Origin of the sequence: Acanthopleuribacter pedis, from assembly GCF_017377855.1 — a bacterium.
Lineage (GTDB): Bacteria > Acidobacteriota > Holophagae > Acanthopleuribacterales > Acanthopleuribacteraceae > Acanthopleuribacter > Acanthopleuribacter pedis.
Genome location: NZ_JAFREP010000024.1, coordinates 115,343 through 173,013 on the forward strand (window position 1 = coordinate 115,343; position 57,671 = coordinate 173,013).

Annotated in this window: 44 protein-coding genes (2 of these 44 running past the window's edge); 27 read left to right on the plus strand and 17 right to left on the minus strand. The window is 56.8% G+C overall.

Features of this window, described 5'->3' with window-relative positions:
- The 8 genes from J3U88_RS23355 to J3U88_RS23390 all read left to right on the plus strand — a co-directional run.
- Positions 1-1,592 carry the 3' end of a hypothetical protein gene (locus tag J3U88_RS23355; RefSeq protein WP_207861410.1) on the plus strand. It extends 1,891 nt beyond the left edge of the window, so the window shows 1,592 of its 3,483 coding nt (coding positions 1,892-3,483); its start codon lies off the left edge, out of view; it ends in the stop codon at positions 1,590-1,592.
- A 179-nt stretch (positions 1,593-1,771) separates the two neighbouring features.
- The gene (locus tag J3U88_RS23360) at positions 1,772-2,641 is read left to right on the plus strand and encodes a hypothetical protein (RefSeq protein ID WP_207861411.1); all 870 of its coding nucleotides are present in this window, start codon (positions 1,772-1,774) and stop codon (positions 2,639-2,641) included.
- Positions 2,642-2,645: 4 nt separating this feature from the next.
- Positions 2,646-4,103 (plus strand): hypothetical protein, encoded by a 1,458-nt coding sequence (locus J3U88_RS23365; RefSeq protein WP_207861412.1) that lies wholly within the window; start codon positions 2,646-2,648, stop codon positions 4,101-4,103.
- The gene (locus J3U88_RS23370) at positions 4,103-5,557 is read left to right on the plus strand and encodes a hypothetical protein (protein WP_207861413.1); all 1,455 of its coding nucleotides are present in this window, start codon (positions 4,103-4,105) and stop codon (positions 5,555-5,557) included. The genes J3U88_RS23365 and J3U88_RS23370 overlap by 1 nt, the downstream gene beginning before the upstream one ends.
- A 57-nt stretch (positions 5,558-5,614) precedes the next feature.
- On the plus strand, positions 5,615-6,742 hold the full coding sequence (locus tag J3U88_RS23375; RefSeq protein WP_207861414.1) for a hypothetical protein: 1,128 nt from the start codon (positions 5,615-5,617) through the stop codon (positions 6,740-6,742).
- 8 nt (positions 6,743-6,750) lie between these two features.
- Complete coding sequence (locus tag J3U88_RS23380; protein ID WP_207861415.1) at positions 6,751-8,445, plus strand: GTPase domain-containing protein; 1,695 nt, start codon at positions 6,751-6,753, stop codon at positions 8,443-8,445.
- Positions 8,445-10,724 (plus strand): coiled-coil domain-containing protein, encoded by a 2,280-nt coding sequence (locus J3U88_RS23385; protein WP_207861416.1) that lies wholly within the window; start codon positions 8,445-8,447, stop codon positions 10,722-10,724. Before J3U88_RS23380 ends, J3U88_RS23385 begins: the two co-directional genes overlap by 1 nt.
- On the plus strand, positions 10,721-13,822 hold the full coding sequence (locus J3U88_RS23390) for a hypothetical protein (protein ID WP_207861417.1): 3,102 nt from the start codon (positions 10,721-10,723) through the stop codon (positions 13,820-13,822). Before J3U88_RS23385 ends, J3U88_RS23390 begins: the two co-directional genes overlap by 4 nt.
- 64 nt (positions 13,823-13,886) lie before the next feature.
- Here the strand turns inward: J3U88_RS23390 and J3U88_RS23395 are convergent, their stop codons facing one another.
- Positions 13,887-14,726, minus strand: a complete 840-nt coding sequence (locus J3U88_RS23395) for a hypothetical protein (RefSeq protein WP_207861418.1) — start codon at positions 14,724-14,726, stop codon at positions 13,887-13,889.
- A 92-nt stretch (positions 14,727-14,818) separates the two neighbouring features.
- On the minus strand, positions 14,819-15,298 hold the full coding sequence (locus J3U88_RS23400; protein ID WP_207861419.1) for a type III secretion system chaperone: 480 nt from the start codon (positions 15,296-15,298) through the stop codon (positions 14,819-14,821).
- Between the two features lie 658 nt (positions 15,299-15,956).
- On the opposite strand from J3U88_RS23400, the gene J3U88_RS23405 reads away from it, so the two are divergent.
- Positions 15,957-17,651 carry a right-handed parallel beta-helix repeat-containing protein gene (locus J3U88_RS23405; protein ID WP_207861420.1) on the plus strand — a complete coding sequence of 565 codons (1,695 nt, stop codon included), beginning with the start codon at positions 15,957-15,959 and terminating at the stop codon, positions 17,649-17,651.
- Between the two features lie 239 nt (positions 17,652-17,890).
- Here J3U88_RS23405 and J3U88_RS23410 read toward each other — a convergent pair whose 3' ends face one another.
- The 3 genes from J3U88_RS23410 to J3U88_RS23420 all read right to left on the minus strand — a co-directional run bounded on the left by J3U88_RS23410 (position 17,891) and on the right by J3U88_RS23420 (position 20,149).
- Positions 17,891-18,361 carry a type VI secretion system tube protein Hcp gene (locus J3U88_RS23410; RefSeq protein ID WP_207861421.1) on the minus strand — a complete coding sequence of 157 codons (471 nt, stop codon included), beginning with the start codon at positions 18,359-18,361 and terminating at the stop codon, positions 17,891-17,893.
- Between the two features lie 375 nt (positions 18,362-18,736).
- Complete coding sequence (locus J3U88_RS23415; RefSeq protein ID WP_207861422.1) at positions 18,737-19,576, minus strand: hypothetical protein; 840 nt, start codon at positions 19,574-19,576, stop codon at positions 18,737-18,739.
- Positions 19,577-19,669: 93 nt separating this feature from the next.
- On the minus strand, positions 19,670-20,149 hold the full coding sequence (locus J3U88_RS23420; RefSeq protein WP_207861423.1) for a type III secretion system chaperone: 480 nt from the start codon (positions 20,147-20,149) through the stop codon (positions 19,670-19,672).
- Positions 20,150-21,325: 1,176 nt separating this feature from the next.
- On the opposite strand from J3U88_RS23420, the gene J3U88_RS23425 reads away from it, so the two are divergent.
- The 14 genes from J3U88_RS23425 to J3U88_RS23490 all read left to right on the plus strand — a co-directional run bounded on the left by J3U88_RS23425 (position 21,326) and on the right by J3U88_RS23490 (position 37,927).
- The gene (locus tag J3U88_RS23425; RefSeq protein ID WP_207861424.1) at positions 21,326-21,688 is read left to right on the plus strand and encodes a hypothetical protein; all 363 of its coding nucleotides are present in this window, start codon (positions 21,326-21,328) and stop codon (positions 21,686-21,688) included.
- 825 nt (positions 21,689-22,513) lie between these two features.
- The gene (locus J3U88_RS23430) at positions 22,514-22,960 is read left to right on the plus strand and encodes a type III secretion system chaperone (RefSeq protein ID WP_207861425.1); all 447 of its coding nucleotides are present in this window, start codon (positions 22,514-22,516) and stop codon (positions 22,958-22,960) included.
- 31 nt (positions 22,961-22,991) lie between these two features.
- Entirely contained in the window at positions 22,992-23,507 is a 516-nt protein-coding gene (locus tag J3U88_RS23435) for a hypothetical protein (protein WP_207861426.1), read from the plus strand.
- Positions 23,494-23,991: a CesT family type III secretion system chaperone gene (locus tag J3U88_RS23440; RefSeq protein WP_207861427.1), complete on the plus strand. Its 498-nt coding sequence runs from the start codon at positions 23,494-23,496 to the stop codon at positions 23,989-23,991. Before J3U88_RS23435 ends, J3U88_RS23440 begins: the two co-directional genes overlap by 14 nt.
- A gap of 118 nt (positions 23,992-24,109) precedes the next feature.
- On the plus strand, positions 24,110-26,806 hold the full coding sequence (locus J3U88_RS23445; RefSeq protein ID WP_207861428.1) for a hypothetical protein: 2,697 nt from the start codon (positions 24,110-24,112) through the stop codon (positions 26,804-26,806).
- A 229-nt stretch (positions 26,807-27,035) separates the two neighbouring features.
- The gene (locus tag J3U88_RS23450) at positions 27,036-29,084 is read left to right on the plus strand and encodes a type VI secretion system Vgr family protein (protein ID WP_207861429.1); all 2,049 of its coding nucleotides are present in this window, start codon (positions 27,036-27,038) and stop codon (positions 29,082-29,084) included.
- A gap of 151 nt (positions 29,085-29,235) precedes the next feature.
- Positions 29,236-30,249 (plus strand): DUF2169 family type VI secretion system accessory protein, encoded by a 1,014-nt coding sequence (locus J3U88_RS23455; RefSeq protein ID WP_207861430.1) that lies wholly within the window; start codon positions 29,236-29,238, stop codon positions 30,247-30,249.
- A 13-nt stretch (positions 30,250-30,262) separates the two neighbouring features.
- Positions 30,263-31,345 carry a hypothetical protein gene (locus J3U88_RS23460; RefSeq protein ID WP_207861431.1) on the plus strand — a complete coding sequence of 361 codons (1,083 nt, stop codon included), beginning with the start codon at positions 30,263-30,265 and terminating at the stop codon, positions 31,343-31,345.
- A 23-nt stretch (positions 31,346-31,368) separates the two neighbouring features.
- Complete coding sequence (locus J3U88_RS23465; protein ID WP_207861432.1) at positions 31,369-31,851, plus strand: DUF4150 domain-containing protein; 483 nt, start codon at positions 31,369-31,371, stop codon at positions 31,849-31,851.
- Positions 31,852-31,892: 41 nt separating this feature from the next.
- On the plus strand, positions 31,893-33,260 hold the full coding sequence (locus J3U88_RS23470; RefSeq protein ID WP_207861433.1) for a hypothetical protein: 1,368 nt from the start codon (positions 31,893-31,895) through the stop codon (positions 33,258-33,260).
- 9 nt (positions 33,261-33,269) lie between these two features.
- On the plus strand, positions 33,270-33,773 hold the full coding sequence (locus J3U88_RS23475; RefSeq protein WP_207861434.1) for a hypothetical protein: 504 nt from the start codon (positions 33,270-33,272) through the stop codon (positions 33,771-33,773).
- An 18-nt stretch (positions 33,774-33,791) separates the two neighbouring features.
- Positions 33,792-34,211, plus strand: a complete 420-nt coding sequence (locus J3U88_RS23480; RefSeq protein ID WP_207861435.1) for a hypothetical protein — start codon at positions 33,792-33,794, stop codon at positions 34,209-34,211.
- Positions 34,212-34,226: 15 nt separating this feature from the next.
- Entirely contained in the window at positions 34,227-36,587 is a 2,361-nt protein-coding gene (locus J3U88_RS23485; protein WP_207861436.1) for a glycosyltransferase, read from the plus strand.
- Positions 36,584-37,927 carry a hypothetical protein gene (locus J3U88_RS23490; RefSeq protein ID WP_207861437.1) on the plus strand — a complete coding sequence of 448 codons (1,344 nt, stop codon included), beginning with the start codon at positions 36,584-36,586 and terminating at the stop codon, positions 37,925-37,927. Before J3U88_RS23485 ends, J3U88_RS23490 begins: the two co-directional genes overlap by 4 nt.
- Before the next feature lie 354 nt (positions 37,928-38,281).
- Here J3U88_RS23490 and J3U88_RS23495 read toward each other — a convergent pair whose 3' ends face one another.
- The 5 genes from J3U88_RS23495 to J3U88_RS23515 form a co-directional block, all read right to left on the minus strand.
- A complete protein-coding gene (locus tag J3U88_RS23495) occupies positions 38,282-38,512 on the minus strand; it encodes a hypothetical protein (RefSeq protein ID WP_207861438.1) in 231 nt (76 codons plus the stop codon).
- A 90-nt stretch (positions 38,513-38,602) separates the two neighbouring features.
- Positions 38,603-40,399: a S8 family serine peptidase gene (locus tag J3U88_RS23500; RefSeq protein WP_207861439.1), complete on the minus strand. Its 1,797-nt coding sequence runs from the start codon at positions 40,397-40,399 to the stop codon at positions 38,603-38,605.
- 785 nt (positions 40,400-41,184) lie between these two features.
- Positions 41,185-41,667 carry a SixA phosphatase family protein gene (locus J3U88_RS23505; RefSeq protein ID WP_207861440.1) on the minus strand — a complete coding sequence of 161 codons (483 nt, stop codon included), beginning with the start codon at positions 41,665-41,667 and terminating at the stop codon, positions 41,185-41,187.
- Between the two features lie 432 nt (positions 41,668-42,099).
- Complete coding sequence (locus J3U88_RS23510; RefSeq protein WP_207861441.1) at positions 42,100-42,570, minus strand: type VI secretion system tube protein Hcp; 471 nt, start codon at positions 42,568-42,570, stop codon at positions 42,100-42,102.
- Positions 42,571-43,314: 744 nt separating this feature from the next.
- The gene (locus tag J3U88_RS23515; RefSeq protein ID WP_207861442.1) at positions 43,315-43,785 is read right to left on the minus strand and encodes a type VI secretion system tube protein Hcp; all 471 of its coding nucleotides are present in this window, start codon (positions 43,783-43,785) and stop codon (positions 43,315-43,317) included.
- A 573-nt stretch (positions 43,786-44,358) separates the two neighbouring features.
- Here J3U88_RS23515 and J3U88_RS23520 point away from each other — a divergent pair.
- Together J3U88_RS23520 and J3U88_RS23525 are read left to right on the plus strand one after the other, a co-directional pair.
- Entirely contained in the window at positions 44,359-45,777 is a 1,419-nt protein-coding gene (locus tag J3U88_RS23520; protein WP_207861443.1) for a hypothetical protein, read from the plus strand.
- Positions 45,752-46,243 carry a PKD domain-containing protein gene (locus tag J3U88_RS23525; protein ID WP_207861444.1) on the plus strand — a complete coding sequence of 164 codons (492 nt, stop codon included), beginning with the start codon at positions 45,752-45,754 and terminating at the stop codon, positions 46,241-46,243. The genes J3U88_RS23520 and J3U88_RS23525 overlap by 26 nt, the downstream gene beginning before the upstream one ends.
- A gap of 264 nt (positions 46,244-46,507) precedes the next feature.
- Here the strand turns inward: J3U88_RS23525 and J3U88_RS23530 are convergent, their stop codons facing one another.
- Positions 46,508-46,978 carry a type VI secretion system tube protein Hcp gene (locus tag J3U88_RS23530; RefSeq protein ID WP_207861445.1) on the minus strand — a complete coding sequence of 157 codons (471 nt, stop codon included), beginning with the start codon at positions 46,976-46,978 and terminating at the stop codon, positions 46,508-46,510.
- 376 nt (positions 46,979-47,354) lie between these two features.
- On the opposite strand from J3U88_RS23530, the gene J3U88_RS23535 reads away from it, so the two are divergent.
- Together J3U88_RS23535 and J3U88_RS23540 are read left to right on the plus strand one after the other, a co-directional pair.
- Positions 47,355-48,383, plus strand: coding sequence for an SDR family oxidoreductase (locus tag J3U88_RS23535; protein WP_207861446.1), 1,029 nt, complete (start codon positions 47,355-47,357; stop codon positions 48,381-48,383).
- Between the two features lie 81 nt (positions 48,384-48,464).
- The gene (locus J3U88_RS23540) at positions 48,465-49,091 is read left to right on the plus strand and encodes a TetR/AcrR family transcriptional regulator (RefSeq protein WP_207861447.1); all 627 of its coding nucleotides are present in this window, start codon (positions 48,465-48,467) and stop codon (positions 49,089-49,091) included.
- Positions 49,092-49,208: 117 nt separating this feature from the next.
- Here J3U88_RS23540 and J3U88_RS23545 read toward each other — a convergent pair whose 3' ends face one another.
- The 6 genes from J3U88_RS23545 to J3U88_RS23570 form a co-directional block, all read right to left on the minus strand.
- Positions 49,209-49,679: a type VI secretion system tube protein Hcp gene (locus J3U88_RS23545; protein WP_207861445.1), complete on the minus strand. Its 471-nt coding sequence runs from the start codon at positions 49,677-49,679 to the stop codon at positions 49,209-49,211.
- A 621-nt stretch (positions 49,680-50,300) separates the two neighbouring features.
- Complete coding sequence (locus tag J3U88_RS23550) at positions 50,301-51,311, minus strand: hypothetical protein (protein WP_207861448.1); 1,011 nt, start codon at positions 51,309-51,311, stop codon at positions 50,301-50,303.
- A gap of 378 nt (positions 51,312-51,689) precedes the next feature.
- A complete protein-coding gene (locus J3U88_RS23555) occupies positions 51,690-54,086 on the minus strand; it encodes a hypothetical protein (protein WP_207861449.1) in 2,397 nt (798 codons plus the stop codon).
- Between the two features lie 9 nt (positions 54,087-54,095).
- Positions 54,096-55,769 carry a lipopolysaccharide biosynthesis protein gene (locus J3U88_RS23560; RefSeq protein WP_207861450.1) on the minus strand — a complete coding sequence of 558 codons (1,674 nt, stop codon included), beginning with the start codon at positions 55,767-55,769 and terminating at the stop codon, positions 54,096-54,098.
- 7 nt (positions 55,770-55,776) lie between these two features.
- On the minus strand, positions 55,777-56,748 hold the full coding sequence (locus tag J3U88_RS23565) for a glycosyltransferase (RefSeq protein ID WP_207861451.1): 972 nt from the start codon (positions 56,746-56,748) through the stop codon (positions 55,777-55,779).
- 66 nt (positions 56,749-56,814) lie between these two features.
- A protein-coding gene (locus tag J3U88_RS23570; protein WP_207861452.1) for an exopolysaccharide transport family protein crosses the window boundary here: on the minus strand, positions 56,815-57,671 show its final stretch. The gene runs 1,417 nt beyond the window's last position; 857 of the gene's 2,274 nt are visible here — the last part of the coding sequence; the start codon falls outside the window, past its right edge; it ends in the stop codon at positions 56,815-56,817.

The window sequence follows — 57,671 nt, forward strand, 5'->3', positions numbered from 1 at the left end:
AGGGACCCAAGGCGACGCAAGCCACGGAGGCGCAAACGGACGCCGATCAAACCCAGGAAGACGTGGCTGCCGAGGCCACATCCAAAACGGATGCGGATCAGGAGGAACTCGGGGAAACCGGTCTGCTAAAACGGGTCACCGATTTAACCGCGCAAATGCTGGCAAACCACCCTGAAACACCCGCGGAAGCGTTCCCAGACAGGGTCCTGGCCGAGATGGAAAAGGAACCCGATCTGAAGGCAAGCAAACTCGCCCGCGATCTGCGCATCGCGGAACAGTGTTTTAACCTGATCTACACCCGGTACATCGCCAACCCCGACAAAGCCGATTTCCGCGCCCAAGTCGACCGCATGACCCTGATGCGCATGATGCGGCTGTTTGCGGACGAATTGCGCCTAGGCCAAACCTACAGCCATTTGTACCGCATGATCATCGACTTGGTGCGTTATCCCAACCCGGCCGATTTTATGCGCGAAAAATCGATCACCGAATATTTCGACGACGGTACCTTCGACCTCGGCAACTTAGAAGCGTTACTCAAAGCTCTGGAAATAGAAGGCCTGTCCAATATCCGTAATTTCGTGTGTGAATTGCAGGGTATGCGTTACCTGCTGGAAAAAACGGCCGAGGATCCCGACGCCGAGATCGTGGTGATCAACGGCGACGCCCAGGAATTTCTCACGTGGCTTCGCACCGAAAACCTTGACCCAAACGAGAACGCCGAGGGCGGCATGCGCTGCCAATCCCTCTGCGCCGCGGGCACCGCCTCGTCGTTTATGGGTCCCGGCCTGGTGTACCTCACCAACACCGCCTTTAAAGACGATGCCGAGGACAAAAAAGCGTTTTTGGACACATTGGCAACCTTCCCCCTCAGACGGGGTAACTTCCGCGTAGTCCTGCCGCCCATGTTGCTCACCGCGCCCCTGGAAAATTGGCACGCTCAAGGTAAGGAACTGGCGAAGAAAACAAACCAAAGCCTGGCACCGGTGACCATCGTCGGCCCCTCCCCGCACCTAAACCCGCCCACGGACACCATGCCCAGCCACCTGCCCGCGGGTTACCTGCTCGCCGCCCACTTTCTGCGGCCGCAAGCCCAGAACTTCAAGCTAAAGAATATCAACGAGAAAGGCGTGGATCGATTCCACGTGCTCGGCGTCGGTGCGGCCGAAATGCGCGCCTACCTGAGCAACGTGTTTTGGGGACCACCCGAGCAAGCCCGCTTTGAAATCGACTATTACGGCTACCTCACCGCGCTCCTCGCCGGGGCGGCGGCAAGCCACGGCGGTGCGCAGCCCTTCCAGCCGGAAACGCTTTTTAACTTTTTGTTTATCGAAGAGAACCCGCTCAATGGAGATTACTTCAACGCCAACACCCTGCTCGACCGCATGCTGCCCAACGGCAACGGCCGGGTGTTCGGGTTGGGTGAAAACCCCGCCTTGCCGGAAGGCCAACCCGCCTACCGACTCGAAACCCTGGTCGCCGCCTCGGACCACAAAACCCCGCTCAACATCAATCAAACAACGCGTTTGTCGTTCAAAAACGTACAGTGGCTTCAAAAAACCCTGCCCTTGTTGCTCAACGACGAACCATAACCTTTCCCAAGCGTTTCGAAACTGAAACGCGGCGGTGATCGGCGCGTAGCGACCTCTCACCCGTACCACACAGGTTCAAATAATCGGTTGCCCAAGCACGAGGCACGCGTTCTATCGTGTTGCTTCGTCCGGTAACCCCTTGGTTTAACGATCACAACCTTCCATGGAGGAACCACACTATGGCCATTACTGCTGAATTTAGAGTCGCCGACGATACCTTCACCTTTCAAAACATTCCGGGATACCGTATCTCTTTTTGTATGACACCTGGACAAAGTTACCAAGGCCACTACTATGTCTATCTGGTGGATCGCATCGAAGCCCAAAGTACCATCACTTCCCCCATTGCACCTGGCACCAAAATGCGGCGCGGTACCCTTGACATTGTCGGTAACCAACGCAGTTACACATTTAAAGATATTGATTTGTATTCGGTGGAAACCATAATCAACTACCGCGAACGCATGCGCCTGGTGTGTTTTAAATACGACGACCAACTCACCAGCCGCCACGCCCTACCCGCCCAGCTCAAAAACAGCGCCGACAACCAACCAGAATTGGGCCCACTCAACGATGACTACAACTTCAAATTGGAAGGTACCTTGCCGAAACGGCTGCTTGCCTACCAACTAATGAACGGCAGTTATTTTTCAACCGTCATGCGGCTCGCCACCCTGCGCGATGAATCGAATTCACTCCTGGAACGCATCATCGAAGCCAACGACCAAGAAGTTGTCAGCCAAGATCCCTTTAGACCCTTCACCATCTCCTTATCCTCAAACACCGTTGATCTGGATCCCAGGACCCTGGAACACGCCTTCATCGATGAGTCGTTCGGCCTGTTCCTCGACTACCCATCGCCCACCCTCACCACGCTGACGGAAAACGCGCACCCGGCCCAGGCCGCGCTTCAGGTTCCCTACTATTCCCACCGCGACCTTTTGAGCTTCGTCGGCGCACGCGGCTTACCACCGAGTAAAGGCAAAGACACCGTCGAAACCGCAACCTTCGTTTTCCGCGAGGTCTACCGCGATTTGGCGATGGTGTAACGCCATGAGTTTGTTTTTTCGCCTGCAAGGCGACGGGGCGCCTTTGCCTGAGTTGGAAGGGCTGGAATGGGTGACCCGTCGCCGTTTTGCCGAACCGCTTGTGCATTGGGCGACGACCGACCTGGGTCGGGCCTCACACCGCGACCAGGAGGGCCGACACGCGCTGTTGGATCACCTCGCCGCGGGCGTCGCCCTATCGCTCGGCGCCTTTTGGCAACCCGCGGGCGGGGCGGCGCAACAGCTCACCCCCTTTTATCCGATTCAATCGATCACGGAAACCCACCATCCCGAGGGTTTGTGTTTTCAGCTGCTGGGAACGGTGTTGCAAGCATCGGGGGGCGACACACCGTCGCCCCACCGGCCGCGCTACCGCGTGCACGCCAAGCAAACCTATGCCGGCCTGCTACGCGCCTTCACCCACGTGGCCGAATTACCGGCCGACCTGGAAAACAACCTGCCCGCCAACATCGAACTCGCCGGTGACCTCGTTCAAGACGGGGAAAGCGACGCGGCCTTCTTGCGCCGCTTGATTGCCCCGGAACGGCGCGGCCCCGGCGTCCCCGGCCTGGTCCTGACCGGAACCTGCAGCAGCACCGCCGTTTTGCCCTACACCTTGCTGCCAGGTGATGTCGCGGCATGCCGCGCGTTTTTTCAAGGCAGAAGCTTGCCCGCCGCGGAACCCGAAACCTTGGAACGCCGGCACTTCCCCGCGCACCGACCACCGACCGCGGTGCATTACCTGGATCGCATCGGCTTGCCCGAATACGTGGTAACGCGCGAACATCCCGAGTTCGACGCCGACCGCTGGCAAACCTGGTTCGACCTCAACCTACCGCGGTTCCACGAGGACGCCTTTGTGGTCGCGCTGGAGGACCGCTTGACCCCCGCCGACGGCGGCACCCATTTGCGCCGGCGCAGCCACATCCACTTGCTGTCGGGCGCGGCGGACTTCACCCAACCCACGGCCCATCAAAGCTGGTGCCGGCTGGGGACGGTGACCGAAAACGATGGGCGCGAACCCTGGTTAGGTGTCCGGCTCGCCGGCTTTGAAGCACGTGCCCACGGGGATCAGTTGCGTGCCCGCCTGCTGTGCCCGACGTCGGGTGAGGACGGGCGTGGCGGGTTGCACCTGGTACCCGCCGTGGGCACCACCGTCGCGGTCTTCCATTCCGGCCGCCTGGATGAGGCCCCGGTGGTGCTCGGCAATGTCCGCGAGGAGGCCGCCGGCCACGCGGCGCCCTCGCTGTCGCTGACGCAAGCCACAACCCTCTCGCTGGCCGAGGTCACGGCCGAGCAGTTGGGCGCGGTGGCCGTCAAAAGCGCGTTGGACCTGACCGGTGAAAGCACGATCTCGGTCAAAGGGGAAAACCTCAGCCTGGAGGGGCGCGGCGGCCTGTCCCTCAAAGGCGCGCAAGCCGAGGCCGAACTTTCCGGTTCCGATTTTAAAGTTGGAGGTCCCTGATGAATTATTGGGTTCCGCTGTTTATCACCCGCGACCAGATTGGGGACAGCCTCAACCGGCTCTTAACGGATGCGCAACAAAACGGGACGCTCCAGTGTTTGTCGGAAGACCCACCCGGTCGCGGCGAGCCGCGCTGGCTGGGTCGCGCGCCCATCCAGCTTGATTTCGACGACCGAGGGCCGCTCCTTTTTTGCAACAGGCCCCGGCAACTGTTTGACCACCTCGCCGTCGTGCCGAACCCGACCTTGGCCATCAGCGATTTGTCCGGTGCGCAACGGAACCGGTGCCACGGCAAGGTTTTTGAATTCCAGGGACATTTCTTGGAAATCACACGCTTCAACGCCCACGAGGACATGGGTCCCCCCCACGACACCCTCGCCCACCACCTGCTGCAGCTGACCCTGACCCACAGGGCGCCGGGCGCGCAACCGGGCTCCCGTCCGATTCAAACCGAGGGCGTGGGGAAGCATCCCCTTTTCTACGATCCCTTGCTGTTTGGCGGCGACGCCGACAGTGTCATCAACCTGCTCAACCGCATGGAGGGGGCGCAAGCGCCGGACGACCTGGTGATGTTGCCCCCCATGCGATGCGAATACGAGGACACCTGGTTTGCCCCGCGCTATCGACGGCTGCGCCGCGCCATGGATAAGGTGTTCCTGAAAACGGGGCCGAGCCTCGCGGTTGCCCTGTGGCGCCTGGCGGACCGGCCCGCGTGGCGCGATCTGCTGCTGGACGGCGCTAGGTTGGGCCACCGCCGGAACACCAAGCTCAGCGAAGCGGTGCTGTTCCTGCCCGAACAGGCCGCCGAGCTGCCAGGAGCCGCGTGGCGACGCCGCTTGTTGAAAGATCCCGACGCGATGCCGGGCGACCCCGCCGCGCGGTTACTCTGGTGCAGGCTCGCGGACGACATCCGCGGGGCCGTGGACGCGGTGGTCCCCGCCGCGGGAAAGGGGAATTGGTCGGACCAAGCACCGCGAGGCTACCGCAACCAAGGTCAAAGAGAAACCGGCACCTTCCAAAAGTACCGCGCCCTGGCGGACGCCTGGCGGGACCCTGACAATACGTTGTCCCAAGCGGTGTTGCACCCGGCCGCGGGACCGGCGGGCCAACCGCCCGACCACGACCTGGCCGACCTCCTGTTCCTGCGCCGCCTGTGGCAAACCGGCGACCCCGACGACGAGACCCGCCGCAACCTGTTGTTGGCGTTATTGCCGGCCATGTTGAAACGCAACTTCACCCTCATGGATCACCTCGACGAACAGGCCGCGACATGGCACTGGTTCATCGATTACCAACCCGGAGAGGCGCGGGTGCGTTACCGCGACCCATGCGCCGTCGACCTGAGCTTTTATCAGCTGCTGTTTCCACGGGGTACCTGTTTCCAGCCAGGCGGCACCGCCCGCTTGGACGCCGAGCCGGCACGCCTGGACCAAATCCATTTCACCCTGGGATAAGCCCGCGGTGGGGCATGACCCGCATCTTGCCTCACCGCCGCGCAGAAGGAGCACACCATGAACGCACCCGCCTGGTACAAGGACAAACCGCTAACCCACCAAGATTTTTTAAATTGGGAACGCTGGTTGTTAACGCGATCACGTTTTGCCGCGCAGGGCTACGGCTTAACCCGTTTCCACGGGGATGAAAGCATCACGGCCACGCCGGCAGACGACCACATCACCTTGACGGTCAACAACCTAACAGGGCTCACCACGAGCGGGTTCCCCGTGTCGGCGACCGGCCAAACCCAACAACTGACCCACGGGCAACTCAACGCGCACAAGGCGGTCGACCTGTGGCTTTGGGTCAACCCGCCGGCGGATGAGAACAACCCGACCCCGGCCAAAGCGCAACTGGTCGTGGGATCGGCAACCCACGAGGCCCCGGCATGCCCGCGAGACCACCTGTATCTGGGCCGTTACCGGCGCGACGACGACCACCACACCGGTTTGGTCCGCGAGCTGGAACCGCCGCTTCACCACCTGGGCGCCTGGCGCGGCACGGTGACGCCCGCGATTCACCAATTCGCGGCACGCCTGCACGATGCCCTGGAAAGCTGGCGAACGGCCCCACCGTTGCTGTCGGTCGGCAGCCAAACGGCGCGCCATCTGCTCTTCCAAGCGGCCGCCGACTGGATGTGCACGCCCTTGATCGAACTGGAAAACACCTTGCGTCGCGCGCTGTGGTGCAACAACAACGAACCCCTGCCCCCATTTCAGTCGGACCCTGACCGCACCCACCACCTCAGCTTGGACCGCCAACTCAACGCCTTGGCGCAGCTGCTGCAGATGCAACCACGGGCAAACAGCGAACCGCGCCCGGCAACCCGCCCGTCGGGTGACGTTTATTTGGTTTACGCGGACAGCGGCCTCCGAATCCCCCATCAAACCCGATGGTCGGGCGACCGACTGACCCTCGATCTCGAAACCGAGGTACGCGGGGAAGTGCATTTGTTGGTGACCTACAGCGATCCCGCTCACCCGCCGCCGGTGGAAATTTTCCGACCCGATCCCCCGCGCGACATCCGCGCCGTCAAGGCGCACCAACCCAACACCCGGATTTACCCCCTGGCGTTAACACCGGAACAGAGCCCTTCCCTGGTCCTACATTTCAGGGGATGGCATCCCAACGCCCACATGTGAGGTCGCTTATGCTTGAATTTTTCTACAACCATATGGATTCACAACCCATCGGTGACGCGTTTCAAACGCTGTTATTCCCACCCCAACACCATCTCGCCCTCCAGATACTTACCGAGTGGGGCGACCACCTGCAAACCATTCGGGACAAAGCCGAGGATCCCGATGACCCCGAACTCAAAACATACCTGGTCGGCATTCAAGCCGCGGTGGCCAAGGCCATGGAAGGTTCGCCCAATTTATGGACACGAATGATCGCCGGGGTAACGCTGGACACGGTCTGCCAAGCAGCACAACGCGGGGCCGATCCGGCGATCTGGGAAATGATTTACGGTCCCTTTTCCCGCAATGACCAACCCATTAAATTGATGGCCGAAAACCTGTTCCACGATTGGGCGACGAACCATTTGATCGGGCCGGCGGGTCTCTATCATTTGGTCAAAGCCCTACTTGCCTCGCCCCGTTATGGAGCCTACTGGTTGGCAGAAAAAACCGAAATCCCGGCGATGGATCGGTATGTTCGCGGTGTTCAGTCGCGGCTTGCCTACGAACAGATACAAGCCGCAAAGCCGCTGAATAACGAGGCCTTGTTGCAAGCCGAACAAGCAATGGCGGCCCAAGCGCGCCACATCAAAAATGGCGAAAACCCAGTTTGGGCTTACCTCAATGCCCGGCTTCAACAAGCGCAACAAGGCCGCACCGTTGACATCATTCCCTTCAGCCAAAGCATTGTCAAAATACTTACCGAGGAAGACCAACAAAAAACCGAGAAAGCAAACGGGCAACCCACTTGGAAATCGCCTTTCAAAAGAAGCCAATCAAAACCAATCCCCACCGGTCATATCCCGCGGGAACTAAAAATCGCCGTCCTGGGTGGTGTCAAAGGCGGCAAAACCAGCCTTGTCAAAGCATTGATGAACATGAGTGATGATGCTTGTACCGAATTCAAATTTCCTTTAACCGTGGTCCCAACCAGGGAAACAGAAGAAAATTTGCAAAAGGTCGGTTTTCCAGCAGGAACCGTTGGGGAAACACCCAATATCTACCGCGGTGAGGTGACCTTTACCATCCGCGATACCAAAATGAAGGTAACCCTGGTCGACCACACCGGATCCTTTATCAACGACGTGGCCGATGTCGACCAAAAGGGTGACGCGGCCTTTCCCCAGATCTTTGATGTGAGCGCGGGCGCCGACCTTCTGGTGCTGGTGCTTTCTCCTGTTGATATCGAACATCTGGAAAGAGAAGGTTCTCGACTCTTGAACCACTACCGAACCCATGTTGCCCAGGCCTTAAAAACCAACCCGAACCTGATGGTCGCGCTGATGTTCACCAAATGCGATCAATATTGTTTGAATCAGCCCCCCAACCACCCACGATTTATCGGCACCCACGCGGAAAAAATCGCTTTGGTTGACTACGCATCCGGCATTTCTGAAGACCACTGGACCAAACTGGTCGACGCCGCCGCGGCTTCCGAGCTCGCGGGTGAAGCGGCCTTAAAACGCCGGCTGATGACGGCGACCCGCTGGTTGTGGCGCGAGATCGTCGCCAAAAACAAACTGAACCATCCGTTCTTCAACGCGTATTTGGTGGCGGCTTTGCCGGAAGATCCGCTTTTCAAGGATTGGTATTACCGGGGTTTTGCCCACTGTCTTGAAGATTTCTTCCATCACGCGGATCGCCGCCTGACGGGGATTTCCTGATGGATAAGCAAAGGATCAACGCCCACCACTTCGTCTTTGCGAAATATACCCAATTGGAAAAGCGCGATTTCGAGATCCTTGCCTACTTCCCGGCTGATCGCTTGGCTTTTTTTCGAGACTGCAAGGACGCGGTGTATCGGTTTATGGACCTTATTCCGCCTTGCCAAATTCCCGGTGGGGACACCCTTCGCATCATGCTCCCCCAAGGGGAAAACATGATGTACCTCAAACTTTTCCCCAATCGCAAGGACCGCGAGGGCCGTTCAGCAACCGGGTACCATTGCCTGTTGCTTGATGAGGAAGGGTTACGCCTCGCCGACGGGGATCCAACCCAATTCGACAGTGCCATGGCGAGTCACATCGACGGCGGCAATACCCTGGCGGGAGAACATCCGCGCTATCGGCAGGTTCCTACCGGGGAACGAGAAGTCGTCTTACCGTTACCCTTGCCTCAAGCCGGCGCGCCTCACCCGCAACCGGAAACAACAGCGCCACCCGACCAGCGGACTTTTTGGGTGGACAGCCCCGAGGAGACGCCCAGGTTCCGCCGCCAAGTTGGGGCTTGGCAGCTGGCGCGGCTTGCCCAAGGGTTGCAACCGCTTCCTTTTATTTGGAACCTCCACGCCGGCGCCGATGCACACCAACTCAAGCGTTTGCTTGAGGCGGTGGAACCACAATGGTTGAGTTTTGACGGTCCGCCAAAAACCGCAATCCCTGGGTTTCAAGCGGATCCCTCGGTTCAAAGGGCGACCCCACAACCACCCAAATTACCAAAGCCTTTGGAACCGCCCCCACAAACCAGGACCCGCCCCCAACCCATGCCGATCCCAATTCAGGGCGTACCCAGCCCACACCCACCGGACGGGCTCCAAGCCCTCCGTGATCAGCTCACCCAACTCGAAAATAAGGTTCAACTAGAGGAGCTGCGCGTCGAACGCTTTAAGAAAGACAGCGAAGCCAAAGACCAAACCATTGGGGAACAAACCGCCCAAATCAAGCAGCGACAAAAAACCATTGATGAACAGAAAAAGAAAGCCAAAACCGATGGGGAAAAGATCAAACAGCTCGAAGCGAAAGAAGAGGAACTGGGTCAAACCGTTCAAAGCCTATCGAAAGACTTGGAAAAAACGCGCGCGAACCTGGCCCATGAACAGGCACGGTGCAAGGCACTGGATGAAAAGCTTGTAAAAGCCGAAGCTGATTTGGAAACCTATTCCATCGAAGCCGTGCGCAACCGGCAAGTCCGCATGGGTCTGGCGCTTGCGCTAATGGTTGTAACCGTCGTTGCGGCGCTGATGTTCGCCCTCTATTTCCGGGAGGCCTCACAAACCCTCAATCAAAAGTACCGCACGGCAATGAACCAAATCGAGGGATTAAAAGAGGAACGCGCTCAACTTTTGGGTGACCTTGGGCGAATCGGTGCTGAACTCGAAACGGAAAAAAGCAAAAAAGAACAGGTAGAAGAGAACCTCGTCGCGGAACAGGCACGGGCTGCCCACCTGGCCAACCTTCACGAAGTTGAGAAAGCGCGCGGTAACAAACTAGAAACTGAAAGAAACTACGCCGTAGGGTCCCTAAACGGCCTTGTCCAAGGGTTTAACGCAAATCCCTATCAGACCCCGACGCTTCCCACCCCGGCGGAAAATGAGCACGCGGCTAACGACGCGATTCACATCGCAGCAAAACGACTGATCGAAGCCCATGAAAGGGTACGTGATTCATTGACTCAGGCCCAAAAACAGGCCCGAACAGCCGGATCGCGCAATAACCTTTCCAAACTGCAAACCGCTATTAACACGTTGACCAACCAGTTAAACGATCCCGGCTCGCAGCCCGCTACAAAGCATCGTCAATTAAAGGCGCTGCTTGCCGCTGTCAAAAAGCGAGAGCTACGAGCGCAGGCAACAGCCCAAAAAGCGGAGGCGCAACGGTTAACCAAAATCTTGGCGATGATCCCCCTTGCCTTTTCGGACAAGGATCAAAAAGAGGAACCCGAAGACGCGCAATTAAAAAACGTCTGGTCGGCCCTTGAAAAGGCCGCTAAAGAACACAAAACAGGTGTAAACCTAGATCCCAGTGCAACACGGAATGAATGGTGGGACGAGCTACCGGAACCCGTCCCTGGAGATTACATCAGAATTTACCGCCTGAACCCGAATAACGGTGAACTGATTGAAAGCGCGAATTTTTATTGGAAAAATTCCTCTTCCAAAATGACCATCTCGCGGCGGTTCCGCAAACCAGGCGAATACGTCATTCACTGGAAGGTGGACGAGTGAAGTACCTCAATCACAACGCGCTCATCATGTGTTGCCACGGCGGCATCTGGACCCCTCGTCAACCACCGCCGCCCGGCAACTGCATCGCGGGCGGGGCCGCCCTGATCACCGAACAGGAACTGTTGGACGGGACCCTCGCCTGTCCCCTGGCGATCAAACCCTGCACCGCCATCCAACAGTTGGTCACGGGTCAGGTACGCGGCTTCCTGATAAAGGGTGAATCGCCCGTGTTGGCCACCTTCACCGCGATCACCGACGGCGGCACGGCCTCCGCCATCCAAGACGGGAACTCGGGTGCGATGGTGTTGCCCGCGTTCCAGACGCCCCAACTGCCGGCGGCCGGACCCTGTCCCACCGAGCCGGCCAAGCAGGGCGAAAAAACGGCCACTGACCCGGCGAACAACGAGGCCGACGGCGCGGCGCCCGACCCACAAGCGCCGCGCCACCGCCTCAGTCTCCAGCTGTCACTGGACCTTCCTCGGTCGTTGCCAATGCCACCGCCACCCGTGCGGCGTCGGGTCGCTTTTGTGTTGGGCCAGGGGAAAACACGAATTCCTTTTGTACTCTATCTACCGGATGACGGCAGCCCGCAAACCGCCGTGTTCCACCTGCCCGCGCCCGACCCGGCGTGGCTGATTCAGGTCCCGGATTGGCACGGCGACCCCGGCGGTCAATTCCGTTTCGAAGGTGAACACGAACCCCTGCTCGTGGTCCCCGACGACCAACAGCTCCCTTTCCCAGCCCACCCGGCCATGCGCCAAAAAGGTTGGCAACCAACTTGGTCACAACTCCTGGCCCCGATCCAACAACCGTTGCCGCCCTACCCGGAACTGGCGCGCCTCAATCAGTTGGACCCTAAGGACACCGCCTTGCCCGCTTGGGCCCACGTCAGTCTGCCCCGCGCCATTGCCGCCGGCCAAACGGAGGCTTCCTTTGTTTTGCGCCCCGCCTTTCCCATCCTCCACGCGCTCACCGAAGCCCGCCACCGCCTTCAACTTCGCCTCGGTGAACTCGATCGAACCTGGCTGCACGAGGCCACGGTGGCCCGTTTTCATATCGCCCGCCTTTGCAACAGCCTCTCGCCCGAAACCGACGGGGTCCTGGCCAGGCGGGGCGGAACCACCTTGGCCAAACAATTCCTCGGTGAACTCAAACAACGTGCGCTGCAGGTTGTGCCCCAACTCGAATGGGATTTGCAAACCCTGTTCGCCATCCTCACCGCTTCCGATCATGAAAAGAATCCGGCCGCAACCGTCGGCGCCTTTCGATCCCCCCGCCAGGGAACCTGTCCGGCACGAAGTTACGAGGGCATCCGGCAACAACTGGCGCGTTACTTCCTGCACGTGCCGATGTTCCTGCCGTTTTTCGAGGTTGACCCAGAAAAAACGGTGCCCGCGCCCTGGCTAAAAAACACCTTGGCCAATCCAGGTATTTTGAGCATCAACCAAACCCTGGACACACTGGTCCAGGCACTTGATACCCTGCGTCTGCTCCACCTGTTCGCCGGCACGTCGCTCAAGGACGGTCACGATTGGGAAGAAGAACTGCTTCAATTGGCGGCGTCGTGGTATCGCGAACCCGATCAAAAAGCGCTTCAACAGGATCCCACCACCGGCTACGCCCAACTCAACACCCAGCGTCTGGTCGCCGGTGTACTGCGTTCCAGCCTCGAAAATGCGGCCCGCTTCGACGCCTACGCCCCCTTGTTACGGCGCGAATTGGACCGCGCGGTTGTGTTGCTTTCGGCGCGCGAGAAAAACGCGGCCCACATCCTCAAGACTTTTCGCCGTTTGTACGGCGCGCTGCTGCGGCATCATCCACGCTCCGCCAAGCAAGCACTTGATGCGGTCATACCGGTGGCGACCGACCAAAGGGCCGCGATTGCACCCAATAGCCGTCGTCGCCTGCAATGGATGCTGCTGCCGGTGGTGCTGTTGCTCACCGCCGACCAGCTCGCCGAGGAAAACCCGCACACCGAGGACTGGGAAAAGGTGCTGATCGGCATGGCGGACCTCAACGACTTGGCGTTGCTGTTAGCGGATATGCGTTTGGACAGCATGAAACGCAACCTCAAAACCTTGGCGCGCGAAAGAACCATCCATCAGCGGTTCCAAAGTTTCGGCGCATTGCACCGCCATGCCGTTTCCTGGTCCCACCTGGTCAACATCATTCGGCGGGTTACCTTCGCGTTCGATGTGGTGGAGATGGGGCTTCATCTCACCAAGGACCAACACCGCTTGGCAATGTTGAGTATGTTGATCATGGTGGCGGGCCTGGCAACACCGCTTACGATTTGGGCTTGGCCGGCGCTGCTCGGGCTGAGCTTGTTAAAGGAAGGGTTGTCACCCGGCGCGGTAGAGCAAGCCGTCGCAAAGATCCTGGCACAAAGCGCATTTGGCAGGGCGCAACAGGTTTATCCGACGCGGGAAAGCGCGGCCGACCTTTTGAAAAACCGCGATGCCAAAACCCCGACGGCACTTTTAGAACAGGCCAACCACCAGTTTGCCTTGGCCGCTTGGCAATACGCGCCCGCCAGGTTTCGAGACCTCGCCCGCCCCTCCCAGGCACACGCCGATCAGTTACTCGTGCAGTTCAGCGCCAACCCGGGCTTGACCACCAACAATCTGCGGCTTCACCATCAGGTGGCGGAACTGCCCTCGCCCCTCACCGTGGAAACCACCCTGTTGGACACCCCTCAATCCGGGGGCGGCGACCGCTTTCGCCTCATGGTTAAGGTGAAGGACGAACGCCCGGGCGCGGACATCACCGTGGTTCATGCCCGTCTGCCGGGACCCAACTACAACCAGTTACGCCATGATGCGGGTCCCGCGTTCGCGCTGCGGTTCACGGAGGGGCGGCCCCAAAGTTATACGCTGGGTCCGCTGGAATTAGCGGCCGACGCGCAACTTACCTTGATCCTGCACCCGTTCCAAGCCAAGCTCGACCTTCCGGGTCGCGGTCGACGCCCCGCCCCCACCCAAACCGAGGTAACGGCGGAAACGATTCGGGCCGCGGGTTCGACCCACCACGGTGAGCAGGCCCGAGTCACGGAAATTAGAGAGATCACCATTCGTCGCAACGAACTGAGGTTGCATTAGCCTATAGGTTCATGCCAGGTTTTCAGGCACCGTGGAACGCACAGGCGGCGCGGTTCGACGCGCCTTAGTCCTTTGGGTCGGGGCCTTGGATGGATTTTTGTTTGGGGTTGTTCATTTTTTCGATGAACAACTGCGTGGTTGGGTGTTGATCCTTGACGATGGTTCCGACTTTGCCACCCATATCCTGCATGTCGTAACCAATCTTCAGCCCACCGGTTCCGCCAAAAGCCAAGCCCATGCCCTGCAGGGTCAAACCCAACACCTTGAGGCGAGCGTTCCCTCGGCTCACCATTTGACCGGTTTTGCGCAGCATTTGGCCGACGCCGACCGAGGTACCAACCTGAACCATCACTTTTTGCTTGGTTTTGGTCACCATCTGTTGTTGGGTTTCCTGTAACTCATCGAGCTTGTCCTTGCTGACGGTTGAAAATTGGTAGGTGTGTTTGGGAATTTTGACCAAATTCAGGTTTTCAATTTTGTCTTTTACGTAGGTACCACCCAACTCCATCATGTCCTGCTTGTCCAAGGTGTCGATGTTTTGAACGGTATTCTGCATGGTTTCCAGGTTTTCGAAAAACGGCTTTACCATCGGAAGCTGACCCGTGCTGTAAAGCCGCTGCATGGCGGTCATGCGGCCGTGAAAGGTGTCTTCCAACCCCTGGTACACCGGAAATTGCGGCGTCATGTCCTTCATCGGGGTGATCAGTTTGGTATCGATCACCTGATCGCCGGTCTCGGGCATTCCCATCTTCATGCGGTTCATCAAACCCTGGAAAGGGTTCCACGACGTCTGGGACTGCTGAAGCGTGGTCGAAGAGAGTTGTGGGTCCTTGGGTTTCTCAATCTTTTGCTGCTGAATCAGCGGTGTGCTGTTGATATTAGGCGGTTTTCCTACACTGGACATAGCGACTCCTTGGTAGCCCGGCGACCATTTCGCGCGGTCGCACCTTGCTTTTTGCTTTGGGCAAAAGCGGATTGGCAAACATTCGGACCGGCTTAAACACGCATGTTCATGGGGTCCATCGGTGGCGCGCTTTGACCTTCTTCGGCCTCGGCCTCCGCCGACTCATCCTCCGCCAATGCGGTAAGAACGGCGTTGCGGGCTTCCAACAGATGATCGACGGTCCGCATAATGCGTGCGGCGTTCACATCTTCAATGAACACATTCATATGCATGAGCACCAACTTCATTTCGGGCTGGACGGAAAGCACGGCGTTGTGGGTGCCGATCCCAAGGCAGTTCAGCACCAACAAGCGGTGGTAAAGCTGGAGCAGTTCCGGTGCGGTTTCGGGCAAAGGCACCACGGACAGGTAAATCAATAAGTGGCGCCCCTTTTCATCCCATTCCAAGGCCAGGTCGAGCCCTTCTCCCATGGAAAGGCCGACACTGCCGTCCTCTCCCAATGCAAAATCCTTGATGTCGTTGGCGTCACCCAAGGCGGCAAGCGCCTGATCAATCACCTCACGTTCCGTCATGGTTCCTCCCTGTTTCACATGCGGATCTCCTCACCTCAACCCGCGCAACGGCAAAACATCCTGGTTCAGCCAAAACGAATACCGGGAGAAGCTCCTCAAAATTTCGATGCCATGGTAATTTCCCTTATTTTAGCGATACACCTACGTTCCAAAAAGAAAAAATAATCGCAAAAAGCAAAAACGCGATCATATGGAAAATAGCAACATAAGAAAAACCACGCCTTGGGCAAGCCCTTCCCCTTGAACCAGGTAGACGGGAACCGGGCCGGGAGCCTGCAGTAAACCCTCACGGGTGTCGCGCTTTTGGCATGGTCCACGCGGCGCAGCGCGCTACAAGAGGCCACTTATTACGGCGTTAAACTTTCTCAAAATTTCTTTTTCATTTCTATTACCAAGAAAAATGGCGAGCTCAGGCGTATTTACCCATAGTTGTCGACAGCGCTTTATTTCGGCTTACGAGGAAATAAACCACGCCTCCAAAATTTGCCGAGCGCGGTCTTCAACCTAATAGCCCGTTTTAATTGAACACAACTCTCTAGCGGAGTTCCTCCCCGCACTTTCCAACCGGAGAACAGGTATTTCTCCTCGTGGATCACTGTGCCTTGGCTCAACGAAAAATGTGCGCCTTATTCCCTCACGTTCTTAACAGGAGTTTCCTTTGAAAGCAGTTTGTTTCTCTCTCGCCTTGCTGTGGTCCCTTGCCGGGCCAACCGTTTCCGCCAAAACCTACCACGTTTACAACGAAGCGGATCTCACCGATGCCGTGAGCGATTACAAAACCCGCGGGCTTACCTCGGGTCTCATCGAGCTTTACCGTGATATCACCCTCACCGGCATTGTTGAAATCAACGGCGTAAGCGGTTTGGTTCTTGACGGCGGCACCGCTCAATACGAATTGACCCTTCCCAACTGGGTCCAAACGGCGTCCTACAAGGGCACGGTTGCACTGAATAACTGCACCAACGTCACCATCCGAAACATGCACATCAATACCCCTTCGAAACAAGGAAGCACCCGATCAAAACGCGCGGTCAGCATCGCCAACTCGGATAAAATCGGGCTACATAACTTGGTGCTAAGCCCCAGCGGTCAGGCCGAGGGTGCGGTGGCGATTATTGCCGACAAAAGCACCAATGTCGGCATTCAACAGGTCACCATTTCCGGTTTCTACGGCGCCGGTATCGTGTTGCGTCAGGTGTGGGGCTTCCTTATCAAAGACTGCAGCATCATCAACATGAACAACGGCGCGGCCCTGGGCGACGGTACCAGCAACGTAGGCATTCAAGTTGATTCCATTACCGGCTGGAGTAATGCGGCTTGCACCAACAGCATCCTTCCCGAAAGCCAGTACAGCGGCAAAGGGATGATCACCGGCAACACCCTGGAGAATCTGCCAGGTCAGGGGATTTTCTTGCACACGGCGAATGATGTGGTGGTGAACAACAATGATTTGACCGATATCGGCATTGGCGTGGGTTGCGAAGGTGACTGCGGTGGTCGCGGTATTTACGCGGGCTCCGGCAGCCGTTTCTGGATCAAAAACAACCGTATTACCGGCGTGGACAACGGTCGCAGCGGCGGCGGCATCAATGCGGGCGGCAAAGACGCCTCTGATGTTTGGATCCAAAACAACACCATTAAATATGCGGGCAACAGCGATCAGGTCTCGGCCGGAAGCTTGGGATCCCACCAAGGTGACTGGAACGGTTTTGGCATTTCGGTTCGCGAACGCGCGCTGGTTGAAGGCAACCAAGTGCTGAACGCCTCCACCTACGGCATTTTGATTCAGCCCAACGCGGATGAGGTAACCATTCGCAACAACACGGTGCGGTATTCGGTGTTGGACAACATCAAAGCGGTGGCGGGCTTCACCTACACGGGTAAGTACGTGGTTGCCCCCAACCATTGCGACGGCGAACACTGGTCGCACGAGCTGGGCGGTCCCTTGCGCAACATCTACATTCGCGACAATTTCATCGCGGATTCCACCTACGGCCACGGCGTGAACATCGTGACCCGCGCTCGCGGCGAAATGGCTTACAACGCCGGCATGTGGCGCGATAGCTGGAGCAAGTACGACGTCTACCTGCGCAACCTGAGCATGCACCGCAACGGCAGCGGTACCGGCGTGTACTTTGAACAACCGACGACGGCCTACGGTACCTATGACTGGACGATTGCCACAAGCGGTTACAACGGCCATGGTAGCCGATACGCGGTGGTTGAGTCGGGCGGCAACCTGCAACGGGTGACCAACGTCAATTGGAACAACCAGTTGTCCTTGAACCTCAGCAACATCCAGTACCCGGCGATGAGTGCGTCTACCGGCGTGATCACCAGCGCGGTTTATTAAGCCGTTTCCCTCTCAATCGAGAAAAAAAGGCCCCACGGGCGTGGGGACCTTGCGCTCAATGTTTTATTAATAAGGAAGGCCCCACGGGCGTGGGGACCTTGCGCTCAATGCTTTATTAACAAGGAAAGGCCCCACCGGAGTGGGGCCTTTTTTATAAGATCGAACCATGTGCCGGGGAACCGATATCCGGTTTCGCAATAAGCCGGCGAAAACCAACCGCTAACTTAGCGGGCTGGTTTCTAGTGATCGTTGACTTCGTCTTCGGCTTCGATGCCGTCTTCGTTGTAGCTGTATACAACGTTGCCGTAGACCATTTTGGTGGTGTGCTCATCGGGAAAGCGGTCGCTTTCGGGCAGGTACACATTGCGTTTGGTAACGCCGGAATAAACCACTTTTAGGCGTTTGAATTTGATGGTGAAGTAGTTAACCATATCGCCGTTGGTAATGTCGGGACGGTAGAACAGGCACTCCAATTCGGGAATTTCAACGTTGTTGAACAGGTGTTGGAAGGTAACAGGGGTGTGCTTGCCCATTTCGGAGACATAGGTTAAGGGCTGGCGTGAACGTTTGGATTTAACCTTGTTGTCCAGTTCGGAAACGGGCAGGTTGGAGCTGAGGTGCAACTCGTGAACGCGGATGTGGGCTTCGTGGCCGGTTTCGGCTTCTTTACCGGGGATGGCGCCACAGTTGATAAAAGAATATACGGTCATGGGATGGTCTCCTTTGTGTGAACTTCAGCGGCGGACGTTAGTGCAGACTCCATGCCGGCATGAACATGAATGACAACAACCTTCGCGGCGGTTTAAGCGAAACCGTTGGTTTTCAACAACCTAAGAATTTGGCCTCGGCATCCGACGGGTGTGCCACACAGCCCCAAAATCGTTTTTCTCCAGACACTTAACCAAAGCCAACGGGACAAACCAAACCAACGCGACAAAAATTCAAACCTTACAAAAAACCGTGCAAAAAACGTTTTCGAGGTGTTTGCGAAACCAAACACCCTGTTCCGTGAATCGGACCAACGGCAAAAGCCGGAACAAAACGCGCGTCATACCGGCACGGAAGGCACCGTTACCACGTCCTAATTACTCGGTGTCGGGGCCTTTGGTCGATTCTGTTTTGGGATGGTTCATTTTTTCCAAGAATAGCTGGGTGGTCGGGTGTTTGTCTTTGACAATGCCGCCGACTTTATGACCGACATCCTCCATGTCGTAACCCACTTTCAATGCACCGCTTGTCCCAAAGGCAACACCCATCCCCTGCATTGCCAACCCCAACACCTTTCCGCGGGGACCACCCATCCGACCCATCATTTGACCACCTTTCCGCAGCCCTTGGCCGACGGCAAGCGAGGTACCAACCTGAGTCATCATCTTTTGCTTCGTCTTGGTCACCAGCTCCTGTTGGGTTTCTTTCACTTCATCAATTTTGTCCATGCTGGTGGTTCCAAGTTGGTAGGCGTGCCTGGGCATTTGGAGCAGGCTCATGTTTTCAACCTTGTGTTTTACAAAGGTACCGCTCAATTCCATGACGTCCTGGTGGTCTAAGGTATCGATGTGCTGATGGGTATTCTTCATGGTTTCCATATGCTCAAAAAACGGCCCAACCATCGGAAGGGTACCGGTCATGGAAAGGCGCTGCATGGCCGACATACGCCCGGAAAAGGTCTCTTCAAGTCCCTCTTTTACCGGAAATTGCGGGGTCATTTCCTTCATAGGTTGGATCAATTTGCTGTCGATCACTTGGTCCCCGGTCTGGGGCATGCTGCCTGACAGGCGGCGCATCATGCCCTGCAGGGGATTCCACGATGTCTCGGACTCTTGAAGTGTGGAAGACGTGAGACTTGGATCCTTGGATTTTTCAATCTTTGGCGGCGGCGTCAGCGGCGTGCTGTTGATATTAGGCGGTTTTCCTACACCGGACATGGCGACTCCTTTGGTAACCCGGCGACCCTACCCCACGGCCGCACCTTGCTTTTGTTTTGAGGAAAAAACGAATTGGCGTCGATGAGGCACTGCTTAAACACGCATGTTCATGGGGTCCACGGGTGGCGGTCCCTGAGCTTCTTCGGTTTCCGACGCCTCCGATAGGTCCTCTGCCAACGCGGCCAAAACGGCGTTGCGGGCTTCCAACAAATGGTCGACCGTTCGCATGATGCGGGTGGCGCTTAGGTCTTCGACGAACACATTCATATGCATTAACACCAACTTCATTTCGGGGTGGACGGAAAGCACGGCGTTGTGGGTGCCGATCCCAAGGCAGTTCAACACCAAAAGGCGATGGTAGAGCTGGAGCAATTCCGGGGCGGTATCGGGCAAGGGCACCACGGACAGGTAAATCAAAAAGTGGCGGCTTGTTTCATCCCACTCCAAGGCCAGGTCAAGCCCCTCGCCCAAGGAGAGACCGACACTGCCGTCCTCGCCAAGTGCAAAATCCTTCAGTCCGTTGGCGTCACCCAAAGCGGCAAGCGCCTGATCAATTACCTCGCGGTCCGTCATGGTTCCTCCGTACTTCACAAGTGGATTGACGCGCCTCAACGCCCGGTACGGCAAAGCAAACCGGGATATCCAGCGTGGACACCAGGTGAAGCTCCTCAAATTTTCGGATTAACGACAATTTCCCTCATTGTACCAAAACAAAAAAACCAAGAAGACAAAAAAACACACCCAACTTAAAAATAGACCACACCCATCAAAAGAAAGCGCGATCCATGCAAGCGCCCATTTCCTTGCAATCCGCGACCGGTCCGGGTACGAGGAGCGACAGGCTCCTGTATAAAGAATCTTGAAAAAATCGGAGGCGGCATTAAACCAGCGGGGTGGCTCACTTGTCCCTTCCTCTGTTCAGGGTTTAGCAGAAGGTAGGAAACCAACCAAAAACCAGGAACACCCACCATGGCCCAACCCAACAAAGGATAACCACAAAAAGAACGCGGAAATCATCTTTTAAAACGAAAGGTTAAAGATGTTTTTCCCCATATTGCTCATGAATCACGAAGCATTCAGTCGCAAATTGAAGCAGCATTCACAGATCGAAACCAACGTTCTCATACACAACCCACACCCTAAATCCAGGACAGACTAACATAACTATTGTAACAGTTTGTAACAAAGAAAATCACAACGTCCCACAAACTCACACCTAAACCTCAAACTAAATATTTCAAGCATTTTACAAGAACAGGCACACGGCAAATCGGTAAAATTGATTGGCCTATGTGCCCTTTTCTGTTTTATACCTTACACACTATCTTCCAAAAAATTTTAACCAGTTGATCTATCGCACATTTTGAATTCTCTCCATAATATCCTCACATTTTGTGATTAAATTAGCCACATCAAAACGGAGCGGCCCCTAAGTCGGGTCGCATGGCAATGCCGCCAGCACATTCATCCTGATTCCGGCGACCCCCGTTTGACGAAATCACTCCCGTGCCCCCGTGCTCCGGTTGGCTTGATCGATTGCATAACCAACGCTTTGGCGCCCAACTCACTGGGTCCAAGGACGCACTCGATCCCATCAAACACACCCTTCCCACGCGCGCTTTTCCGAGTTGACACCTTGGATCGGCTTCCACCTGCGCGGGTTTGTTTGGTGCCGTCACCCAACGGATGAACCACGGCAGCTTGCCGCGGGAGACTTCTTCATTACCACCACCGTTCCAGGAGTAAGTCATGTCAGCTATCGGTTTTTTTCAAAAATTCTTTTTCGCTCCCTCCGTCCAAAAACCCCAACCACACAGCGCCGACGTTTTTCCTTCCGCGCACCGTTCCCATCTTTTGCTCCTGCAGGAACGGTCCGAGCGCCCCGGCACACGTCCTTTCACCTCGCAAACCACCGCGGGTGCCGGCGCCGACCGGGTAACCGAGTTACGTGACCAGATCGGTACCCAACCCAAGTCTCAGCTATTGGCGGAAATCGACCGTGAATTCGGCATGACCCCCGAGGAAAAGGGTTTGGCCCGCGCCGGCATGGATCTGAACGCGGTGCTCGACGTTGTCGTTGACCGCCTGGAAGGCGCCGCGGCAACCCGGTAAGCGGGCGTTCTACCCCCAGCACATCCAGCCGACCCTTTAATAAGGAATGAAAACCTCGTTTTTGTTCCCGATGAAACCAAACGCCCTCGGCCCTCGGTTAACGCCCCCTGCATGCCCAACAGGTGGGGACGCCTCAGCGAATCACACAAGGCTGGAACTTAAAAAGCGCTGAAGCGCGGTGATTTTCGCTAAATCTCCGGGCTGCAACGCCCTGTAAAAAATGCTCGCCGCACCCAGCGAGTGCTGTCGTGCGCGGCGACCCCGGCTCGCTTTTTCGAACCATTAGGTTCCAGATCTTTAGCGAAAATCTCTCTTCAGCGCCTATTAGGTGGAAATCCCTGTGATTTATACCACCCCCAGCCCATCGAGGCCGGCCGTGAAAGCCGTCACCTATCCCAACGCAAGCAATTACCATCTCGCGGCCGATGCCCGCATAGGGTGGCACGCGCTACCGAGCGACGCGCCCTCGCATCCACCAGCCACATTTGGATAGGCTAACCGGTCAATTATTCCACTACAGGCGCCGGGGTAGCGCGCTCCAAAACGTGACACATATCACACCCAGTAGTGATCAGAGAAGTTTCCCTTGCGCTCCTTATTTTCTCCATATTTGAATTTCATATTACCTTTCAAAACACGGCACCCGTCGCGTTCCCCAATACCACCGTCTCCTTTTCCCTGTCGGCTGCTTCCCCCAAAGGCACCGGCGAGACGGTCTCGGCATTCGCACCCTAACCCGCCTGTCTCGCGGCGCTAAGCCGGCCACTGGAACCCGTACCACCGTCATTGCAACCCACCCGGACCACATCCAAAGGAGACCGGACCATGCAAGAAGCTATTGACCGCGTCAACGCTTGGTTGCGTGCGCTCGACCCCAACCTCACCGCGGGGTTGGATGAGGCCGCAAGCATCACCCTCGCTTTTGACAACCAACAGGAACTCTCGCTGCAACTCGACCACGACCCGCCCCAACTCAACTGGGCACTGCCGATTTCGCTCCCCGGCAACCCGAACGAACTCAGTGACGATCAGCTAGCCCGCGCGGCGGCCTTAAATTACACCCAACAAGCGACCCGAGGCGCGCGACTCGCCATGGTCGACCAACCCGAGCAACTGCACCTGCTCTACCGCCGACCGCTCGCCAAACTCGATGAACACCGCTTTCTCACCCTGACCGCCGGCTTGCAGCAAACGGCCCAAAGCCTGACCGCCCAATTAAACAACGACACGGACGCCACCGGCGAACCCCCATTCCAACATCCCTCGGTTTAATCCGTTTGAACCCCTCACCCAAGGAGGCCCCATGCACGCAACCTTCCCGGCCAACCTCACTTTTTGGCGCACGTTCCACGATGAAACCCTGTTTTTGTTCTTCCAAGACGAAGGCGACGAACGCGAACCGGCGGTCCGCCTCGGCGAACATACCTGCCACAACCTTTTTGACGCGCTGGCGTTGCTTTCACCCGAGGATCCCGAATGCACGCCCGAGCTCGTAGCCCGCGTCGCCAACTTCATCATCTTCGGCGATCAGTTCCAACTCATCGACAACCCGGGCACCTTCCAAACGCGTTACCAAAACGCCTTGGACCGCCGCGCCGCCGCGCCGGACGCCGCCGCCTCCCATTACGCGCCTTACCAGGTCAGCGGGATTGAGCAACCGCGCCACGACGGCACCACGCTCACCTTCTACAACTTCGCCCCCCACAACCTGGTGCCCTATCGCGTGTCGGTCCCCTGGCCGCTGACTTCACGGCAGACGCCGATTCAACAAGATCTGTTACCACTCGCCCCCAATGGAAGTGACTATGTTGCCGACTGAACGCCTCAACCAATGGCTCGGCGAGACTCAGCCGGGCGCGGCCTTAAACGAAAACGGGACGGCCACCTTTTTGGCAGCGGACGGGGTGGAAATCGTGCTGGCCACGGACAACGAATCCCCGATTGTTTTGTTGTTTGCCGAACTGCTGCCCCTGCAAGGATTGGCCCCGGAAGAAATCGCGATGGTCAACCGCAACAGCTTGCTGATCAACGCCCATCCGACTTTAACCGGTGACGGCGCGCTGGCCTTGGACCCGGTCCAAAACCGGCTGGTTTTCAACCAAAGCATTCCCTGGGAAGACCTGGATGCCGAAACCCTGTGGGCGACCTACGACACCTTTGCCGCCAACGCGGTGCGCTTGTGGGCAACGGTCCACGGCCACGTCGACGAGGCGCCCGACGGCTCGGGCGAACCACAACCCGAACAACCGAGCACCGGTCTAGACGAACCACCGCCCCCGGTCCAACCGTGGCAATTGGCTTAAACCGCGCTTGATAAAACGCGCTTGATAAACGGCCCTCGGCCCGCCCCCGCAGACCCCGCGACCGGTCACCCACCAACTGCCGACGGCCTCGCTGTAAAGCTGTAAAAAGGAACAGGTTATGAAAGGAATGAATCTCAACGTAAACCGGCGTTTTGTGACCGGTCAATTTCAACAAGGGCGCGATGTCGACCGTTCGCGACCCGACCGCCTGGGGCTGTTCGTGGCCACCCCGAGAACCCTGGCCCTGTTTAACCACACCCAGCAAAACCACCTCTCTACCGGGGTCACCCTGCCCCAGTTCGCCGAGTTGGTTCATCGCAACAACCAACAGAACCCCAACTTCACCAACACCCACAAAACCCGCGCCGAGAACATCTTGCGCACGGCGGGCGTCGACTTCCAAAATTTGAGCACGGCCAACAAGGTCAAAGCCGCGATCATGCTGGGCAAAGACCAAGTCAGCGCGGCCTGGATGCGCGCAAACATCGGCGATGTGGTCGGCGGGAACCAACGGGTGATCGACGCGGGCAAAATGCTCCACAAAGCCTACAGTTTCGCCCACAACCAGCAGATGGGCGGGCTACAAGACCCAAGCGCTTCCTTCAACACCCGTTTGGCCTTGGATGTTTCCGAAAAGATCCTGGCCCAAAACGGCACGGTTGACCAGGCGATGGTGGCGGTGATGATCGACCAACTGGAAAACGACACCCTCGCCGGAACCTTCCAAGTCGGGCCGCATCGCCAAGAGATGCTTAAGTTGTTGCGCCACATCAACACCAATGTCGCCTTTCGCAACGCCTTGAGCGGCATCTCGGCGCCCAACAACGGCGATCCCCAAACCAAAACCCTGCGCGCCACCATCAACAAACCCGTGGGCAATCTGACCGACCGCGACGTGCGCAAAGCCGTGCTTTCCTCGATGTTGTCACACCTGCGCCAGGGCAGCGTAGGCTCCTGTTTCGGCACCAGCATCGCGATTCATCTGAAGACCAATCACTACAATAAAACGCTGACGATGCTCAAAGATTTGGTTGAGAACAACCGCATGCAGGGAACCTTCCAGCGCAACGTCAACAGCAACCCGGTCCAGTTCTCGTTGCCGGGGAACCACAACACCTTGGATTTGCAGTTCAACCACAAAATGAAATTCGACAAAAGCGGCAATGTCACCAAGGTCAACAACCAGAACCTGCCGCAAACGGTCAAGCTGTACGACATTCCCGGCATCATCCAAGGCCTGAAGGCGGTGGGTATTACCAACCGACAAACCCAAATCAGGCTGGTCACCGAAGCGGCCGACCGTATGGCGGGCACCTTTTTTGACGCCAAAAAGTCGCCCAAGGAATTGTTGGCGAATATTATTGATAACCAGGGCGGCCTCGGTCCCAAGTCCGCGGCCAAAAAGAAAGCGGCCTTCGCCTTCCACGCGACCATGGAAAACCGCTTGATGCGCACCTTCGAATACACGCTTTCGGGTTTTGCCGAAACCCGCCACGCCCAAACCCTGGGAAGCAAGCTCAGCACCCAAATCGATAATCTGTACATGACGGTGAATTACGGCGAGCAAAACACGCCCTGGGGTCAGCACGTCGCCCAGAAAATGTTGGCGGTGAACGTCAATGACCAAGTGGATTACGGCGGCCTTTTGGGCGGCTTGAACGGGCGCATCAGCAGCACCTTAAACGAAGCCTTCACCTACAAGTACAACCCCGAACTGGTCCACGGTCAACTCAGCGACGACGGCCACAGTTCCCACGGCGGCTTCACGATTACCTTTACCCACCCCACCACCCAAGAGGAAAGCGTGATCACCACGCCGGATGAATTGGCGACGGCGGTTAAAGCAATTTTCGTCCATGTCGCGACACAAGACATCGCCACCATTGAGAACGGTAACTGGACAGACAAAAACTTGGTCACCTCCACCCACGCCACCCTGATGCGTGAAATTTTCGAGAAGGTGGACACGGAGCAACTGGGCGCCAACCTGATCGCACGTACCGATAAATTACAGGGCAACCCGGTCGGCTTCACGCAAGGTGCCGATCCCGCCAAAGTCGTGCGCATGCTGTTCCCCAATACGTCGGCGGTTCACACCACCAAATTGGATCAAAGCGAGAACAATACCGGCAAAACGGTGCTTAACCACGTGATCACCACGCTCAAAGCCATGCAAACCAAGGTTTCCAACGAGGACAATAATTATTCGGTGGACACACTGCGCAACATGTCAATCCCCATGAGCACCGACACCCACGCCTTCCTGCTCAAGCCCGGCTTAAGTCCCTTCCTCCTGCAGCAAATGGACCGTGAAGAAGACGACATCAACGATTCAATCGACACCCAAACCAAGCCGCAACAGTTGACCGAATTCGCCGACACGGCCTTGAACCGACAAGAAGTACTGGGTTTTGTCGACCGATTTGCGGGCGCGTTCGGGATGAACAAAAACGCGGTCAAACAGGCCTTGCGCAACCAGCAACATTCGTTAAAACCCAACGATATCTACCAATCGATGGTGGCGGGTCTGCCGGACGACAACAAAAAAGCAGGCCGCGCGGACCAGATCGCGTTTTACTTGGCAAAAACCTTTAACGCGCCGACGCGCGAGGTGATCTTCGCCGATACCAACTGGGGTAACGGCGACAAAGACATCCACTTCGGCGTGGTGTTCAACCCCTTTTCGGACAAACACGAGTTGTGGTCGTTTGAATACAACGGCCAGGACTACACCGCACGTAATAGCCCCGACCAGAAAAAGTTTGTGCAGGGGAATTGGACCATCTTCGACGAACCCCACAACTTTGGGTTCTAGCCAAGCACCCGGGGTGTTCACTCAATAGCGGACGCCCCGACCCTTTTTCTCGTGATCTCGGCCGTTTTGGGGATAGGACTTGCGACGACCTTCCCAGCGAACTAGAATGGAGTTACTTAATTACCTTATCTAAATGACCCCCCGGTTTTATTCACTGGAAAACGAACAGCGCGTTTTCACATCCTTCGCCCGCGGCCTACGCGGCGATGCAGCTTGAAGGGGTTCACCCATGACGGCAGAGCAAAATAACCGAAGCGATCTTTTTTGGCGGTCGCCCGGAAGCGATATCGCCATTCTTGAAATGGAGGTATCCGAAGCCATATCAGAGCTTTACAGCCTTCGCGTCAAAATTGTCAGTGCCGACCCCGGCCTGGCTTTTAAGGACATGTTGAACAAAGACGCGAAAATCGAGCTAATGTGTGGCGACGACCTCACGGAAAGCCGTTTCTTCTCGGGGATCATCACGCGTTTCGGTCAGGGCCGGACCCGCTTCGGGCACCACGATCCCAGCTCGGACAAAGAATATATCTACGAGGTGGAAATCCGCCCCAAGCTCTGGCTGCTCACCCGGCGCACCAAGTCCCGCGTCTACCAAAAGATGTCGGCGGAGGACATCACCAAGGAAGTCCTCGGCGAGCACGGCATCAGCAATATCTGGTCGCTCAACGGTTCCCCTTCGATTCGCGATTACTGCGTCCAATACCAGGAATCCGACTACCAGTTCATCTGTCGTCTGCTGGAAGAAGAAGGCATTTGCTTTGTGTTCGACCAGGAAAACAGCCAAACGCTGTTCTGCAACAAAATCAGCGGACATCCCGCCTGTAAACCCCGCGCCGACGCCTATTACAACGAGGAACCCACGCCCGAATTGGCACAGGGCACCAAAGAAGCGATCATGGATTTCACCTACCACCAATCGATTGGGACGGGCCGTTTCAACCTGCAGCACTACAATTACGAAACCTCACAGCTCGATTTAAAAGTGGTCAAAGAGGACAAAAACGTCCCACTGTTTACCAACCTGGAACACTACGACCACACCCGCAACTACCGCGACACCGGCGAGGGCAACACCTATGCCGGCTTCGCCAAGGAAGCCTCGGCGGCGAATAACCGACGCGGCTACGGCACGGCGACGCACCGCTCCTTTGCGGCGGGTCACACGGTCACCATCGAAAACCATTTCAACAGCGCCTTTAACGCAAAATGGCTCATCGTGTCCTGCGACATCAAAATGGAACAGGGCCACACCACCAACCGTTTTAGCGTGATGCCGTGCGAGGTGCCGTTCCGGCCCGAACGCAAAACGCCCTGGCCGCGGGTGCAAGGCACGCAAACCGCCACGGTGACCGGTCCGTCGGGCGCCAAGGTGTACCTCGACCAGCTCGGCCGCGCCAAACTGCAATTCCACTGGGATCGGGAAGGCCAAAAAAATGATCGCTCCTCGATGTGGGTACGCGTGTCCAACAACTACGCGGGCCCCAACTACGGCATTCAGTGGATTCCCCGCATCGGCCACGAGGTGATCGTCAGTTTCATCGAGGGCAATCCCGACCTGCCGCTGATTACCGGGCGCGTTTACAACGACGCCAACCCGCCGCCGCTCGGCCCGGCGGAAAAATGGCAAAACATCATTAAAACCATTAAAGACAACCACATTATGTTCGACGACAAGGACGGCGCGGAACTGCTCGACATTCGCGCGGAACGGGACATGAACACGGTGGTGATTCGCAACGACACCCAGGATATCGGCGACAACCGCACCATCAAGGTCGGTCGCAACCACAACGAAACCATCGGCAAGGACATGGTGATCACGGTAGAGGGCAACCTCACGGAAAAGGTCAAAAAGGACTACAGCGAGGACGTCACCGAGAACTACCGCATCTCCGTCGGCAAAAAGATGGAAACCACGGTGGGTACGGATCGCAACGTCACGGTGGGCAAAAACGAGACGGTGGTGATTCAGGGCAAGGCCGACCGCGAAATCAAAAAAACCCTCACCGAAACGGTCGACAAAGATATCTCCATCAGCGGTAAGAAGAACTACAGCCTGGATATAAAAGACAAAGCCAATATCTCGGTGGGCAAAGACATCAACATCAGCGGCAACAAAAAAGGCAACATCGACATCGCCGACAAGCTGACGATTACGGTCGGGTCGGCCAAGATGGTGCTCAAGAAAAACGGCAACGTCGAGGTCAACGGCAAAAAGATTCAGGTCAAAGGCAGCAGCGACATTGTCATCAAAGGTTCCAAAATCGGTTTGAACTAATCCCGAATCAAAAGGTTTCTCATGCGCCACTTGTTCCCAACAGCGCCCTATCTTCGCGCCCCAGGTTCCCTCTCCCGAACGTGTTCCACGCGTTCATCGCGAGAGGCCGGAGCCCTTGGGATGCCTTTGGGCGAAGGGAGGTGACGCGGTGATGAAATTGGTCAATGATTCGCCCTTCACCTGTGACCGCTTGGTTTACGGCGACGGCTCGGGTCGGGATCGTTTGCTGGTGATCGTCAAGGCGGTGTTTGCGGTCGGCGAGGATCAGACCTTGCGCCCCTTAGCGGAGCAGCCCGCGCTGCGCGGCGCCGATACCTTTTACGACGAAGTCGGCACGTCCAGCATCCAGTGGGAAACGGAAATGGTGCCCGCCAAGCCGGCAACGGATGTGGTGCTCCTGGGCACGGCGCAAGCCAAGGACCAGGCTTTGGTCCAACACCTGGACGTCAGCCTCAAAATCGGTCCCCTAACCAAAAGGGTTTCGGTTTTCGGCGACCGCGTTTGGGAAGACCACTTGACCGGCGCCACGCCCGGCCCGATCACGCCCTTCCGCGAAATGCCGCTGATCTACGAACGCGCCTTCGGCGGTCGCGACGAAAGCAACGAAAATCAAACATACTGGGAAGCGGAACGCCGCAATCCGGTGGGGGTTGGTTTTCGCGCCAAACATTCGGCACAACCGGTCGCGGGTTCGCCGCTACCCAACATCGAGGACCCCACCGCCTTGATTCGCCACGCGGGTGACCGCCCACCACCGGCCGGATTCGGCTTCATCAGTCGTGATTGGTCGCCGCGCCTGGATCACGCGGGCACCTACGACGCGGCCTGGCAGGAACAGCGTGCGCCGCTGCTGCCGCAAGACTTCGATCCCCGCTTCCACAACGCGGCCCACCCCGACCTGATCGCGCCGGACCGTCTGCGCGGCGACGAAGATGTCGCGGTCCACAATGTGCTGGCGAGTGGGTTGCCATGGAAATTCCAATTGCCGGACGTCCGTCCCAAGGGCGCGGTACAGATTACCGGCGGTGACGAACCCCTTGACCTCCAACTCGACACGGTCGTGCTCGACGCCGACCAACAACAGGTCACCCAAGTCTGGCGCGGCGAGCTCGACATCCACAACCGCTTGTACCAAGTCAAAGAAATTCGCGTTGAAACACGCTGAAACGAGTCGAACCATGTCCCATCCCCAACCCACATCCAACACCCCTCCGGACCAACACCTCGCGGTGACCGGTCTGGGTTTGGTCACCCCCATCGGCTTAAACACGACCCAGTGTTTCGCCTCTTTTTGCGCGGGCGTTTCGCGGTTCCAGGAAACCGACGATTTTTACTGCTTGGCCTCGGATGAAGAATTGGCCGAACCGCAACCCCTCGTCTGGAGCCGGCTGCAGACCATGGACACCGAGGCGGGCACGCAACGGATTGAGGCCTTGGCGGTTGCCGCGATCAACGATCTGCTGCAACACACCCGCCTGCGCCGTCGCGATTTGGAAGGCGTGGTGGTGGTGCCGGTATTGCCCAACGCCGGAACCCGCCACCTCGTGGAATCGCTGGCCGACGAAACCGGGCTCGCCTTTCACCCGGCACCCCTGGGTTTTTACGAAAGCGACGCGGCCTTTAGCGCCGGCCTGGCCCACGTCACCGAACTCATTCACACGCACGGCGCGCGCGCTTGCCTGCTGGTCGCGGCCGATTCCCTGTTGGCATCTGCGCGCTTGGCCGAGCTGGACCGCGACGGCCGCATCAAGTCGGCGCGCAACCTCGACGGGTTCATTCCCGGCGAAGGTGCCGCGGCGGTGCTGCTTGAATCCCCGGAAACCGCCCAAGCGCGCGGCGCGGAAATTCACGCGCTGGTCACGGCCCGCGGCGACGCGACCGAACCCCACCCGCCAACCGCCGACGACGCCACCCAAGGCGAGGGTTTGTCTCAAGCTTTGGCAACCTGCGCCGAGCAAACCGCCGACGGTCGGCTGCCAGGTTGGGTCGTGACAACCTTTAACGGCGAATCGCGCCAGGCGCGAGAATGGGGCCATTGCCTGGTGCGCCTGCAAAACAAGCTACCCGTGCGCCACATGTGGTACCCGGCCGAGAACCTGGGCCACACCGGTGTCGCCGCCGCGATTGGCTTTTCCATCGCCGCCTTCGCGCTTGGCCAGGGTTACGCGCCCGAATCCTCGGCCCTGCTCACCGCCTTGGGCCACGACGCCCAACGCGCCGGTTTGGTCCTCTCGCAATTCGGCTTTGCCGCTCAGTATTAACCAAGCAACCTCAGGGAGTTTTTATGCCGGTCACGGTCGGAGCCAATTTTCTTTCAGTCGTCCACAAAGGCAGCAACGGGATCACCATCGCCTTTCCCGATGTGTGTTTGACCCCGGCCCCGCCGGCGCCCAACCCAGTCCCCATCCCCTACCCCAACATCGCAATGTCCTCGGACAGCGCCAAAACCGCGAAGAAGGTCAAAGCCGACGGCAACCCGATTTGTAACCAACCTTCCAACTTCAGCCGCAGTACCGGCGACGAGCCGGGCGTCAACAAGGGTGTTGCCTCCGGCACCCAGATGGCCAAGGCCGAGTTCGTCACCTTCTCGTTTGACGTGAAAGCGGAAGGCAAAGGGGTGACCCGCGCCTTCGACCTCATGCTCCACAACAACAAAAACACCCCGCCGTTCCCCCTAATTCAACCACCCCTGATTGTGATTCCGCTGTTTCCCGATCCACCGGAAAACCCCAAGGAATGGGCACCCACCAAAATCGAGGTTGAATAATTTAGTTGGTTCGGCGGCAACCGGCCGCGTTTCGAGGCACCATGGCGATCATCAAACAATACGTCAATCTACCCAGTGGCGTGACCAACATTCACGGCACCACCCGCACGCTTAAGTTGCGGCCCAACAACATTCCCAACGTGGGCAACGGCGACCGCGTGGAATGGTGGGTCGAGCCGGGTTGGGCCACCAACACCGATGAAATCTACTTGTCGCTGACGCAGCGCGCGCGCATGCGCAACGCGGAAACGGTGATCGCGGCGTCGGGATCGTTTGAAAACGAGGTGATCCTACCCCACGTCGGCGGCGACCGCTGGGTGGTGAAAGCCGCCAAAAAAGGGGATCGCCCCAATTCGGTCAGCACCGATATTTTCGAAACCTGGCGCAAGGTGTATTACACCGTTTTTTACGTCGGCAACAACTCCTTAAATTTTTTCAATGCACTGGAAAACGACTTCAAGGACGCGTTTAAACCGGGTTACATCGAACTACAAAACACGACCAAAACCGCCTCGCTGACCGTGGTCGCGCGCGTCGACGGGACCATCGTGCGCCACCCCAGTGTTTCCTTCCCGTTTATGGGCGGCCCGCCGAACGGCGTCATCAACCTAAGGCCGACCGGCACCGGCACCCTGACCAACAAACCTTATAACGTCGCCCTGCTGGTCGCACCGGATATTTTTTCGACCTCGCCGCAACCTCGCACGGAGCTGGGCACCCGCGCCGTCATCGGTTCCACGGTCTACCACCACCTGCTTTACACCGAGGTCGGCAATCCGACCGCCTGGATCACCCAAGGTCAGATTCGTTGGCCGGGTCAACCCTGGACCAACGTGATTCCACGGTTCACCCTACCCACCAACACCAACCACAACGCCGTGGTGCGCTGGGACCTTAACGCGGTCCCCGGATTAACCAACCACCTCGCCACCGCCGCCAATACCTTTGACATGCGTTACACGGTCGTTAGAGAACACCTGATCATGGGTTACAGCATCGGCAACTTCTGCCTGGTGCGCACGCGCGATGGGTTGACCGAGGTCCTGCAAACCTTTACCCACGAGGTGGGCCACGGCGTGCAACAAGCGGTTCAAAAGGAGTCGCGCTGGGACACCAACGGCGCGTCTTTGTCGGACGAACACAACCCGCGTTGGCATACCGACGTTTACGGCGGGCGTGGCCCGCACTGTTGGAAAAATGCGGTTTTGGGTCCCGGTCCCCCCGGCCTCACCTCCGGCCAGGCCTATCGTTACGGGGGCGCCGGGCAACTATGCACCATGTTTTATCGGGGCGATGCCAATGTAGAACCCAAGGGAAAATTCTGTGTCAGCCATTGTGAACCGCGCTTGAAACGGGTCAAACTGGACACCCCCGCGATGAACGCAAAAATTTGGAACTATTTCGGATAGGACGGCGCCATGTCATTCGAAGAACAACTCATTTTCGACTACAACGAGGTGCCGGCCTCGCCCAAAATTGAGGCGGGCGACCAACTGATCGGCCTCACCGCCGCAAACATCCGTTACAGCGACGGCCTCGCGGTTTTCGACATTCATGTTTCGGCCATGGTGCCCGGTTCCATCGGTGATCGGTACCACAACCTGCTGGAAGCGATCACCCTGTTTGTCTGCGATCCCGGCGCGGGACGGGTGTTTAGCTGCCGCACCTTCAATGACTTTGTACGCCTACCCCGCGAGGAAGAAGGGAAACCCAATCTAATCAGCGAACCCCCTTTTCCCCCGCCGACCATGAAGCCGCCGATCAAAGGCGGGTTCCGCGGGGGTTGGGTCAACAGCACACTTTCCTGCCGAACGCCTTATCCCAACCAATCGCCCAGCTTGTTCGTGCATGCTTCCTTGGAAAACGCGGTTTCTAACGCGGTCGGCATCGATTTGCTGGGTTTACAAGCGGTGGTTTACTAAAAGCGAAGGGATACCAAGATGGTTAAAACAACAATTGAGATGGGACGACAAGCAAACTCACCGGTGCTCAGTAAGCCGGGCCTGGCATTGGTCCTGCCCAACAATCCCTACCGCATGCGCGGCGGCGGGAAACCGATGGTTTATGCTTGTTTAAGGGAACCCAAACAAAACACGGGGCCGGACCAACGCCGTTTGCTCGACGGCCTGTTTGTCCACACGGTCGAGGTGCATACCCAAACACCACTGAGTTTTCATCTCTTCGCCAAGAAACGGGTATTCGACGACGACATCACCGATTTCGGCGACGATTGGTGTGCCTGGTTCCATTTTGACTTGGCCGCGCTTCTGTTGGTAGCCGCGCCCCAATACGGATTTATGCTGCACGCCTCGTCGCGGCAATTCGTCTCCAACGCCCTGTACGTCCGTTTCGAACGTTAAAACCACGAGGCATTTATGGCTATTTCTACCTCGATTATTGTGGTAACCCACAACAACCTCATTCAAACCATTCGCTGTTTAACATCGTTGCAACGCACCATACCGGACACCGATTGCGAGGTGCTGGTGGTCGACAACGCCTCCACCGACGGCACGCGCGGTTACCTTGGGGAGCTCAGCACGACGGACACGCGGTTCGTCCCTGTTTTGCTGGAACAAAACACGGGTTGGTGCGTCGGCGCCAATCGCGGCCTAGAACGCGCGGGCGGCGACTATTTGGTGCTGCTCAACAACGACACGGTCTTGCCCGAGGGTTGGTTGGAAGGCCTGCGCACCTGCTTGGACGAAGCCGGCCGAAACCTGCGCGGCAGCGGTCCGGTGGGTTTGGTGGGCCCGGTGAGCAACGCCGTCGGCGGCATGCAACAGGTCGCGGGTCCGCCCAACGCCGAATGGGAGACGGTCAACCGCCATGCGGCGGTGTGGCGCAAGCAACAGGATCGCAACTGGCAGCGCGCCTGGTTCCTCTCGGGTTTTTGTTTGATGACGACCCGCGCTTTTTACGAGGATGTCGGCGGCTTGGACGAACGTTTTTCACCCGGCGGCTTTGACGACAACGACTGGGTGTTGCGCGGCGAAGAACGCGGCTGGACCTGTGTGGTCGCCGCGGACATCTTCGTCTACCACGAGGGCGGCGCCACCTTCCGCAACGCCCGTCCCGACATGAACTTGGGCCTGGCCAACCGCGCGGCTTTTTCGCAAAAATGGCGTGAACAAAGGACCCGTCAGCCCAAGTTGGTAGCGGCTTACCGCGTGAAAAACGCGCGCGACACCATTGTGGCGAGTTTGGACGCCACCGCGGCGTTCGCCGATGCGATTGTGATTCTGGACGACGGCTCTACCGACGGCTGCAGCGACCTGATGCGCAACCACCCGGCGGTCACCCGTTACGAATACCAAGATTTGCCGTTTGATGAACGGCGCGACCGCAACCACATTCTGGCCATGGCGGGAGAACTGGACCCGGACTGGATTATCACCGTCGATTCAGATGAAGTCTTTGAGATGGACCGCGAACGGGCGCAAACGCTGATGACCCTCAACGATCCCCACGTCAAAGTACTGGGTTTTCATTGGTATACCTTTTGGGACGCCGAGCACCACTGGTACCGCGCCGACGGCATCTTTGGCAACATGGCTGGCTACCGCATGTACCGCTACCAACCAAACCAGCGCATTGTCGACGGTACCCCGGAGGGTCTGCACTGCGGCAACATCCCGCAATTCGCCGAGGGCGCCCGCCGCTTTACCAATATCCGCGTGCGCCATTTGGGGTACGACCGCGAGGTATTGCGCCGCGCCAAATACACCTTCTACCGCACCGTGGACAAAAACCCGGATGCGGCCTTGGTGGGCAACACCACCTACAACCATCTGATTAGCGACACCGTCACCCTGCGCCGCTATCAAAAACGCCACGGGCTCTCGCTGTGTTTGATTACCAAAAACGAGGGCGAATACCTCGAGGCCTTTTTGAATGAATGGCAGGCCTATGTCGATGAAATCTGCATCGTCGATACCGGCAGCACCGACAACACCCTGGACATTGCGGCCCACTTCACCAACAACATCCAACACTTCAGGATGGACGGCTTGCAGCTGGACGAGGCGCGCAACCGCGCCAAGGGCATGGCGCGCCAACCCTGGATTCTGGCGATGGACCCGGACGAGGTCATTGACCGCGGCGCCATGATGCAACTGCAGCGGTTGTTGGACGATCCCGAACCCCACGCCTATTCGTTTGAGGTGGCCAACCACCAAAAGGACGACCCGCCGGTCCACACCCTCGCCGTGCGGCTGTTCCGCAACATCCCCGAGCTGTACTACACCCGGCCCGTCCACGAAACCATCGAACAAGCGCTGTACCGCATTCCCGATGTCACCGTTCGGCCCAGCGGCATCGCCATCCAACACTACGGCTTCCTCAAAAGCGATCAACGGGTTCAAGCCAAGGTCGACGCCTACTACGAAGCCAATAAGAAGTACCGCGACGCCCATCCCGAGGACGCCCTGCCCTGGTTCAACGAGGCGCTGCACCTCCTCAACGAGGGCGATACCCGCGCGGCCGGCGCCTGTTTCGAACGCGCGCTCCAGCTCGATCCCAAATTCCTATCGCCCTACGCCCAACTGGCCTTTATCCATCAGGAACAGGCCATGATGTTGTGGCAAACCCTGCTGGAACATGCCCCGGACGGTCATCCGATTCGCGCGCAGGCGGGCCAGAGCATGCACGGTTTGATGGGTATGACCCCACCGCGACCCGTGGTCGGTGAGCGCCGCGGCCAGAACCAGAACGAGGGTGAGGAGGATCGCCGATGATGAACGTCGATACCTTTAACCGCGGCTTGTACGAGGAACACCTGGAAGAGGCGGCCTTCCTTTACGAGCAGCGCGTGCGCGGCATGGAAGATTTGGAACTGACCTGGCGCGATTTGGCGGATTACGAAAGCCGTCGCGACGCCCACCTCAACGGCCTGGTGTGCGGTGGTAACCACGCCTTCGCGGTTTGTCGCGAGGCCGCCCTCGACGGCGGCCCCGGCGAACTCTTTTGCGGCTTTTTCTTGGCCTGCCGCCAACACACGGTGGAGCCCCTGCTCGCGTTGATGCGGGATTTCACCCCGGACGAAGAAGAACAGGTAGCGGCCATTGTCGAAGCGCTGGTGCATGTTTGCCCCCACGCCTGGTTCCCCCGCCTCGCGGCCTTCGCCGAGAAAAAAGGCCCGGCCTACCTGCCGATCATCCTGCGCGTGCTGGCATGGCACCGAAACCCGCTGGGTTTCGACCTACTGAACAACCATGTCGAACAGGAGGACGGCCTCGGCGGTGCCTTTCCCTGGGCCGCGGGTCGCCTCGGCGCGCGCGTGCACATGTCCCACCTGCGCCGCGTGCTGGAAAAACAAACCAAAAACTACGACCTGCGCGAAACCGCGCTGGCGCTGTTGCGCCTCGGCGACCGCGAACTGGCGCCCTTCCTCGCCAAACGCGCGCGCAAACCCTGGGCCCGTTTGGCCCTGGCCCTGTGCGGCGGGCCCGGCCACCCCAACAAACTCATGAACGCCACGCCGACCTCATCGAGCAGCTTGTTGGGTCTCGGTATTTTGGGGGATGTCGCCGGCGTACCCGCGCTGCTCGGTTACCTGCGCCGACCGCAAGTGGCACCCATCGCCGCGCGTGCGTTGGAACTGATCACCGGCGCGCACCTGGTGGAACGCGCCTGGATCCCGGAAGAACCGGACGAGGACGTGTACTCACCGGCGGAGCTGGAGGCCTGGAAAAAAGGCGAGCCGATCAAAAACCCCAACGGCAACCCGGCGGGCGAATACGTGGAGCGCATCAGCCACAACATCAACACCTGGCTGGCCTGGTGGCGCCACCACGAGGCGCAATTCACCGCGGGCAAACGCTACCGCCGCGGCAAACTGCTCACGCCCAACTGTTTGCTGCAGGGCATGCAGGACCCGGAGACGCCGGGCATGCTGCGCGAATTGGCCCACCACGAATTGTTCATTCGCTACGGCTGCAGCGCGGTCTTCGAATTGGAAATGACGGTCCCCCTCCAAGAACGGGTCCTGGTTCAAATCCAAAAATGGGTCGAACAAAACAACGACCGCTTCGAACCCGGCGCCTGGTACTGCCACGGCGAAATGATGAAGGGTTGATATCAACCTAAGTAACACGATTACTCGTGGTGATTTTCTCTAAAACTCTGGGCTGCAACGACCTGCAATAACACCTAAGAAGCGCGAAAATCACCGCGAGTTATCGCGCTTCTTAGGTAACACTCAACGCACCAGGCAGGTGGGGTCGTGCCGGACCCCAGCTCGCTTTTAAAAACCATTTTCCTCGAGATAATTAGCAAAAATCCCTCGATTCAGCGCCTCATAGATTCAACCCCAAACTCGCAGGGGATGAAATGAGAGCCCAAGCCCTTGTACTAATTGGTAAAAAACGAAGGGCCCTTAACCTCACGGCAAAGGGCCCTTCGTTTTTTGGGTTGCTTTACCTAAAGAGGTTTAACTAGGGAATTTGTGTCCAACTTTCTCTTGGAAAAAAGCGATGTTCCGAATGTTTTGAATGTTAGGTGTCTTTCCGATAGCCTTAATAAAGCCGGTGGATAGGTGGTTGATATCACTCACACCATAACGGCGGAGTTGGGTCATGACTTCTTCGTCACTGTGGCCTTCCTTGGGTTCAATAATCCAGGATTTTTCTTTTTCTTCTCCTGGAACAGGGGAAACAAACATGGGAACCCTCCTAACCCAGATGCTTTTATCTGGACCTGATTTTCTAAATCTAATCGCTAATCTTCTATTTCGCAAGATAACGAACGTGTGTCAGATCAAAGAAAGCACTTCAGGTATGTTGACTTTTCCTCTTCCAAACTCCGGGGTCCAAGCCTCTCTCCCCGTAAACCAATCTTTTGTAGCGCTTTTCGCCAACAGGTCCTTAACCTCAACGGGGTTCAAGTTTTTTCCACTAGCCGTTGCTTTTTGAAGCATCAACGCGATGACACCGCTGACGAAAGGGGCGGCCATAGACGTTCCTTCAATAGTTACCGCGCGCTGATTGACCAATGTTCGCTCGATTGCCTTTGAGAGCCTGGAACCGTCAGCCAGGGCCGAGGTAATCATGTGACCAGGAGCCGCAATATCCGGTTTCCAGCGCCCATCGCGCGTGGGACCGAGGCTGCTGAACCTGCTTAACCGGCCGGCCAAAGATAAGGCGTCTTCGGCAAAGCCTTGATCACCAGTCCATTGGGTTTTTGAGGTAAAACTGGCCACGGTAATCGTACCGCTACCGGTACCTGGGATGCCAACGGTACGATATTTTTCTAAATGGGGATGCTGTCTGAATCGAGCAAAGTCGCTGTTGTGAAACCACGCATCAAAGCGGCCGGCGGTTAACTGCTTTGAGGATGTACGCAGGGTCCACCCATAAAGATCGTCGATGGAGACCGTAGCCCGATCAAAAGAAAGTTCTAGACGACATTGGATTAACTGGCTCCATTGATAATAAGTTCTAGACACATCAATGCTAACTACATTGTTTGAATATTTTCTGCCTGGGTCTCCTTGCGAAGGGAAAGGGATGAATTGTCCAGCCGGTGTGCCAAGAAACAAATCAAACTGGTCTCGTTCTGAATACCATCCGGTAACAACAACACCCGGATCCGTGTTGTCATTGCCCGGCAATACGTCAAAAACGTAGTCATTGCTTTGCTCTGGAAAATACCAAGAGCCAACATGGAGGTCTTTTTCTTGCTCGTTCCCAGCAGCCACCACAATGATTTGGTTATCTCCAGACAACTGGTTATACAAACGTTCTTCTGCGTTAGTACCGTCATGAGGACCGTAATGAGACCCTAGACTAAGGTTCACCACACAAGGAGAACGTCCAGCCTTTTCAAAGATCCATTTGACCCCCTCATCGACATCGAACATATTGGTCTTCACCAACAAGAAGCGTGCATCGGGTGCAACGCCTTCCCATCCTCCTGTGCCAAAAAGTGTTCCTCCTGCGATCGCGGCAACATGGGTCCCGTGCCCATTGCTGTCAAAACCCGGTCCGAAATTTCCCTGACCCAATGTCCACTTTTGTTCGAGTTCATCCCGGTCAAATTCTTGTTTACCGCCCACTTGGTCCAATAGGAAATCAACTCTTAGACGACCATTTCTATCGTAAAAGGCGGGGTGGGAAAGATCAAAACCGGAATCGACAATCCCGATATAAACGCCTGAGCCTGACTCGAAAAAGTCTCTCTCACCCGCGGATATTCCGTTCGCATGTTCAAGGGCCTGTTCCATCACCAGCTTGTGTTTGCGTTTGGTTTGAATGCGTTCAACATGAGGTTCTTGAATTAACTGTTCGACCTTTGACATCGGCAAATCGAGCGAAACAAATTGATCGCTCAGTCTTTGGCAATGTCCGCTCGACAAATCAGAGAGCTGTTGATCACCCGTTTGTGTTTCGACGAGCAGGGAAACCGTTGGATCTTGGGAGCCGGGGTTACCACCACCGACCGCCCTAAAATGAAGGACAGGTGGTTTTCCTGGGTTCTTATTTGCCTCACCGAGCATTGCACAGAGAGAGGCGGAAACCTTTGGATTTGTTGTGAATTCGGATTGTTTCATATTAAACCTCGCTAGACATGCCGATGCCAAGATCGATCCCGTAAAAAAGACAGGAGTTGAACGAGACTCGACCCGTTGTATTCATGATAGCCTCTATTAGACTACCGATTCTTTGAAACAAAAAAAACAAAAAGCATCACCAACAAGTCCGATAAAGAATCGACACCCAGATAATCCCATTCGAATGTGACGCAAAACAAAAACAACATTACTTTTATTTATAATTATCCTTCAAACCCTTCCTAAGCCATCCAGTTTACTTTCACAGCAATCTATAGAAGATATGCAATTAGATATTCTGACAAGAAAGCAAAAGATGAACTATCGGATTATGCTTTCATAGCGTTCTGAGACACACCATGATTGAATCGGAACAACTATAGGAACCTTTGGATTGATGAGGTTTAAACCTGTCCAGGGAAAATACAGCCTAAAGCCCAGTTTGAGCGATTCTCGGTGGCGTACTTGCACAACTTGCTTGGCTGCGACGTGCAGGAAAATGCTGAACGTACCTCCGAGGTGCGCGTCGTGTGCGACCCCCGCAGGCTTTTTCCAACAGATTTCGCTCCACCCCTCGGCGCATCCTACGCCGATACTTGCTCAATCGCGTTTATCCAAATCGTACCCCTAAGGTAAAAACCCTGCCTTGATCTTAACCAAATAGGTATTTGGTCAGGCTAAAGCGACCCGACCAACTCTCAAAATTGAAAAACACAGATCTTCCCGACAACTTCAGCAAATAGCGATTGGTTTTCGCCTGTTGGACCCGGTAGCTGAGATCTGGCTCATGGGGTGAAGCGGAAGTTCTGCAGCACGGCGCCGTCGTCGTGGAGGATCAGCAGGTACAGGTTGTCGTAGTCGCCGTGGTCGATGCTGGTTTTGGGTCCGCCCAGCAAGTGGATCAATTCGGGGATGGTGTTGGAATGGCCGGCCACGAAAACGGCTTTACCTTTCGCGGCCTTGACGGCCTTCAGGAATGATTCGGGTTCGCGGGCGGAAATCACGGTCACCTCGGTGCCCGCGGCTTTGGCCACCGGCGCGGCCGTTTTTTGGGTTCGCTTGTATTCGCTCGCATAAACCGCGGCGAGGGGAATGCGCGCAAACAAGGCGCCCAACTTCTCGGCGCGCGCTTGACCCTGGGCGGTCAGACCGGCCGCATCGGTGTTGTCGACTTTCTCCGCGTGACGGACCAGGTAAACCAGGGTCGGCTCCCCGCCGTAGGACCAGCCGCCAACCGCGATCAGTAACATCATCATGAGAAGCTTCATTTCATCCTCCTGGATTCTGGGTTGATACTTGAGTAACGCGTAAGAAACGCCTGGGAAAGGTTCAGCACTTTTCGGCCTGCTCCGCGAACAGCGCATCAGAATGGCTGTCGCGACCCAAATGGGCGAACCCTCCGGCCTGATCCCGATGGGTCGAGAAATTGAACCCACCATAAACAGATACAGAGACACCGGGAAGACCCTTTTGTAAAAAAGTCAAAAGGAAACCGTCGCGATAGAGGTGCCCTAAAAAAGAGAAGGCCCCGCGGGAACGGGGCCTTCTCTTTTTGGTTTTTAGATAAAGGAAAGGCCCCGTCGGAGCGGGGCCTTTCCCATATGATGCTGGTTGCCGGGAAACCGATAGGTGGTTTCTGAATAAGCCGACAAGGTCGATCCCGCTCAGGCCGGTTAGACCGAACCCGAGCGAACCGTTTTCTAGTGATCGTTTACTTCGTCTTCTGCTTCGATGCCGTCTTCGTTGTAGCTGTAAACAACGTTGCCGTACACCATTTTGGTGGTGTGCTCATCGGGGAAGCGGTCGCTTTCGGGCAAGTAAACGTTGCGCTTGGTGACACCGGAGTAAACAACTTTAAGGCGCTTGAACTTGATGGTGAAGTAGTTGGTCATGTCGCCGCTGACGATGTCGGGACGGTAGAACAGAACTTCCAAGTCGGCGATTTCAACGTTGTTGAACAAGTGTTGGAAGGTAATGGGGGTGTGCTTGCCCATTTCGGAAACGAAGGTCAAAGGCTGACGCGAGCGTTTGGACTTAACTTTGTTGTCAAGCTCGGATACGGGCAGGTTGGAGCTCAGTGCAAGTTCGTGTACGCGGATGTGCGCTTCGTGGCCGGTCTCAGCTTCTTTGCCGGGAATGGCACCACAGTTGATAAAGGAATAAACGGTCATTTCGGGATCTCCTTGGCGTGATTAACTTCAGCGGGAAACCTTAAAGCAGGGTCCGTGCCAACTCGAAAACCCGCGGTTTTCCTGGGTTTTCCGGCCCTTTTTGTCAAAATCTGTTTGCATCCCAAACAGCTTGTTCGGGTACCAGGAAAACAAGTCAAAACGCGGTATTCCGAATCGAAACAGCGCGTGTCAAATTGAAACAGACTCCATAAAATTTCAGCCCAACCGAAAATCGCCCAACCCATTCTTCGTCGCCACCAAAAACAAGATCTACCGCTCTACCGACTGCTCGAAAAGTCCGCGTTCATGAAAGCGTAATAAAAATGCAAAAGGCCCCACCGAATCAGGACCTTGATAAAGGCTGAATCGCAAAAAGGAAAAGGCCCCACCGGCTGGGGGCCTTGCTCTTGGTTCCTTAAATAGAGGAAAGGCCCGCCTGGACGGGGCCTTGCTCTTCGTTCCTTAAATAGAGGAAAGGCCCGCCTGGACGGGGCCTTGCTCTTCGTTCCTTAAATAGAGGAAAGGCCCGCCTGGACGTCGCCTTGCTCTTCGTTCCTTAAATAGAGGAAAGGCCCGCCTGGACGGGGCCTTGCTCTTGGTTCCTTAAATAGAGGAAAGGCCCCGCCGGAGCGAGGCCTTTTCTATAAGATGCTGGATTGTCGGGAAACCGATAGGTGGTTTCTGTATAAACCGACAGGACGATCCCGCTCAGGTGTGGTTAACCACGCCCGAGCGAACCGCAATCTAGTGATCGTTTACTTCGTCTTCTGCTTCGATGCCGTCTTCGTTGTAGCTGTAAACAACGTTGCCGTACACCATTTTGGTGGTGTGCTCATCGGGGAAGCTGTCGCTTTCGGGCAGGTACACGTTGCGCTTGGTGATGCCGGAGTAAACAACTTTAAGGCGTTTGAATTTGATGGTGAAGTAGTTGACCATGTCGCCGTTGGTGATGTCGGGGCGGTAGAACAACACTTCCAAGTCAGCGATTTCAACGTTGTTGAACAGGTGTTGGAAGGTAACAGGCGTGTGTTTGCCCATTTCGGAAACATAGGTCAAAGGCTGGCGAGAGCGCTTGGACTTAACTTTGTTGTCCAACTCGGATACGGGCAGGTTGGAGCTCAGGTGCAATTCGTGAACGCGGATGTGGGCTTCGTGGCCGGTCTCAGCTTCTTTACCGGGAATTGCGCCACAGTTGATAAAAGAATAAACGGTCATTTCGGGATCTCCTTGACGGTGATTAACTTCAGCGGGTTACGGTAAAGCAGGGTCCGTGCCAACTTGAAATCCCCCGTCTTACACCCATTTCGGCGTGGAATATCACCCAATCTGTTTGCATCGCCAAACAACCTGTTCAGAGAACCGGAACACCGACGACAAAACGCTATCCCAATTCCAAACAACACCTATCTCGATCCGAAACATGCTCAGGCAATATGGGCTTCCATCCTTATTTAATAAGGAGCATGGCGGGCGAACCATTTTTGGATTCATCGCCGGCGACTTCTTCAACCTGGGAGCAGAAGGCCCAACCCAGGCGCGTTCAGCGTGCCTCACCCCCAAAAAAGTGCCTTGGTTCACAATTTTATTTTTTTTCGACCAATCATCGAAATCGAAGCGTGTTAATAAGCGGCATACCCAGCATTTTCGGAAAAACCATGCTCCACGGTTCATTCGGCTAGGTCGGCCGGTCCTTCTTCCTTGAATTCATTTCTGTTTGTCGACCGCCGCGACCGCGCTTCGCCCTCCTGTCCTGCCGATTCTCGGCTGCCGGCGGTTGGAGGAGTTTCCATGTTGCTTCATCGGGCCGTTTTTCGCCCCCCCGTTTCCATCCTTTTGTTTTTCTCGGTTTTTACCCTCACCTCACCCCTTACCGCACAAACGCCGGTGGTAACCCAAACCTTTACCCTACATCCCGGCTGGAATGCGGTTTATCTTGAGGTCGATCCCCTAAACGGCGGCGCGCCCGCCGACTGGTTCGGCGATCTGCCCGTGATCGCCTTGTGGACCCACCACCAACCGGAGAGCCGGGTCCAATTTATTGACGATCCGAATGCCGGACTGTGGAACCGACCCGGTTGGCGGGTGTGGGTGCCCGCGGGTACGGCCGACCGCGCCGTCAACCTGCACCGGCTCCAAGCCCAACGCGGTTATTTAATTGAGCTGGGCGGCGATCAGCGTCGCCGGCTGTCAATTACGGGCCGACCGGTCAACCGACAACCCAAATGGCAGGCACGCGCCTACAACCTGCGCGGTTTTCCGGTGGATGCCGCGGCGCCGCCCCGCTTCCGCGATTACTTCGCCGCCGAGCCGGCGCTTGCCGCGGGCGAGGTGGTCCGCCTCCAGCGCGACGGCCAATGGGAACCGGTCAACCCCAACAGCCTGATCGAGCCTGGCGTTGCCTATTGGGTTTACGCCGGGAACGCCGTGGACTTCAGCGGCCCCTTGCGGCAGACGGTCGATGCCGAATCGCTGAGTTTCTTCGACGGCGGCAACACCCGCCGACTCAGTATTCAGAACCCGGTTCCCGGCCGCGCCTTAACCCTGAGCTGGGCTGATCCGAACCGCGGGGTCCCGATCATGGTCCGCGCTTTTAACGCTGAAACGGCTGAACATAGCTGGCGTCCCTTTTTACCCGGCTCCTACACCACCGACAGCCAGGGCCGGCTCGACCTGCGTTTGGCCGTTGACCGCGACGCCTTGAACGGCGACAACGGGGCGGGCGTGTTAACCGTGCTCGAGCCGGAGGGTACGCGTTTGTGGTTGCCGGTTGACGCAAGCGACCTGGCGGCCGCGGTCACCCGCGCGAAACGCGCCCCGGCCCACCAGGGTTTATGGGTCGGCACGGTCACCATCAACCAGGTCAGCCACCACGAACCGGTAGCCGAGGGCGAATCGCGTTTGGAATCCGTGGGTCGACCGCTGCAATACCGGCTGCTCGTGCATGTGGACGCCGCCGGGAACGCGCGCCTGCTCAAGCAGGTGGTGCAGATGTGGCGCCGCGCCGAATTGGAAAGCGTGAGCGATCCCGACAACCCGGGGGACACCCATTTGCAGGTGGTCCAGCCAGGTGAAACCGTGTTGCTGACCGACAAGCGCGGGTTTTACCGGTTATCAGTGGTCGACCGGCGCAACGAGACGCGGGGTTTGGGTCGACGCCGCCGAAACGGCCAACTACAGCGTTTTGGCGACCACGGCGGACGGCTGTAGCGCCGCCGTGCGCCATCAGGTCACCCGCACACCGGGTCAGTTGGCGGTGGCCGTCGAGAACGAGGCCCTCGCACTGTGCGATCTCAACGGGGTCTTCCAACTTCGCGCGCGGGCCGGCCGCGGCGCCGGTGGTCCGTACAACTACCATTGGACCCTGATCAGTGGACCGGCCGAGGGCGGCACCTTCGACAACCCCGACAGCGAGGCGCCGCGCTTTACCCCGCTGGGCAACGGCGTCTACCGTTTCCAGGTCTCCGTCACCGACCGCAACGGCGCGGAACAAAGCGCGTCTGCCAAGCTGTTCCGGTTCGACAACGACCTCAACGGCGACGGTTGCGTGGACGACGCGGATCAAGCCATGCGGTTCGCCGCCTGGGGTGCGCGGACGCTTGCGGCGGAACAGGACGTAGACGGTTCCGGCACCGTCAGGGTACTGGATCTGCTCATCAGCCGCGCTTGTTACTAATGGGGGCGGCGCGGTTCCGGGCCGCCCCCTTCCCGCGCGAATCCCAATCTGAGAAATGACAAAAGGCCCCACCACGGGGCCTTTTTTAAACCAACTATAGGAAAGGCCCCGCCTGGACGGGGCCTTTTCTTATTTTGTTCCTCACTGTAGGAAAGGCCCCGCCGGAGCGGGGCCTTTTATATGAAGACATGCCGGGAAACCGATATTTGGTTTCGTGATAAGCCGGCGGGGTCGGTGCCACTGGTGGACTCAGTGGCCCGTTTTCTAGTGATCGTTTACTTCGTCCTCAGCTTCGATGCCGTCTTCGTTGTAGCTGTAGACCACGTTGCCGTACACCATTTTGGTGGTGTGCTCATCGGGGAAGCTGTCGCTTTCGGGCAGGTAGACGTTGCGTTTGGTGATACCGGAGTAAACCACCTTGAGGCGCTTGAACTTGATGGTGAAGTAGTTGGTCATGTCGCCACTGACGATGTCGGGGCGGTAGAACAACACTTCCAGGTCGGGGATTTCAACGTTGTTGAACAAGTGCTGGAAGGTCACCGGCGTGTGCTTGCCCATTTCAGAAACGTAGGTCAAAGGTTGACGGGAGCGCTTAGATTTAACTTTGTTGTCCAACTCGGAAACAGGCAGGTTGGAGCTCAATTGCAATTCGTGAACGCGGATGTGGGCCTCGTGGCCGGTTTCAGCTTCTTTGCCGGGGATGGCGCCACAGTTGATAAAAGAGTAAACAGTCATTTGGGGGTCTCCTTATAAGTTAACTTCGACGCTTTAATACTTTGCAGGGTGCGTGCCAACCCTGAAAGCCACCAAAATGCGGCCTCTTTACCCACTTTCCTACCTAAATTCACCCTTTTTGTTTCCCTCGCCAAACAAGGTGTTCGCATTTGCGAAACACCGACCCCGCGGGGCGCTGTTCCATCCGAACACCCTCTATTTCAAATCCAAACACTTGGCTCACAGCGGAGGCTTCCGCGCTGCGCTCCTGCAAATCTGCGCCGTATTTCTTTTTTTGTACCACTCGGTATTTTATTTCTTGACACTGGGCCACCGAGGCCTTATCTTTATCGTACCAGGTGGTACAAAATACCAACCACGAACATCGGGGGACATCATGAACAATCAAACCGTTTTAGTTACAGGCATTTCAGGTTACATCGGGCTGCACGTGGCCGCCGAACTGCTGCGCGCGGGTTACCAAGTACGCGGCTCTGTTCGCAGCTTGAAAAAAGAAAACGAGGTGCGCGAAACCATGGCCGCCGCCAAGGTCGACACCCGCAACCTCAGCTTTGTTGAACTGGACCTGACCCAAGACAACGGCTGGATCGAAGCCGTCGCCGGGGCCGACTATGTCTTACACGTCGCCTCACCCTTTGCGCTCGCCAATCCCAAACACGAAAACGACATGATCGTGCCCGCGGTACAAGGCACCTTGCGCGCCCTGCGCGCCGCCAGGGCCGGCAAAGTCAAACGATTTGTGCTCACCAGCTCCGTGCTTTCGATGATGGGCAGCATGAAAACCGGCAGTTTCGGCCCCGACTCTTGGACGGACACCGAGGCACCCAACGTCAGCACCTACACCAAAAGCAAAACCATGGCGGAAAAAGCGGCCTGGGAATACATGGCCGACTTACCCAAGGAAGATCAGTTTGAATTCACCGTGGTCAATCCCGGCGGCGTGATCGGCCCACCGCTCGGCCGTAACGTCAGCGGGCAAACCATGACCATGGTCGGCGACATGATCGGCGGCAAAATGCCGATGGTCCCCAACGCGGCCTTCCCCATGATCGACGTGCGCGACGTGGCAAAAATCCACCTGGCCGCGATGACCCACGCCGAGGCGCCCGGCAAACGTTTTGTCGCTTCTTTAACCGAACCGGTCAGCTTTATCGACATGGCGCGCACCCTCAAAGCGAACGGCTACCAAAAGGTGGGCACCCGCATCGCACCCAATTTCATGCTGCGCCTGCTCTCCTTCTTTGACCGCGAGGCCAAAGGGTTGCTGGGCATGCTGGGTATGAACCTGAAATCGGAAAACCAAACCACCCGTTCGATGTTCAACTGGGAGCCCACCCCCATCAAACAATCCGTCCTTGAAACAGCGGTTGTCGTTCAACGCATCAACCGCGCCCAGGCTTCTTGAAGCTTTTGGCCAAAATTCCTGTTAAAAAGAACCCAACCATCCCGGGCCCGTCGCCCGGGATCGCAGAAAAAAGGCGAAACCATGCAACCCAAACGAAAACGCGGGCGACCGCGCACGGTAGAACGCGAGGCCACGGTCCTGTTGGCCATGGAGAATTACTGGCGCGAGGGCGTCCACACGCTTTCGGTCAACGAAATCTGCCGCCGCACCAACTTATCCAAACCGGCACTGTACCGTGAGTTCGGCGGCGAAGACGGTTTGCTCGACGCCGCGCTGGCCCACTACCAAAAGATGGTGATCGACACCATGACGGCCGACATCGATCCCAACCGACCTTTCGCCGAAACCCTCGCCCGCATCGTGGCCGGTTTAACCGGACCCCGCGACACACCGCAAGGCTGCCTGTTGGTCAAAGTCCGCGACAACCCCGCGGCCCAGGGCCCACTCACGCAAAAACGGGTCGCCACCATCGTCGCCGCCATGCAGGCCGGATACGCCGCGCTCTTCCAACAAGCGCAAGCACGCGGTGAAACCCGAACCGACATCAGCCCCGAGCCGGCGGGCCGCTACCTCGACACCCAAATCAACACCATCCTACGCCGCCTAGCTTGGAACGAGCCGCCCGAGGTCATTGCCTGGGAGGCCTGCCTCGCGCTTTCCGCGCTACTCCCCCCCGGAACACCCCTCGACATCCCGACCCAAAACTAGAAAAAGGCCCCGCCTGGACGGGGCCTTTTTTATAGGAAAACTTGCCGGGAAACCGATATTTGGTTTCGTGATAAGCCGGCGGGGTCGATGCCACTGGTGGACTCAGTGGCCCGTTTTCTAGTGATCGTTTACTTCGTCCTCGGCTTCGATACCGTCTTCGTTGTAGCTGTAGACCACGTTGCCGTACACCATTTTGGTGGTGTGCTCATCGGGGAAGCTGTCGCTTTCGGGCAGGTACACGTTGCGTTTGGTGATACCGGAGTAAACCACCTTGAGGCGCTTGAACTTGATGGTGAAGTAGTTGGTCATGTCGCCGCTGACGATGTCGGGGCGGTAGAACAACACTTCCAGGTCGGGGATTTCAACGTTGTTGAACAAGTGCTGGAAGGTCACCGGCGTGTGCTTGCCCATTTCAGAAACGTAGGTCAGGGGTTGACGGGAGCGCTTAGATTTAACTTTGTTGTCCAACTCGGAAACAGGCAGGTTGGAGCTCAATTGCAATTCGTGAACGCGGATGTGGGCCTCGTGGCCGGTTTCAGCTTCTTTGCCGGGAATGGCACCGCAGTTGATAAAAGAGTAAACAGTCATTTGGGGGTCTCCTTATAAGTTAACTTCGATGCTTTCTTACAATGCAGGGTACGTGCCAACTCGCAAAACCGCCTATTCCGCCCAATTTCCAGCTCTTTTCCGGCAAATTCAGCCGAAATCGGCTCAATCTGTTTGCCTGGCCAAACACCCTGTTCGCCCAAACCAAAAACAGCTGCTGTTCGGTATCCCGGATCCAAACACCCCTAACCCGCATTTCTCACAAGGAATTCTGCTCCGAAGCATGAAACCCATGCAATTACGAGGGGGCGGCCTTCCGCTTTACTCTGTCGAGCAATACTCAACGTAGCGCTGCTACGCCGAAAGGTCGGCCCCGCTCCGTTTGCTCTCGGTCGTAATCTTCGTACTCACAAGGCTTTCAGCTTCTCGCGACGAATCCTCGTGAGAAATGCGGGCTAATCCCCAATCCAAACACCCGACAGACGATTGCTTCACCCCGCACCTATATATAATGTATAGACGCTGAACAAGCCGCGCCCCCACGATCCCAAAGACGGCGTTCCCGGCGACGCCAACGGAAAACACCCGCGAAAACCGATTATTGGGTCTCGCGGGTGTTGGCAACCTTTTCGTCGTTGGGTCGCTTAGCCGACCCTTTTCGTTTTACGGCTCATAAGCAATAACGGAACGGCGTGGTTGCAGGATCCAAGATTTCAAAATGCCTTGGTTTGCGTGGTAGGTCACCGCCAGAATTTGGCCGCGGTTGTTGATATCGACCACATAGAAGCTGGTTACGTCACTGGGCATGTTGGTGACCAGGTCGGCCAGGTACTGCCCACGACCGCGACCGTACTGGTAAAAGAAGGGCTCGGTATCGCCGGATTGGCCGACGGTCCCCACAACCTGGCGAAGGTTGTTGATGGCAACGGCCCGTGGACGACCACCGGCGGGGACCAGCATGAATTCTTGTGTTCCGGTTTCCGCCTCGATGGTGTAAATCACGGATTGGTTGCCGGCGACGATGTCGCCGCGGTCGTTAATGCCGTAGGCCTCCGCGCGCCGCCAGGGGCCGGGCGAGATATTCAATTCGGTCATGCCGCTGGTGCCGTTCCATACGAAGGCATAGAAACGTCCGTCGCTCTTTTTCGAGGAACCGACAACCTGACCGTTGTTGTTCAAACCAAGGACGTCGGTTTCGTTGCCGCCGAGGTCACCCAGCTCGACCCACTCTTCGGCCTTAAAGGATTTCATGAAGTAACCTTTGCTCCGGCTGCCATTGTAGTTACCGGCGATTTGACCCTTGTCGTTAATAAACAGGTCGTCGCTACCGCCCGGCGTTTGCAGGTCGTACGCGGTGCCGTTGATGGAAATCCAGTTGGGATAACTGCCGCCGACCGCGTAGCCGGAATTGTTGATATCCGCGGGGTACAGGAGGTCCTCGTCCAAGAACCTCATCTCTTCATAGGGTTGAATGACAAAAAGGCGGCGCTCCCAGGAACCATAACGGCCCAAAACGTGGCCGTAATCGCTAAGGGCGTGGACACTAACCGATTCGTTGACGTCGGGTCCGTTAATTTGGATCATGCGAAAGCTGGGCGACAGGTCGCTCTGAGCCAAAGCAGCACTCGCGGCAAAAACAAAAGCGATCAGACTAAGCAGAACATTCCGTAACATAGAAGGGGTCACCTCGAAAGAAATTAAGGCCAACAGCAGATATTAATAATAGTTTCACTGCAAGCCACGAAAGTCAGTGTACAAAAATTACGCTCGACCGGAGTAAAAAGTTTCCTTCCGAAAAATGCGGAATCCTCTCCTCCCCAACCAACAACGCACTGCAAACTGTTTAATTCGCAAGCTTTAACCATCAAAAAGAACAAACGAAGGAAGCACAACACACCGATTTCACGTCACCTATCGCCGCGCCACGCACAACAAATGAAGCTGACGCGACAGGTTCAGCGGCTGTCATAGGAGGAAGGTGGCATCTTCTGAATATTGGGGACACCGAAAAGGCGCGATTTGGCGAATGAATCGAAAAGCGGTCCGATGGGGTTATTCGCCGGCTTCCCAAATCCACACGTTTAGGGTGATCGGGCCAAGCGGCGATTCGTAGCCGTCACCAAAATCGGGCACCTCAAAATCGACGATGCGCACATCGCGTTCGGTTTCGTTGTTGTCGGTCACGCGCGCGTAGCTCAGTTGGTAGTACTTGGCCGGGAACTGCTTCTTTTTCCGGTTGGGGAAGCGCAGGCGAATCGGGATGGGTTCGTTGGTATCGAGGTTAAACACCACCATCGCGCCGCCGCCGTTTTTGTGTTTAAACCCGTAGCTGGCGAGCAAGCGCCCGTTTTGAAACGCCTTTTTGGGCCAAAATACGCCCTGCCAATCGGGCAAACGCCCGCTGTGTTCGGTAACCATCATGTTGCCGTCCAGGGCGGCGTTGAGCATTTCCAACATATAAAAGTTGGGACGGGCCTGGAGCGGTGGGCCGTAGTTGCGCACCACGCCCCACAACAACACTTCTTTTTCGTCGGGTCGGTCAAAACTGTACTGGCCGAGATTGTAAAAGCACTGATCGCGAATGCCCATTTCCGATAGGAAATGCATCATGTGGAAACCCATGCCGATGGCCGAACCCGCGGAAGGAATAAAACGTTCCAACGCGCTTTGACTGATGTCGCCCTCGGTGGTATGCAAGTTGGTTTCGTAAATAGTGAGCGGAATCTTGTGATCCGACTGGGCCACCATGTCGTAATTTTGCTTCATCCACCCTTCGCTCATTTGCGTGCGGGTTTCCTGAAACAGGTCCCGGTAAAAGTGGGTGGCGGTACCGGGGTCGTCGAGGCTAAAGCGGGTGTACGGCGCCAGGGTAAAGGCGTCGTGGGCACGGCTCGCCGCGTGGATGCGTTGGTTGCGCTCGCCACCGATGGGTTGCCCGCCCAGGATCAGTTGGTATTTTTCTTTGCGGAAGGAGGTGCTGCGCCGCGCGGCGGTAAACAACTCATGACCCCAGCGCCCGTAAACGTCCGGTGCATCAATGGTGGCACCGCGAAAGGTTTCGTTCCAGGCTTCGTTGCCGAGTTCCAAATGAACTTTATTGAATTGACGGGTCCAAGCCTCGCGGTAACCTTGTTGCCGCCGCAAACGGCCGTAATGCGAATCGGTTGGGCCGGAAAGGTAGTCAATCAATCCCTGCATCTCGCGCGCGGAAAAGGTAACGGGCACAATGATCCAAGGCTCTGCGTCAACAAATCGGCACAGTTCCAAAAAGTGGTGGAGTGGATAGGTCACGGGATCGGTGTCACCGGACCAATAACTGTAACCGGTGGTCTTGCGCGCAAAGGGATCGGCCAGCATGTTGTCGAGGCTGTCGCCCCAGTGCCCGACGTGGTAGCGAAGAATGCCGGGACGCAGCCGCTTCAGCGCCGAAACCACCTCGTCGCGAAATACGGTTGGGTTATTGGGAAGCGGGTCGTCCTCAAGAATCGAAACCGGGGGTTTGGTGCGCACAAGCTGCATGTCGTCGAACTGAACATTACCCCGCTCCAGTTCGAACACCAGTTCAATGCTGCCGGGACGCGAATCACGGGCGATTTGGAAATCAAAGGTTTGCTCCGACCAGGAATCGGTCAGGGTAATGGTTTTTTCCAACCACACCTGCTGTGGATCGGTAATGCGGCGGAACACCACCTTGAGCCGTGTTTCCGGGCTGTTCCGTTTGGCCCAAAAACTGAGCCGGTATTCCCCGCTTAAGCGCAAAAAGGGTTCGTGGCCCGCGCGTTTGGTGTCGGCATAGGCACGGAGAATCGCCCTATCGCCCGGCCGCGGCGCGGACAATTTCAACGATTGGGTACCGGGGCTGTCGGGACGGGTATCGGCAATCATGGTTGAAACGGTGGCGGCGCCTTCCGTTTCAATCCACCATTGGCGATGCCCCTCGCCATCGTGCCTTTGCCGCAAGATCAAGGTATCGTTGGGCGAAAGTTCAAGCGGTTGATCCAGCATGAACCGCGCACCCCCATCCTCTTTACCGGGGCTGGAACGCATAATGCGGCCGCTTTTGCCGCGGTGGGCACCGTTGATGATTTCGAAACGTTGCCCTTTCCAGAAGTCCTCGGGCCAACCGGAAGCCGGGCCACGTGTGACAAACTCACCACGCCCGCCGATTTCAACGCTGACCACGGTTTGAAACAGCCACCCCTCGAAACCCGGGTTAAGCGGAATGACGTTGTTGAGGATTTGCTGCGAGCCCCAATAACTCTGGCCGGTCATGTTAATGCCGAACCGTTTCACGTCGCCGCGCCGGACAGTTTGGGTTAGCGCGATTTCAATATGAGAACTGGGTACAAACTCATTTTTCTGTTTGGGTTTCGGCGCCGGTTCACCACAGGCCGCCAAACCCAACACCAATAAAACGCCAACGACCCAACGAACATGAAACCAGGGCAATCACTCACCTCATCCGCGTGCCAACTTCTCTTTGACCACCGCAACGACTTTGCCAATGATGCCGCGCACCCGATCCCGCTCGCCTTCTTGGAAGAAGTACCAACAGACGCCGAGGTTAAGCAGCACGTAGACGACCCCGACCACGATCAGAATGGCAAGCGTGGGCCAGCGATCACCGTGGAACGGGGTAAAGATCGGCAGCGTCGCGAAATACAGCACGGCCCCCACCAAGTAGGGCGCCAAGCCTGGCCACACCACGTGAACCAAATAACGAATCTGTGAAATGCCGAACTTTGCGTTAGCGTAATACATATAGATAAAGGAGGCAATGGTTTGCGCCACGCAAACCAAAATCGCCAGGTTCATGGTGTTTTGACGCTGGAGTTCGTCGTTGCCGGCCGATTCTTGGAAAAGGTACCAGCCCACCGGAATACAGGCGATTAAAACCGCCAAGTGAATCACCGGGAAATAAAACTCGCGCCAGGGTTTACCAATCCCTTTAAACATGGACGTGGCGGGCCCGGACAACGTGTGAAACTGCACGGGCAAGGTAAACATACTCATCATGATCGCGGCCAAGGTGAATTTGGGGTCAGGCCCAACCCAAGCCGAGATAATCGAAAACGAGAAACACGCCAAGAAACCCATGATCACGCCGGTGATCAAGCTGGTGTAACGACCGCTGTTTAGGTAAAGGTCGCTGAGGTCCTCAGCGGTCCCACCCTGCTCCAAGGCGGTCGCCGCCGGGAATAAGGCGTGGTTGACGGAACCCGGAATGGCGGTCGCCATGCGGGGGAACTTTTCGCCGAGATCAAACAGACCGACCATTTCAACGTTCATGACAAAACCGGCCAGCAAGCGGTGCACCGAACCGACAAACATGGCCAACAGGCCGGTCGCCTGAACGACGCCGCCGAATTTAATGAAGTAATCGAAGCAGGTGCGGTCCACCAAAAAAGGCGACACCTTGAAACCTGGCAAGGCGCGGTAGGTGAGAATCACATAGGCGATGGTGGAGAAGACGTAGCGGGCGGCAAAAGCGTAAAGCAAGGCGTAGATCCCATAATCAAACCAAAGCAAACCAAGGATCAGCACCCATTCCAGCATAAACGAGGCAATGTAGACAAAACGTTCAGCCACAATACGTTGCAAACCGGTCAGCACGTACTGAAACGCACCGAAGGTAAGGTCGAGCATAAACACGGCAACAGTGCCGTAGAGCAACACAAAAGCGGTGTCGTGCAAGTCCTCGGAGACTTTGAGTTTGAGAACCAGCCAATCCAAAGAGAAATACAGGCCGATCAACACCACCACCGCGGCACTACAGGTAATGGCCAAACCCGTCGAAACCAGACGGTTAATGCGGTCAATGTTGCCTTGAGCGTAGTAGACACCGACAAATCGGATATAGGCGTTGGAGATGCCAAAGGCACCCATCCCGAAATAACCAATCAAGACAAAGCAGAAACCCCAGATCCCCCACATTTCCAAGGAGACATAAACCAACGCCATCGGCGGGATAAAAAGCCGGCTAAACAGGTACAATCCGTTGGCAAGCAGCGAGGCAAACACGTTCATCGGCAAGGACGGTTGCCGACCGCCCCCCGGTTCCGGTTGTTCGCTGGGATCGGGATGGGGGATGTCGTCGGCGGCGAGGTGTTGCTCTTGCGATTCGCTGCTCATGGCGGACTCACTTGTATTCGATGATGCGACCGCCGCGGTTGCGCATGCGGTTCCAATGGAACTGAATTTGGCCGCAAACCACCGGGAACCAAACCAGGTGTGCGTGCATGCCGTAAATCAAGGCGGTACCAAAGGGCAACTTGCGCCAACGGTTGCGGAACATGTTGCGTGCGACCATCAACCCGTAGCCGGCCAAAATAGGGAAAATCGCCCAAAAATGCAGGAAACCGATCAAGGTCAACCCCGCGCCGGTATAAACAAACGACTGGATCCAGTTGTAGCGACTTTCCCGTCCGAAGGTTTCGCCGTCGGTCAGTTGGGCCACCTCGGCACAGGCGTGCCCGGAACGGAAGTTACGGCGCCAGTAACCGGAGAATTGGCGGATGTTGAGGTCGTGACCGGTCATGGGCTCGGCAATGGTGAAAATGCGCCACTTGTTTTTGCGGATGCGGTGGCAGAGTTCGGGTTCCTCACCGGCAATGAGGTCCTCTTTGTAGCCGCCGGCCTCAATCAGCGCGTCGCGCCGCATCACGGTATCACCGCCACAGTATTGCGATTCCCCCTCGTGATGCAACCATTCCAAATCTAAAATCTTGTTGTAAACGGAATTTTCGGGATGGATTTCTTTGCGGAAACCACTCACCGCGGCCACATCCTCGTGTTCGGCAAGGAACGTGGTTGCCTTGGTGAGGAAGCCGGGATCCACAATGGTATCGCCGTCGAGAAAAAAGAGGAGCGGCGCCTTGGCCTCGTGACAACCCTTATTGCGACCTTTGGCGGCAGTCGGTTTATCGGTATCCAACTCAAACACACGCGCGCCGAGTTTTTCGGCATTCTCCTGACTCCCGTCGGTGGAGCCGCTGTCGACGTAAATAATCTCGTATTTTTCGGGGTCAAAATCCATTTCTTTCACGGAGGTAATGCAACGGGTTAACCGCTCACCTTCGTTTCGACCAATAATGACTACTGAAACAAGCACAACACGTCACCTCATTACGGACGGTTAAGGACTTTAGCGGGCCTAAACCATAGGCCGGGCAGGGACTCAGTTCTTTGATTTTGGGCCGCCCTGAGCTTCCTCTCGGAAATTCACGGGCCCCTTTTGCTTCTTGGAGAACAGCTTTTTAATATCGCCGCCGATATTAACGGCGTCAATCAAGGCGTCGACGATTTCCTTCACCAAGTGGAACTTAACGCTACCACCCTCGTACTCGACGATGGCGCGTGAGATATAACCGCCGGGGAACAGCGGGAGATTGTTGGCAATAACGGCACATTTTTGCACACCCAAGCCGCGAAGGATACTCATTCCCTTCTTTAACTCGCCGGGATTGTTGTTGGGTGAAATCACCAGCACGACCACATCGGACATTTTGCAGAGCAACTCAGCCTCGGAATCTTTGAGCAGCGGGGGTGCATCGATCAGTACCAAGCTGTTGCGCTGCTTCAGCTCGTCTAGCAGCTTGCCCAGCATAATTTCATTACTGACGGCTTCTTTGAGGTGCGGGGTTTCGAAATGAAAAAACTCGCAACCCTCGGGTGAAACACGCAGCGACAAGGGATAAAAGGAACGCAATTCCTGGCTAATGTCGGCATCGGCCTCGCGCAGGTTCCAGCCCTCGGTGCGTTGGATCAATTCCTCGCCACTGGAAGAGACCTCGACCATCGAACCGCGTCGGCCCATGTGCTCGAGGTGGGTCATGCAGTTGAGCACGAGGGAGGTCACGCCGCAGCCATGGCTTAAAGAAATCACGGTGATGATTTCGCGTTTATCCGCGTCGCTTTTGGGGGTGAAAATTTTGGGGAAGAAGCGGCGGAACTCATCGGCATGATATCGGTGGGGCGCGTTGCGCAGCAATTGACCCATATCGTCGATCTTGTCGACATGGGCCAAAACACCGG

Excerpts from the sequence above, each read along its gene's own strand:
- J3U88_RS23425 (WP_207861424.1), top strand. The coding sequence starts at position 21,326 with ATGTCAGCTATCGGTTTTTTTCAAAAATTCTTTTTCGCTCCCTCCGTC.
- J3U88_RS23480 (WP_207861435.1), top strand. The coding sequence starts at position 33,792 with ATGGTTAAAACAACAATTGAGATGGGACGACAAGCAAACTCACCGGTG.
- J3U88_RS23380 (WP_207861415.1), top strand. The coding sequence starts at position 6,751 with ATGCTTGAATTTTTCTACAACCATATGGATTCACAACCCATCGGTGAC.
- J3U88_RS23385 (WP_207861416.1), top strand. The coding sequence starts at position 8,445 with ATGGATAAGCAAAGGATCAACGCCCACCACTTCGTCTTTGCGAAATAT.
- J3U88_RS23420 (WP_207861423.1), bottom strand. The coding sequence starts at position 20,149 with ATGACGGACCGCGAGGTAATTGATCAGGCGCTTGCCGCTTTGGGTGAC.
- J3U88_RS23510 (WP_207861441.1), bottom strand. The coding sequence starts at position 42,570 with ATGACCGTTTATTCCTTTATCAACTGTGGTGCCATTCCCGGCAAAGAA.
- J3U88_RS23365 (WP_207861412.1), top strand. The coding sequence starts at position 2,646 with ATGAGTTTGTTTTTTCGCCTGCAAGGCGACGGGGCGCCTTTGCCTGAG.
- J3U88_RS23560 (WP_207861450.1), bottom strand. The coding sequence starts at position 55,769 with ATGAGCAGCGAATCGCAAGAGCAACACCTCGCCGCCGACGACATCCCC.
- J3U88_RS23485 (WP_207861436.1), top strand. The coding sequence starts at position 34,227 with ATGGCTATTTCTACCTCGATTATTGTGGTAACCCACAACAACCTCATT.
- J3U88_RS23520 (WP_207861443.1), top strand. The coding sequence starts at position 44,359 with ATGTTGCTTCATCGGGCCGTTTTTCGCCCCCCCGTTTCCATCCTTTTG.
- J3U88_RS23410 (WP_207861421.1), bottom strand. The coding sequence starts at position 18,361 with ATGACCGTATATTCTTTTATCAACTGTGGCGCCATCCCCGGTAAAGAA.
- J3U88_RS23460 (WP_207861431.1), top strand. The coding sequence starts at position 30,263 with ATGTCCCATCCCCAACCCACATCCAACACCCCTCCGGACCAACACCTC.
- J3U88_RS23475 (WP_207861434.1), top strand. The coding sequence starts at position 33,270 with ATGTCATTCGAAGAACAACTCATTTTCGACTACAACGAGGTGCCGGCC.
- J3U88_RS23395 (WP_207861418.1), bottom strand. The coding sequence starts at position 14,726 with ATGTCCAGTGTAGGAAAACCGCCTAATATCAACAGCACACCGCTGATT.
- J3U88_RS23470 (WP_207861433.1), top strand. The coding sequence starts at position 31,893 with ATGGCGATCATCAAACAATACGTCAATCTACCCAGTGGCGTGACCAAC.
- J3U88_RS23550 (WP_207861448.1), bottom strand. The coding sequence starts at position 51,311 with ATGTTACGGAATGTTCTGCTTAGTCTGATCGCTTTTGTTTTTGCCGCG.
- J3U88_RS23530 (WP_207861445.1), bottom strand. The coding sequence starts at position 46,978 with ATGACTGTTTACTCTTTTATCAACTGTGGCGCCATCCCCGGCAAAGAA.
- J3U88_RS23495 (WP_207861438.1), bottom strand. The coding sequence starts at position 38,512 with ATGTTTGTTTCCCCTGTTCCAGGAGAAGAAAAAGAAAAATCCTGGATT.
- J3U88_RS23545 (WP_207861445.1), bottom strand. The coding sequence starts at position 49,679 with ATGACTGTTTACTCTTTTATCAACTGCGGTGCCATTCCCGGCAAAGAA.
- J3U88_RS23465 (WP_207861432.1), top strand. The coding sequence starts at position 31,369 with ATGCCGGTCACGGTCGGAGCCAATTTTCTTTCAGTCGTCCACAAAGGC.
- J3U88_RS23415 (WP_207861422.1), bottom strand. The coding sequence starts at position 19,576 with ATGTCCGGTGTAGGAAAACCGCCTAATATCAACAGCACGCCGCTGACG.
- J3U88_RS23505 (WP_207861440.1), bottom strand. The coding sequence starts at position 41,667 with ATGAAGCTTCTCATGATGATGTTACTGATCGCGGTTGGCGGCTGGTCC.
- J3U88_RS23400 (WP_207861419.1), bottom strand. The coding sequence starts at position 15,298 with ATGACGGAACGTGAGGTGATTGATCAGGCGCTTGCCGCCTTGGGTGAC.
- J3U88_RS23435 (WP_207861426.1), top strand. The coding sequence starts at position 22,992 with ATGCACGCAACCTTCCCGGCCAACCTCACTTTTTGGCGCACGTTCCAC.
- J3U88_RS23515 (WP_207861442.1), bottom strand. The coding sequence starts at position 43,785 with ATGACCGTTTATTCTTTTATCAACTGTGGCGCAATTCCCGGTAAAGAA.
- J3U88_RS23450 (WP_207861429.1), top strand. The coding sequence starts at position 27,036 with ATGACGGCAGAGCAAAATAACCGAAGCGATCTTTTTTGGCGGTCGCCC.
- J3U88_RS23540 (WP_207861447.1), top strand. The coding sequence starts at position 48,465 with ATGCAACCCAAACGAAAACGCGGGCGACCGCGCACGGTAGAACGCGAG.
- J3U88_RS23500 (WP_207861439.1), bottom strand. The coding sequence starts at position 40,399 with ATGAAACAATCCGAATTCACAACAAATCCAAAGGTTTCCGCCTCTCTC.
- J3U88_RS23440 (WP_207861427.1), top strand. The coding sequence starts at position 23,494 with ATGTTGCCGACTGAACGCCTCAACCAATGGCTCGGCGAGACTCAGCCG.
- J3U88_RS23430 (WP_207861425.1), top strand. The coding sequence starts at position 22,514 with ATGCAAGAAGCTATTGACCGCGTCAACGCTTGGTTGCGTGCGCTCGAC.
- J3U88_RS23375 (WP_207861414.1), top strand. The coding sequence starts at position 5,615 with ATGAACGCACCCGCCTGGTACAAGGACAAACCGCTAACCCACCAAGAT.
- J3U88_RS23490 (WP_207861437.1), top strand. The coding sequence starts at position 36,584 with ATGATGAACGTCGATACCTTTAACCGCGGCTTGTACGAGGAACACCTG.
- J3U88_RS23535 (WP_207861446.1), top strand. The coding sequence starts at position 47,355 with ATGAACAATCAAACCGTTTTAGTTACAGGCATTTCAGGTTACATCGGG.
- J3U88_RS23445 (WP_207861428.1), top strand. The coding sequence starts at position 24,110 with ATGAAAGGAATGAATCTCAACGTAAACCGGCGTTTTGTGACCGGTCAA.
- J3U88_RS23360 (WP_207861411.1), top strand. The coding sequence starts at position 1,772 with ATGGCCATTACTGCTGAATTTAGAGTCGCCGACGATACCTTCACCTTT.
- J3U88_RS23370 (WP_207861413.1), top strand. The coding sequence starts at position 4,103 with ATGAATTATTGGGTTCCGCTGTTTATCACCCGCGACCAGATTGGGGAC.
- J3U88_RS23455 (WP_207861430.1), top strand. The coding sequence starts at position 29,236 with ATGAAATTGGTCAATGATTCGCCCTTCACCTGTGACCGCTTGGTTTAC.